The sequence below is a fragment of the Nonomuraea sp. NPDC049269 genome, assembly GCF_043197155.1.
Classification (GTDB): Bacteria; Actinomycetota; Actinomycetes; order Streptosporangiales; family Streptosporangiaceae; genus Nonomuraea.
Window position 1 is genome coordinate 224424 of the sequence record NZ_JBICSO010000002.1, and the last position, 55375, is coordinate 279798.

The 55375-nt window shown below is 69.3% G+C and carries 56 protein-coding genes and 1 pseudogene (2 of these 57 only partly in view); 24 read left to right on the top strand and 33 right to left on the bottom strand.

From position 1 onward, the window contains the following. Positions 1-8, top strand: partial view of a TetR/AcrR family transcriptional regulator gene (locus tag ACGFNP_RS10520; protein ID WP_393317029.1) — the final stretch only. It extends 562 nt beyond the left edge of the window; only the last 8 of its 570 coding nucleotides appear in the window; its start codon lies beyond the left edge, outside the window; the stop codon is at positions 6-8. Here the strand turns inward: ACGFNP_RS10520 and ACGFNP_RS10525 are convergent. Then, the gene (locus tag ACGFNP_RS10525; protein ID WP_393317032.1) at positions 2-1444 is read right to left on the bottom strand and encodes an ATP-binding protein; all 1443 of its coding nucleotides are present in this window, start codon (positions 1442-1444) and stop codon (positions 2-4) included. The genes ACGFNP_RS10520 and ACGFNP_RS10525 overlap by 7 nt on opposite strands. 72 nt (positions 1445-1516) lie before the next feature. On the opposite strand from ACGFNP_RS10525, the gene ACGFNP_RS10530 reads away from it, so the two are divergent. The 4 genes from ACGFNP_RS10530 to ACGFNP_RS10545 are packed head-to-tail and all read left to right on the top strand — an operon-like array spanning position 1517 to position 4372. Then, entirely contained in the window at positions 1517-1918 is a 402-nt protein-coding gene (locus tag ACGFNP_RS10530; RefSeq protein WP_358340933.1) for a VOC family protein, read from the top strand. A 55-nt stretch (positions 1919-1973) separates the two neighbouring features. Beyond that, the gene (locus ACGFNP_RS10535) at positions 1974-2930 is read left to right on the top strand and encodes a serine hydrolase domain-containing protein (protein WP_358340935.1); all 957 of its coding nucleotides are present in this window, start codon (positions 1974-1976) and stop codon (positions 2928-2930) included. Positions 2931-2988: 58 nt separating this feature from the next. Continuing rightward, on the top strand, positions 2989-3825 hold the full coding sequence (locus tag ACGFNP_RS10540) for an alpha/beta fold hydrolase (RefSeq protein WP_393317036.1): 837 nt from the start codon (positions 2989-2991) through the stop codon (positions 3823-3825). After that, positions 3818-4372: a TetR/AcrR family transcriptional regulator gene (locus ACGFNP_RS10545; protein ID WP_393317039.1), complete on the top strand. Its 555-nt coding sequence runs from the start codon at positions 3818-3820 to the stop codon at positions 4370-4372. Before ACGFNP_RS10540 ends, ACGFNP_RS10545 begins: the two co-directional genes overlap by 8 nt. Here the strand turns inward: ACGFNP_RS10545 and ACGFNP_RS10550 are convergent. Further along, positions 4369-5322 (bottom strand): zinc-binding alcohol dehydrogenase family protein, encoded by a 954-nt coding sequence (locus ACGFNP_RS10550; RefSeq protein WP_393317042.1) that lies wholly within the window; start codon positions 5320-5322, stop codon positions 4369-4371. The two genes, ACGFNP_RS10545 and ACGFNP_RS10550, sit on opposite strands and share 4 nt — an antisense overlap. Positions 5323-5403: 81 nt before the next feature. Between ACGFNP_RS10550 and ACGFNP_RS10555 the strand changes: the two genes are divergently transcribed. After that, positions 5404-6060 (top strand): TetR/AcrR family transcriptional regulator, encoded by a 657-nt coding sequence (locus ACGFNP_RS10555; protein ID WP_393317045.1) that lies wholly within the window; start codon positions 5404-5406, stop codon positions 6058-6060. On the opposite strand, the gene ACGFNP_RS10560 is transcribed toward ACGFNP_RS10555, so the two are convergent. Further along, positions 6041-6910, bottom strand: coding sequence for a LysR substrate-binding domain-containing protein (locus ACGFNP_RS10560; RefSeq protein WP_358340944.1), 870 nt, complete (start codon positions 6908-6910; stop codon positions 6041-6043). The two genes, ACGFNP_RS10555 and ACGFNP_RS10560, sit on opposite strands and share 20 nt — an antisense overlap. Before the next feature lie 70 nt (positions 6911-6980). Here ACGFNP_RS10560 and dapA point away from each other — a divergent pair, with 70 nt between their 5' ends. Then, a complete protein-coding gene (gene dapA / locus ACGFNP_RS10565; protein ID WP_393317048.1) occupies positions 6981-7859 on the top strand; it encodes a 4-hydroxy-tetrahydrodipicolinate synthase in 879 nt (292 codons plus the stop codon). Here dapA and ACGFNP_RS10570 read toward each other — a convergent pair. Next, positions 7821-8966: an FAD-dependent monooxygenase gene (locus ACGFNP_RS10570; protein WP_393317051.1), complete on the bottom strand. Its 1146-nt coding sequence runs from the start codon at positions 8964-8966 to the stop codon at positions 7821-7823. The two genes, dapA and ACGFNP_RS10570, sit on opposite strands and share 39 nt — an antisense overlap. 51 nt (positions 8967-9017) lie before the next feature. Here ACGFNP_RS10570 and ACGFNP_RS10575 point away from each other — a divergent pair, with 51 nt between their 5' ends. Next, positions 9018-9494, top strand: coding sequence for a MarR family winged helix-turn-helix transcriptional regulator (locus ACGFNP_RS10575; RefSeq protein ID WP_393317054.1), 477 nt, complete (start codon positions 9018-9020; stop codon positions 9492-9494). 4 nt (positions 9495-9498) lie between these two features. Here the strand turns inward: ACGFNP_RS10575 and ACGFNP_RS10580 are convergent, their stop codons facing one another. Genes ACGFNP_RS10580 through ACGFNP_RS10590 form a run of 3 tightly spaced genes read right to left on the bottom strand, consistent with a single transcriptional unit; the run spans position 9499 to position 16994 of the window. Further along, positions 9499-14337, bottom strand: coding sequence for a DNA repair ATPase (locus ACGFNP_RS10580; protein WP_393317057.1), 4839 nt, complete (start codon positions 14335-14337; stop codon positions 9499-9501). A 6-nt stretch (positions 14338-14343) separates the two neighbouring features. After that, positions 14344-16440 carry an SPFH domain-containing protein gene (locus ACGFNP_RS10585; protein ID WP_358340953.1) on the bottom strand — a complete coding sequence of 699 codons (2097 nt, stop codon included), beginning with the start codon at positions 16438-16440 and terminating at the stop codon, positions 14344-14346. After that, complete coding sequence (locus ACGFNP_RS10590) at positions 16440-16994, bottom strand: hypothetical protein (RefSeq protein ID WP_358340955.1); 555 nt, start codon at positions 16992-16994, stop codon at positions 16440-16442. Before ACGFNP_RS10590 ends, ACGFNP_RS10585 begins: the two co-directional genes overlap by 1 nt. A 202-nt stretch (positions 16995-17196) precedes the next feature. On the opposite strand from ACGFNP_RS10590, the gene ACGFNP_RS10595 reads away from it, so the two are divergent. Further along, positions 17197-18051: an NADP-dependent oxidoreductase gene (locus ACGFNP_RS10595; protein WP_393317062.1), complete on the top strand. Its 855-nt coding sequence runs from the start codon at positions 17197-17199 to the stop codon at positions 18049-18051. 33 nt (positions 18052-18084) lie between these two features. On the opposite strand, the gene ACGFNP_RS10600 is transcribed toward ACGFNP_RS10595, so the two are convergent. After that, positions 18085-18999 carry an aminoglycoside phosphotransferase family protein gene (locus tag ACGFNP_RS10600; protein WP_393317065.1) on the bottom strand — a complete coding sequence of 305 codons (915 nt, stop codon included), beginning with the start codon at positions 18997-18999 and terminating at the stop codon, positions 18085-18087. A gap of 49 nt (positions 19000-19048) precedes the next feature. On the opposite strand from ACGFNP_RS10600, the gene ACGFNP_RS10605 reads away from it, so the two are divergent. Both ACGFNP_RS10605 and ACGFNP_RS10610 read left to right on the top strand, forming a co-directional pair. Then, a complete protein-coding gene (locus tag ACGFNP_RS10605) occupies positions 19049-19300 on the top strand; it encodes a hypothetical protein (protein ID WP_358340961.1) in 252 nt (83 codons plus the stop codon). 2 nt (positions 19301-19302) lie between these two features. Beyond that, positions 19303-19725, top strand: a complete 423-nt coding sequence (locus ACGFNP_RS10610; RefSeq protein WP_358340963.1) for a hypothetical protein — start codon at positions 19303-19305, stop codon at positions 19723-19725. Between the two features lie 109 nt (positions 19726-19834). Here ACGFNP_RS10610 and ACGFNP_RS10615 read toward each other — a convergent pair whose 3' ends face one another. From ACGFNP_RS10615 to ACGFNP_RS10665, 11 genes and pseudogenes are all read right to left on the bottom strand, one after another. Next, positions 19835-20851, bottom strand: a complete 1017-nt coding sequence (locus ACGFNP_RS10615) for an MBL fold metallo-hydrolase (RefSeq protein ID WP_393317069.1) — start codon at positions 20849-20851, stop codon at positions 19835-19837. Between the two features lie 243 nt (positions 20852-21094). Then, on the bottom strand, positions 21095-21688 hold the full coding sequence (locus ACGFNP_RS10620) for a hypothetical protein (protein ID WP_393317072.1): 594 nt from the start codon (positions 21686-21688) through the stop codon (positions 21095-21097). A gap of 196 nt (positions 21689-21884) precedes the next feature. After that, complete coding sequence (locus ACGFNP_RS10625; RefSeq protein ID WP_358340969.1) at positions 21885-22646, bottom strand: hypothetical protein; 762 nt, start codon at positions 22644-22646, stop codon at positions 21885-21887. After that, positions 22643-22828 carry a hypothetical protein gene (locus ACGFNP_RS10630; RefSeq protein WP_358340971.1) on the bottom strand — a complete coding sequence of 62 codons (186 nt, stop codon included), beginning with the start codon at positions 22826-22828 and terminating at the stop codon, positions 22643-22645. Before ACGFNP_RS10630 ends, ACGFNP_RS10625 begins: the two co-directional genes overlap by 4 nt. 290 nt (positions 22829-23118) lie before the next feature. Beyond that, positions 23119-23958: pseudogene (locus ACGFNP_RS10635) on the bottom strand (DUF4132 domain-containing protein); the annotation flags it as partial. A 36-nt stretch (positions 23959-23994) separates the two neighbouring features. Next, positions 23995-24387, bottom strand: a complete 393-nt coding sequence (locus tag ACGFNP_RS10640) for a hypothetical protein (protein ID WP_358340973.1) — start codon at positions 24385-24387, stop codon at positions 23995-23997. An 85-nt stretch (positions 24388-24472) separates the two neighbouring features. After that, positions 24473-25720: a hypothetical protein gene (locus tag ACGFNP_RS10645; RefSeq protein WP_393317076.1), complete on the bottom strand. Its 1248-nt coding sequence runs from the start codon at positions 25718-25720 to the stop codon at positions 24473-24475. Between the two features lie 140 nt (positions 25721-25860). Further along, positions 25861-26343, bottom strand: a complete 483-nt coding sequence (locus tag ACGFNP_RS10650) for a hypothetical protein (RefSeq protein WP_358340976.1) — start codon at positions 26341-26343, stop codon at positions 25861-25863. A 79-nt stretch (positions 26344-26422) separates the two neighbouring features. Then, positions 26423-27007 carry a DUF1707 domain-containing protein gene (locus ACGFNP_RS10655; protein ID WP_358340978.1) on the bottom strand — a complete coding sequence of 195 codons (585 nt, stop codon included), beginning with the start codon at positions 27005-27007 and terminating at the stop codon, positions 26423-26425. 112 nt (positions 27008-27119) lie between these two features. Beyond that, complete coding sequence (locus ACGFNP_RS10660; protein ID WP_393317080.1) at positions 27120-27998, bottom strand: 1,4-dihydroxy-2-naphthoyl-CoA synthase; 879 nt, start codon at positions 27996-27998, stop codon at positions 27120-27122. A gap of 9 nt (positions 27999-28007) precedes the next feature. Then, positions 28008-28520, bottom strand: coding sequence for a PadR family transcriptional regulator (locus ACGFNP_RS10665; RefSeq protein ID WP_358340980.1), 513 nt, complete (start codon positions 28518-28520; stop codon positions 28008-28010). A gap of 76 nt (positions 28521-28596) precedes the next feature. Between ACGFNP_RS10665 and ACGFNP_RS10670 the strand changes: the two genes are divergently transcribed. After that, positions 28597-29175 carry a hypothetical protein gene (locus ACGFNP_RS10670; protein WP_393317083.1) on the top strand — a complete coding sequence of 193 codons (579 nt, stop codon included), beginning with the start codon at positions 28597-28599 and terminating at the stop codon, positions 29173-29175. Positions 29176-29206: 31 nt separating this feature from the next. On the opposite strand, the gene ACGFNP_RS10675 is transcribed toward ACGFNP_RS10670, so the two are convergent. Both ACGFNP_RS10675 and ACGFNP_RS10680 read right to left on the bottom strand, forming a co-directional pair. Then, the gene (locus tag ACGFNP_RS10675; protein ID WP_393317086.1) at positions 29207-30409 is read right to left on the bottom strand and encodes an alpha/beta hydrolase family protein; all 1203 of its coding nucleotides are present in this window, start codon (positions 30407-30409) and stop codon (positions 29207-29209) included. Between the two features lie 123 nt (positions 30410-30532). Continuing rightward, positions 30533-30865 (bottom strand): helix-turn-helix transcriptional regulator, encoded by a 333-nt coding sequence (locus ACGFNP_RS10680; RefSeq protein ID WP_214635030.1) that lies wholly within the window; start codon positions 30863-30865, stop codon positions 30533-30535. An 86-nt stretch (positions 30866-30951) separates the two neighbouring features. On the opposite strand from ACGFNP_RS10680, the gene ACGFNP_RS10685 reads away from it, so the two are divergent. Next, positions 30952-31122: a DUF3073 domain-containing protein gene (locus ACGFNP_RS10685; RefSeq protein ID WP_219534937.1), complete on the top strand. Its 171-nt coding sequence runs from the start codon at positions 30952-30954 to the stop codon at positions 31120-31122. Here the strand turns inward: ACGFNP_RS10685 and ACGFNP_RS10690 are convergent. Beyond that, positions 31085-32371, bottom strand: a complete 1287-nt coding sequence (locus tag ACGFNP_RS10690; protein ID WP_358340985.1) for a cytochrome P450 — start codon at positions 32369-32371, stop codon at positions 31085-31087. The genes ACGFNP_RS10685 and ACGFNP_RS10690 overlap by 38 nt on opposite strands. Positions 32372-32434: 63 nt before the next feature. On the opposite strand from ACGFNP_RS10690, the gene ACGFNP_RS10695 reads away from it, so the two are divergent. Continuing rightward, positions 32435-33031, top strand: coding sequence for a TetR family transcriptional regulator (locus ACGFNP_RS10695; RefSeq protein ID WP_358340987.1), 597 nt, complete (start codon positions 32435-32437; stop codon positions 33029-33031). Positions 33032-33047: 16 nt separating this feature from the next. On the opposite strand, the gene ACGFNP_RS10700 is transcribed toward ACGFNP_RS10695, so the two are convergent. From ACGFNP_RS10700 to ACGFNP_RS10725, 6 genes are all read right to left on the bottom strand, one after another. Continuing rightward, entirely contained in the window at positions 33048-34454 is a 1407-nt protein-coding gene (locus ACGFNP_RS10700; RefSeq protein ID WP_358340989.1) for an LCP family protein, read from the bottom strand. Between the two features lie 112 nt (positions 34455-34566). Continuing rightward, positions 34567-34833: a DUF6510 family protein gene (locus ACGFNP_RS10705; RefSeq protein WP_393317092.1), complete on the bottom strand. Its 267-nt coding sequence runs from the start codon at positions 34831-34833 to the stop codon at positions 34567-34569. A gap of 1 nt (position 34834) precedes the next feature. Beyond that, positions 34835-35563 carry a ferredoxin reductase gene (locus tag ACGFNP_RS10710; RefSeq protein ID WP_358340993.1) on the bottom strand — a complete coding sequence of 243 codons (729 nt, stop codon included), beginning with the start codon at positions 35561-35563 and terminating at the stop codon, positions 34835-34837. Further along, complete coding sequence (locus tag ACGFNP_RS10715; protein WP_393317096.1) at positions 35564-36163, bottom strand: sulfite oxidase-like oxidoreductase; 600 nt, start codon at positions 36161-36163, stop codon at positions 35564-35566. A 79-nt stretch (positions 36164-36242) separates the two neighbouring features. Then, positions 36243-36899: a response regulator transcription factor gene (locus tag ACGFNP_RS10720; protein WP_358340997.1), complete on the bottom strand. Its 657-nt coding sequence runs from the start codon at positions 36897-36899 to the stop codon at positions 36243-36245. After that, the gene (locus ACGFNP_RS10725) at positions 36896-38086 is read right to left on the bottom strand and encodes a sensor histidine kinase (RefSeq protein WP_393317099.1); all 1191 of its coding nucleotides are present in this window, start codon (positions 38084-38086) and stop codon (positions 36896-36898) included. Before ACGFNP_RS10725 ends, ACGFNP_RS10720 begins: the two co-directional genes overlap by 4 nt. Positions 38087-38249: 163 nt before the next feature. On the opposite strand from ACGFNP_RS10725, the gene ACGFNP_RS10730 reads away from it, so the two are divergent. The 4 genes from ACGFNP_RS10730 (at position 38250) to mptB (ending at position 42460) form a co-directional block, all read left to right on the top strand. Continuing rightward, positions 38250-38624 (top strand): hypothetical protein, encoded by a 375-nt coding sequence (locus ACGFNP_RS10730; protein WP_393317102.1) that lies wholly within the window; start codon positions 38250-38252, stop codon positions 38622-38624. Further along, positions 38621-40075 carry a multicopper oxidase family protein gene (locus tag ACGFNP_RS10735; protein WP_358341003.1) on the top strand — a complete coding sequence of 485 codons (1455 nt, stop codon included), beginning with the start codon at positions 38621-38623 and terminating at the stop codon, positions 40073-40075. The genes ACGFNP_RS10730 and ACGFNP_RS10735 overlap by 4 nt, the downstream gene beginning before the upstream one ends. Positions 40076-40173: 98 nt before the next feature. After that, positions 40174-40815, top strand: a complete 642-nt coding sequence (locus tag ACGFNP_RS10740) for an STAS domain-containing protein (RefSeq protein WP_393317105.1) — start codon at positions 40174-40176, stop codon at positions 40813-40815. 85 nt (positions 40816-40900) lie between these two features. Continuing rightward, positions 40901-42460, top strand: a complete 1560-nt coding sequence (gene mptB / locus ACGFNP_RS10745) for a polyprenol phosphomannose-dependent alpha 1,6 mannosyltransferase MptB (protein WP_393317108.1) — start codon at positions 40901-40903, stop codon at positions 42458-42460. On the opposite strand, the gene ACGFNP_RS10750 is transcribed toward mptB, so the two are convergent. Further along, positions 42342-45014 (bottom strand): hypothetical protein, encoded by a 2673-nt coding sequence (locus ACGFNP_RS10750; RefSeq protein WP_393317111.1) that lies wholly within the window; start codon positions 45012-45014, stop codon positions 42342-42344. The genes mptB and ACGFNP_RS10750 overlap by 119 nt on opposite strands. Positions 45015-45040: 26 nt before the next feature. Here ACGFNP_RS10750 and ACGFNP_RS10755 point away from each other — a divergent pair, with 26 nt between their 5' ends. The 4 genes from ACGFNP_RS10755 to serS all read left to right on the top strand — a co-directional run bounded on the left by ACGFNP_RS10755 (position 45041) and on the right by serS (position 48967). After that, complete coding sequence (locus ACGFNP_RS10755) at positions 45041-46228, top strand: glycosyltransferase 87 family protein (RefSeq protein WP_393317114.1); 1188 nt, start codon at positions 45041-45043, stop codon at positions 46226-46228. 42 nt (positions 46229-46270) lie between these two features. After that, positions 46271-46666 (top strand): DUF4446 family protein, encoded by a 396-nt coding sequence (locus tag ACGFNP_RS10760; RefSeq protein ID WP_393317117.1) that lies wholly within the window; start codon positions 46271-46273, stop codon positions 46664-46666. 76 nt (positions 46667-46742) lie between these two features. Beyond that, entirely contained in the window at positions 46743-47663 is a 921-nt protein-coding gene (pheA, locus tag ACGFNP_RS10765; RefSeq protein WP_358341014.1) for a prephenate dehydratase, read from the top strand. Between the two features lie 41 nt (positions 47664-47704). Beyond that, positions 47705-48967 (top strand): serine--tRNA ligase, encoded by a 1263-nt coding sequence (gene serS, locus ACGFNP_RS10770; RefSeq protein ID WP_358341016.1) that lies wholly within the window; start codon positions 47705-47707, stop codon positions 48965-48967. A gap of 22 nt (positions 48968-48989) precedes the next feature. Here the strand turns inward: serS and ACGFNP_RS10775 are convergent, their stop codons facing one another. After that, entirely contained in the window at positions 48990-50510 is a 1521-nt protein-coding gene (locus tag ACGFNP_RS10775) for a hypothetical protein (RefSeq protein WP_393317121.1), read from the bottom strand. Positions 50511-50746: 236 nt separating this feature from the next. Next, positions 50747-50950: a cold-shock protein gene (locus ACGFNP_RS10780; RefSeq protein ID WP_043619750.1), complete on the bottom strand. Its 204-nt coding sequence runs from the start codon at positions 50948-50950 to the stop codon at positions 50747-50749. A gap of 223 nt (positions 50951-51173) precedes the next feature. Here ACGFNP_RS10780 and ACGFNP_RS10785 point away from each other — a divergent pair, with 223 nt between their 5' ends. Next, positions 51174-51980, top strand: a complete 807-nt coding sequence (locus ACGFNP_RS10785; RefSeq protein ID WP_358341020.1) for an HAD family hydrolase — start codon at positions 51174-51176, stop codon at positions 51978-51980. On the opposite strand, the gene ACGFNP_RS10790 is transcribed toward ACGFNP_RS10785, so the two are convergent. Together ACGFNP_RS10790 and ACGFNP_RS10795 are read right to left on the bottom strand one after the other, a co-directional pair. Continuing rightward, positions 51971-52483: a bacterial proteasome activator family protein gene (locus ACGFNP_RS10790; protein ID WP_214635013.1), complete on the bottom strand. Its 513-nt coding sequence runs from the start codon at positions 52481-52483 to the stop codon at positions 51971-51973. The two genes, ACGFNP_RS10785 and ACGFNP_RS10790, sit on opposite strands and share 10 nt — an antisense overlap. Before the next feature lie 5 nt (positions 52484-52488). Continuing rightward, a complete protein-coding gene (locus ACGFNP_RS10795) occupies positions 52489-53445 on the bottom strand; it encodes an NAD(P)H-quinone oxidoreductase (RefSeq protein ID WP_358341022.1) in 957 nt (318 codons plus the stop codon). A 115-nt stretch (positions 53446-53560) separates the two neighbouring features. On the opposite strand from ACGFNP_RS10795, the gene ACGFNP_RS10800 reads away from it, so the two are divergent. Further along, a protein-coding gene (locus ACGFNP_RS10800) for an AAA family ATPase (protein ID WP_393317126.1) crosses the window boundary here: on the top strand, positions 53561-55375 show its 5' portion. 237 nt of this gene lie beyond the right edge of the window; 1815 of the gene's 2052 nt are visible here — the first part of the coding sequence; the start codon lies at positions 53561-53563; its stop codon lies beyond the right edge, outside the window.

Here is a 55375-nt window from a genome sequence, read left to right on the forward strand (position 1 = left end):
GTCAGTGAGAACGCCAGGCGGCCAGTAGTTCCTCAGGCCCCCACGACTGGTCTAGCGGAAGGCCGGGCTCGAACCCGGCTCTGGAGACGGCGATGGTCGGCGTGTCGATCGAGACGCCCGGTACGAAGGCGGCGCCGCGGACCAGTTCCTCATGATCGCGCTGATCGAACAGCCGGTTGTCGTACCACTTGATCGATCCGACAAAGTGCACGTCTCTCGCGACCGGACCTCTGTCGCTGCCCACCAGGTCGATCTCCGGATTGTTCTGGCGATTCCACCAGCCGCCGATCTCCTCGGTGTCCGGCCACCGGTCATCCGGCAGCGTTCTGGCCAGGGTCTCGCGGATGATCGGCTCCACGGCGCGTCCTCGCCAGGCCGTCCAGGATCGTTCGATGCGCCGCAAGGCCAGATCCGGGCGACCTCGCTCGCTGTCGGCGATGGCGCGCTGCAGGAACGCCAGCCAGAAGCGCAGATAGTGATCGGATATCCGATATCGCTTGTTCTTGGTGTCCGGCTTGGTGGACAGGGGCAGGTCGGTGGCGATCACTCGCTTGGCCGCCAGACTCGTCAGGATCGGCGCGAGTGTGCCGGGCAGGAGCGGGGTTCCGCCGCCCGTCTTGGTGGCGATGTTGGAAAACGTACGCTCGCCCGTACCTACCGCTTCCAGGACGGCGCGAACGTGCGAGCCCGCGGGAAACTCGCCCAGCATCGAAAGCTCTCCGGCGGCGAGCAGCGGAGACAACGGCGAGTCGAGGCTCGCGCGCAGGAAGTCGACACGTGACAGCCCCGGCTCCCAGGAGCGGACTATTTCCGGGAATCCGCCCGTGATCAGGAGCGCGTCGATGGCGTCGGCCGCCGGCAGTCGCGTCATCTCCGCGACGTCGGCGAGATTCAACGGCTGAACGGTCATCCGGGCGGCTCGTCCGAAGAAAGGCCGGCCGTATTGCTGGAGCGCCTCCATCATCGTCAGATCGCTGCCCACGAGGAGAAGCAGGATGGGTTGGGCGGAGAGGAACCTGTCCCAGACTGTTTGCAGCGCCCCCTCGAACTCGCCGTCCTGCTCGACCAGCCACGGCACTTCGTCGAGCACCACGATGCACGGGGCATCGGCTGCGGCTGTCACCAGCGACTTCAGCGCCTGGTTCCAGTCCTGCGGCTGAGTGTCCTGGACCAACTCCGACATCGGGAGCCCCGCGGACGCCACCTCTCCGATGAAGTCGCTTCGCTCCGCGCCGGGGGCTCGCCCACGAGATGCTTGGAAGACGACGTACGGCAGCCCGGAACGATCGCAGAACTCTTGCGCGAGGCGTGACTTGCCGACCCTGCGGCGCCCGGTCATGATCACCGCTCGACCGCGGGTGGTCAGTTTGCCGTCCAGGACCAGGCGCAACTGTTCGTCGAGCGTCCTGAGGTCGTGGGACCGTCCCGAGAATTCGGCGACCATCCTCGCTCCAAACTATGATCCAATCATACTATGAACGATACATAGCTTACCTTGGAAGCGCATGATGGCGTGGTGATCGGACACATCGGGATCAGCGTCCCCGACCTGACGCGAGCCAAGGCCTACTACGACCAGTTGATGCCGCTCCTGGCCTTCGACGAGTTTCTGAATGGCGCCGACCAGTTCGCCTACCGGCCCGCCGGGGGCAAGCCCGGCACCTTCCTGTTCTTCTATCCGGCGGCCGACGGAACGGCCGGCTACTCCCGCGACCACCCGGGCCTGCAGCACCTGGCGTTCATGGTCGGGAGCCGGTCCGCGGTCCGTGCGGTTCACGAGCGGGTGGTCTCGCTGGGGGATGTGGTCGTGGAGGAGCCGCGCAATTTTCCCGAATATCCGCCGCCCTACTACGCCACTTTCTGGCGGGATCCGTTTGGATTCCTCCTGGAGGCCGTCTGCCACCGTGAGCGCGATTGACTCTCACACGGTGTCAGGTCGTAGACCGGGAAGTCCCAGCGAAGAGGAGATCGTCATGACGTTGGCGGATCGGGTGGACAGTGTCCTGCGGGCGGGTAAGGCGCCGAACCTGCACGGGCTCGTGGTCGTCGAGAACGGGCAGGTCACCCTCGAACGGTACGGCGCGGGCGAGGACTTCAAGCTCAACGAGCCTCTCGGGTACGTCACGTTCGAGCCGGACACGCTGCACGACGTCCGGTCCGTCACCAAGAGCGTCGTCTCGCTCCTGTACGGCATCGCGCTGGCCGAGAAGCTGGTGGCGCCGCCGGAGGAGGGCTTGCTTGCTCAATTCCCGGAATATCCGGACCTGGCCGGAGACCCCCAGCGGGCCCGACTCACCGTCGAGCATGCCCTGACGATGACACTCGGGCTGGAGTGGGACGAGAGCGTGCCGTACACCAGCACCGCCAACAGCGAGATCGCGATGGAGTACGCGCCCGACCGCTGCCGCTTCGTGCTGGAGCGGCCCGTCGTCGAGGAGCCGGGGCTCCGGCGGACGTACTGCGGCGGCGCGACGGCCCTGATCGGGCGGCTCATCACCAAGGGGACCGGCCGGACACTGACCGAGTTCGCCAGGAGCGCGCTGTTCGAGCCGCTGGGCATCGGTGAGTTCGAGTGGGGGCGGGGCGGCGACGGAGCCGAGATGGCGGCGTCGGGGCTGCGGCTGACGCCGCGCGACCTGGCCGCCATCGGCACGCTCCTGCTCGACGGCGGGCGCGGGATCGTGCCGCGGAGCTGGATCGAGGAGCTGTCGCGGCCCCGCGTGCGGATCGACGACAGGTCCGCGTACAGCTACCACTGGTACGTCGGCACCGGTGAGCAGTCCGGGCTCTCCGCGCACGGCAACGGCGGCCAGGTGCTGCACTTGGCACCCGAGCGCGGGCTGGTCGTGGCCATGACCGCAGGAAACTACGACAACTTCGCACAATCCACCTCCGCGGCCGTGCTCGACGCGGTCCTTCAGGAGGCTTGACAGCCTCCAGCTAAAGGCATTAGCTTTCTGGCTATAGACATTAGCCAAGGAGGGCGACATGACCGAGTTCCTGAAGCACGAGGGCGGACAACTCGCGTACGACGTGACGGGCGAGGGCCCGCTGGTCGTGCTGGCGCACGGCATGGGCGACGGCAGGAAGGCGTACCGCTTCCTGATCCCGAAGCTCGTGGCGGCCGGATACCAGGTGGCGAGCCTGGACATCCGCGGCCACGGCGAGTCGAGCATCGGCTGGGACTCCTACACCCGCGTGGACGTCGCGGGTGACATCCTGGCGCTCATCCGCCACCTGGGTGCGGGTCCCGCCGTCGTCGTGGGCCACTCGTTCTCCGGCGGGGCCGCCACTGTCGCGGCGGCCCAGGATCGCAGCCTGGTCAGCGCGGTCGTCGAGGTCGGCCCGTTCACCCGGGCGCAGCAGATCGACCTGAAGGGCATGCGGATCGCCCGCCACCGCAAGGGCATGATGCGGCTCCTCGGCACCGCCGTCCTGCGCAGCGTGGGGCTGTGGAAGAGCTACCTCGACGTCGCCTTCCCCGGCACCAGGCCGGCCGACCACGCCGAGTACATCGCCGCGCTCGAAGCCGACCTGCGCCGGCCGGGCCGGATGGCGGTCGTCGGCAAGATGGGCGGATCCGCGCCCACCGACGCCGGCTCCATGCTCCCGGACCTCCAGGTTCCCGCCCTGGTCGTCATGGGCACCCTCGACCCCGACTGGGCGAGCCCCGAGGCTGAGGCTCAGGGCATCGTCGCGGCCATGCCGGAGGGGCGCGGCAGGATCGCGATGATCGAGGGCGCCGGGCACTACCCGCACGCGCAGTTCCCCGACGAGGTCGCCGGGGCCATGCTGTCCTTCCTCAAGGAGAAGGTCCGTGGCTAGGGCGGCGCTGTCCCCTGACGCGGTCGTCTCGCTCGCGGTGGCCATCGTCGATGAGGAGGGCCCCGCCGCGCTGACCCTGTCGGCGGTGGCGGCGCGGGCGGGTGTGGCCACCCCATCCCTGTACAAGCACGTGCGCAACCTCGCCGAGCTGCGCGAACTCCTGTCCGTGCGGATACTGAACGAGATGGCGGAGCACGTGGGCGCGGCCGTGCTCGGCCGGTCCGGCGACGACGCGCTGCGGGCGCTGATGGAGGCCTGGCGCTCATACGTCACGCGGCATCCCGGACGCTACGCCGCGGTGATCCAGGTCCCGGACCCGGCGACGGCCGAGGCGGGGGCGCGGCTGATCGACATCCTGTTCGCGGCCCTCAGGGCGTACGGACTGGAGGGCTCGGACGCGATCCACGCGGCGCGCTCCCTGCGCGCGGCCGCCCACGGCTTCTCGGTGCTGGAGGCGGCAGGCGCGTTCGGGCTTCCCGAGAAGCTCGACGAAAGCTACGACCTGCTGACCCACATGATCATCTCAGGCCTCCACACCCCCCGTTAGGGGATCAGCACGATCCTGCCCAGCGCGGTGCGGTCTTCGAGGCTGCGATGGGCCTCGGCGGCCGACTCCAGCGGCAGCGTGGCCGCGACGTGCGCCTGGCTGCGCCCGTCGGCCACCCTGGCCAGCATCTCCGGGTAGTGGACGCCGAACACCTCGGCTCCCCACGCGGGCCCGCCGCACCCGACGATGGTCACGCCGCGAGCCCACAGATCGGCGGCGCCCACCGCGGCGGGTTCGCCGCTCAGCGAGCCGTAGCAGAGCATGCGCCCGGAGCCGGGCGTGAGGTGATCGAGCACCGCCTTGGCCGACGCCCCGCCGATCGACTCGAAGACCACGTCCACGTCGGGCAACTCGCCGGGCCAGCCGGGTTCGCGGTGATCGATGACCTCGTCGGCCCCCATCTGCCGGGCTCGCTCCCGCTTCGCCGGGGCGCCCGCGGTGGCGATCACCCGTTCCGCGCCGAACTCCTTGGCATGCCGCAACAGGTACGTCCCGATGGAGCTCGCCCCGGCCTCCACCAGCACGGTCTCCCCGCCCTTGAGCCCGGCCCGGTGCAGCAGCGCCAGCGCGATGGCGCCCGGCGCGGCGGCGGCGACGGCGTCGACCGGCGACACGCCCTCGGGCACCGGGCAGATCATCGACGCGGGCACCGCCGCGTACTCGGCGTAGGAGCCGACCCCGCCCGTCACGCAGGCGATCGTGGTGCCCAGCAGGGCCTCGTCGACTCCGGCCCCGACCTCGGTCACCACGCCGGCCGCCTCGGCGCCGAACACCACGGGCAGCGGCACCGGCAGCGGGAAGGCGCCCGTCCGCATCTGGGTCTCCGCGTAGCTGACCCCGATGGCCTGCGTACGGATGACCAACTGCCCTTCTCCCGCCTTCGGCTCCGGCCAGTCCTCGACCTTGAGCACCTCGGGACCGCCCAGTTCGTGGACAACGATCGCGCGCATGCGACACTCCTTCTAAATGAACCGTTGGTCCAGTTAATATATGGACCGTCGGTCAACTTGTCTATGGGGAACAATGATCTGATGGAACGGCGGGAGCGGGCCGACGCGGCACGCAACAGGCGGGCGATCCTGGAGGCCGCCGAGGCGCTGCTACGCGAGCATCCGCCGGGAGAGGTCTCCGTCGAGCGGGTCGCCGCCGCGGCGGGCGTGGGCAAGGGGACGGTGTTCCACCGGTTCGGCAGCCGGGTCGGGCTCATGCAGGAGCTCATGGCGGAGCGGGCGCGCGCGCTGGAGCAGGACGTCGCGGACGGGCCGCCGCCGCTGGGGCCGGGCGCTCCGGCGGGGGAACGGCTGGTCGCCTTCCTCGACGCGGTGGTCGCGATGGCGGCCGGGAACGCGGGGTTGATGGCCGCGCACGAGCACGCGAGGCTGACCCAGAAGGCCGGGGGCGGGTCGCGGCTGGCCAACCCGATCTACGTGGCGTGGCATGAGCACGTCTCGGCGCTGATCGCCGAGGCGCGGCCGGATCTCGACGCCGAGCTGGCCGGGCACGTCCTGCTCGGCACGCTGCACACGGAGCCGATCAGCGGCCTGCTGCTCGGCGGCGAGTCGGCAAGGGTGGCGGCCACCCTCGGCGACCTGGCCAGGGGCCTGCTCAACGAGGGCGGGCGCCCGCCCAGCGAGGGGGTCGGCCTGCGCGGCGAGGAAGGAGACCCGCTCAGAGAGGGAGGTGGGTGATCGCGGTGTGGAAGGCCGCGACGGCCGCCTTGATCGCGGGATGCTCGCCGTACCCCCTGCGGAAGGCGGCCAGGGTGCGGCGGCTGAGTGGCAGCCCGGTCAGCGTCACCCCGTGCGGCGGCGTGAGCGCGGCCAGGCGTGGCACGAGCGCCACGCCCTGACCGGCGGCGGCGAAGGCGAGCACGGTGTCGAAGTCCTCGATCCGGTGACGGACCTGCGGCTCGAAACCGGCCGCCTGGCAGGCCCGGATCGCCATCGCGTGGCACAGGGTGCCCGGCTTGCCGACGATCCAGGCGTCGTCACGGGCGTCGGCGATCGTGGCGCGATTCGTCAGGTACATCTGCTCCCCGAACAGCGGCTCCGTCTCCAGCGACGCGTCGGTGACCGGTGGCACGAAGTCGTACTCGTGCACGAGCGCGACGTCCACCTCACCCGCCCGCAGCGCGGCCGAGACGTCGGCGGGGTCGATCTCGGAGACCATCGGCCGCAGGCCCGGATGCGCGCGGGACAGCTCGGCGAGCGCGGGCGGCAGCAGCACGCGCGCCGCCGTGGGGAACGCGCCGACCCGCAGCGGCCCCGACGGGCCGCTCCGCACCGCGGCGAGCGCCGCGGACGCCCTTTCCAACTGTTCGAGTACGTCCTGCGCGTGCTCGACGAGCAGGTGGCCGGCGGGCGTCAGCGTCACCGTACGGCCCGTGCGCCGCAGCAGCGCCACGCCCGCCTCCCGCTCCAGGGCGCTGAGCTGCTGGGAGATCGCCGAGGGGGTGAAGCTGAGCGCCTCGGCGACCGCGGCGATGGTGCCGCGCTGGGCGAGTTCGCGCAGGAGGCGGAGCTTGCGAGGGTCGAGCATCAGACAAGCTTAAGCTCAACAGCAGAAATCCGCGCTGGACCTAACGTATCGTTCCGGGTCAGGCTGAAGCATGCTGACAGGACTTCATGTGCCACTGGTCACGCCGTTCACCGAGACGGGCGAGGTGGCCGTCGAGGCGATCGACAAGCTCGCCCGCCACGTTCTCGACCAGGGCGCCGCCGGACTGGTCGCGCTGGGCACGACCGGAGAGGTCGCGGCGCTGACGCCCGCCGAGCGGGCGCGGGTAATCGAGGTCTGCGTCCGGGTCTGCGCGGAACGCGAGGTGCCGCTGACCGTCGGCATCTCCGGCAACGACACGCGCTCGACGGCCGTGGCGCTGAAGGAGCTGCCCGAAGGGGTCTCCGCCGCCCTGGTGACCGTGCCGTACTTCCTGCGGCCCTCGGAGCGCGGTGTCGTCGCGCACTTCGAGGCGCTGGCGGAGGAGACGCCGGTACCGCTGGTGATCTATCACATTCCCTACCGGACCGGGCAGGCCGTGAGTGCGGCGACCCTGCGTCACCTGGGCGGGCACCCGATGATCGCCGGGGTGAAGTACGCGGCCGGCGGGATCGACCAGGACGCCGTGGACCTGCTCGGGGACCTGCCTGAGGGGTTCGAGGTGCTGGGCGGCGACGACCTGTTCATCTCGCCGCTGCTGGCGCTGGGCGCCGCGGGCGGCATCCTGGCCTCGGCGCATCTGGCCACCGACCGGTTCGCCGAGCTGGTCGCGGCGTGGCGCGCGGGTGACGTGGTCAGGGGCCGGGCGCTGGGTCACCGGCTCGCCCGGCTGTCGGCCGCGCTGTTCGCCGAGCCGAACCCGACCGTCATCAAGGGGGTCCTGCACGCCCGGGGCCTCATCCCGACCCCGGACGTGCGCCTGCCGCTGCTCCCCGCGAGCCCGGGGGCCGTCTCACAGGCTGACGTGGTGGCGGTACATCCAGGACAGTGACTCCTGGCTGGCCGTCTTCTTGAGGAAGAACGGCATCATCAGGTCGCGGAACACCCGGCCGACGGGTCCCGCGGCCTTGCTGTTGCTGATCGTCCGCGAGTAGGCCACGACCCGTTCGGCGCGCTCGCGCCGCTCGGCCTCGAACCGCTCGAACGCCTCCCGGTGGTCCGCCGCGTCCCGCAGGCATCTGGCCAGTACGATGGCGTCCTCGATGGCCTGCGAGGCGCCCTGCCCCGCGCTCGGAGAGGTGGCGTGCGCGGCGTCGCCGGTGAGCACCACCCGCCCCTTGTGCCAGGTCCGCAGCGGCGGCAGGTCGTAGACCGGCAGCGCCAGGTCCACCTTGGAGCGGCTGACCAGCTCGGCGGAGAAGTTCGCGTCGTCCTTGAACGCCTCGACCAGCAGCGGCTTCCAGTCCGGCGGTACGTCCCCGAGTTCGCGCGGCAGGTTGGCGAACCACCAGGTCTCCCCGGAGACGGTCACGGTGTAGCCGAAGAACGCGCGCTTGCCGAACACCATGTTGTAGACCCCCGGCTCGCCCGTGAAGTCGCCGTCGCGGACGATCCCGCCGAAGCTGTACAGGCCGCTGTAGCGGGGCGCGGGCGCGCCGGGGTCGAGCAGGGCGCGGGTACGCGAGTGCACGCCGTCGGCGGCGATCAGCACGTCGCCCGTCTCCTCCGTCCCATCCTCGAAGCGGGCGGTCACCTGGTCGCCCGTGTCGTCGAAGGAGACCAGGCGCTTGCCGTACGAGATCGGGATGCCGCGGGAGACGGCCTCGTCGCGGACGATGCGGTAGAGGTCGGAGCGCAGGATCGTGTGGCTCACCGTGCCGTCGTCGAGCGGCAGGCCGTTGGCCACCTCGCCGAGGCGCTTGCCGGAGCCGCTCCACATGACCATGTGCGGGGTGGGGATGCCGGCGGCCATCACCCCGCGGTGCGCGCCCAGCACCCGCAGGGCGTCCAAGCCGTTCGAGGCGACGTTGAGGAACGAGCCGACGCCTTCCGCCTTGTCCTGGTACGCCTCGAAGATCGCGGCGTCGATGCCGGCCGCGCGCAGGGCCATCGCGGTTGCCGGACCACCGATGCCGCAACCTATGATCAGAGCCTTCATGGTGATAACCTTTCGTTCGGTCGAACGAAATATATGCCGGGAAGGAGGACCGTGTCCAGAGATATTTCGGAACACCGAAAGAAATTGCTCGAAGCCCTGTTCGTGGCCGGTCGGGACAACAGCAACGCCGCGGTGATGTTCCACACCGCCATCGGCGAGCGGCTGGGCGTGGGGATGACCGAGGAGAAGGCCCTTGACCTGCTACAACGGCTGGGTCCGCTGACCGCGGGAGAGCTCTCGAAGCACACCGGTCTCGCGCCCGCCTCGGTGAGCGGGCTCATCGACCGGCTGGAGGGCAAGTGGCTGGTGCGCCGCACCCGCGACCCCAAGGACCGGCGGCGGGTGATCGTCGAGGTCAACCACGAGCAGCTGGCCGGGGGCGCCGAGCTCTTCGCTCCGTTCGTGGCCGGGCTGACCGAGCTGTACTCCAGCTACTCGGACGAGCAGCTGGAGTTGATCCTCGACTTCCTCGACCGGGCCACGGCCATCCAGCGCACCTGCACGGCGGAGCTGACCTCGTCGCAGTGACGCGTCAGTCCGCCGCGTTCTGCCTGATGGCCGTGCCGACCTCGCCGACCCGGTCCGCGAGCAGGCCGATGGCGCCCACGGCCCTGGTCATCGGGTCGTCCTCGGCGCCGCCGAGCGCTTCGGCGCGCAGGAAGGCCGCCTTGATGTCGCGCCAGCGGGCCGCCTGCTCGGGGGTGAGGCGGCCGCGGAGCTCGGCGAGCTTGAGCAGGTTGGCCTCCGCGTCGCTGGTCAGGGTCTGGGCCTCGCCGAGGTAGTGGTCGTCGATGACCGCCTCCAGCTCGGCGTCGTTCATGGCGGGCACGATCCGCTCGGCCAGCTTGTTCATGTTCCGGTACGAGCCCTGCAGGCGGAACGGCGGCTCGGTGCGGGCGGCGTCGGACTGCCCGGCCGAGGCGATGTAGGCCTGGTTGTTGGCCAGCACGACCTCCTGCACCCGCACCAGCTTCCGCAGCACGCTGAGGATCTGGTCCAGCTCGGTCTTGGCGTACGGGTGCCGGAGCTGGTCCGGCCGCGCGGTCTGGTCGCCGCGGGCCAGGCGTACCAGCAGCTCGACGTCGGCCCGGTCACGGGCGGAGAGCGGCGCCAGCACCGGGTTGGAGGTGAGCGCGTTGTCGATGTAGCTCAGCGCGAACAGCTCTTCCCTGCCCGACAGCACGTCGCCGAGGTTCCACACGTCGGCGCGGTTGGCCAGCATGTCGGGGATGCGGAAGCGCCGGCCCGACTCGGTGTACGGGTTGCCCGCCATGCACACCGCGAACCGCTTGCCACGTAGGTCGTACGTGCGGGTCCGGCCGTTCCAGACGCCCTCGATGCGGCGCTGGGCGTCACACAGCGAGATGAACTTCTGCAGCAGCTCGGGCGAGGTGTGCTGGATGTCGTCCAGGTACAGCAGCGTGTTGTTGCCGGTCTCCAGGGCGAAGGAGATCTTCTCGACCTCCTGCCTGGCCGTCGCGTCGGGCGCCTCCGCCGGGTCGAGCGAGGTGACGGCGTGGCCGAGCGCCGGGCCGTTCACCTTGACGAAGACCAGGCCGAGGCGGCTGGCGACGTACTCCATCAGCGTCGTCTTGCCGTAGCCGGGCGGCGAGATGAGCAGCAGCAGGCCCATCTGGTCGGTCCGCTTGTCCGCTCCGGCGGCGCCGAGCTGCTTGGCCAGGTTGTCGCCGATCAGCGGCAGGTACACCTCGTCGAGCAGCCTGTTGCGGACGAACGCGCTCATGACCTTGGGCCGGTACTCCTCCAGCCGCAGCCGGGTCCGCTCGGTGGCCACCAGCTCGGTGCGCCGCCTCTGGTAGGCGCGGTAGGCGGGGACGCGTTCGGTGCGGAAGCGGCGGGTCCTGGCCAGGGTCTCGTCCAGCCGCAGTTCCAGCTTGCGGTCGGCGATGCGCGGGTGGGTGCCGAGCAGACCCTCCACAGTGGCGGTCAGCGCGGCGCTGGAGTCGTGCCGGGGCAGGTCGCAGAGCTGTACGGCGATGGACTCGGGCACCTCGGGGCCCGTGCCGAAGGCGCCGATCCAGGCCCGGGCCAGCTCCAGCCGATCGGGCGGCGCCACGGCCTTGATCTCCTCCTCGAACTCGCGTGACCTGGCCGGGCCGAGCGCCTGGTGGAAGCCCTGGAGGAGGCTACGGGCCGCCGCGCTGGTCACGAAGCCGGCGGGCTGGGTGGCGAGCTCCTCGACGAGGTACTCCCCGGCCAGCGCGGCCGTCTCGCCGGGCCCCGGGTGGAACGCGGCGATGTGCGAGCCCAGTTCCGTTGCCAGAGCGGTCAGCTCCGGAGTCGGGCCGAAGACCGTGCGGGCGCGCACCAGCGACACGGCCCTTGTGGCGAATGTTTTACGTGAAACCTCGTCCGTCCCGAACGCCCAGTACAGCTGCGCCGCTGCCCGCGCATCCGGCGGATACCGCAGCAGCCCCGCTCCCTCCCGGAGCCGGAGCAGCGTGTCGAGGATGGCGGTCGCGTCGTGGTCGTGGACGCCGCGCTCGTACCCCTCGTCGTAGCGCTCTTCGGCCGTCTGCCGTACGAGGTCCTGGAGCGGCCCGCCCGGCACCGCCACGTCGAGCAGCGAGGCGGCCAGGTGCTCGGCGCGGTAGACCTCCGGCGTCTCGGAGGCGAGCAGTTGGTCCCAGAACGGCTGGGTATCGGCGAACGAGGCGGGGGCCGGGGACCGGTAGTCGGTGCCGGTGATGGCGAAGTGCATGGCGCCGTCGTGCGGCACCAGCGTGAGGTCGATGGGCTGGGTGTTGACCGCGAACCGGTGCCGGCCCAGGCGCAGCGTCTCGCCGCCGTCCGAGAACAGGTCGAGGCGGTCGCGCAGGGCCCGGCCCGCCTCCTGCTGCGCGGCCTTGACCCTGCCCTCCAGCTCCTCGGCCCGTACGGCGTCGCCGAGCCCGCGCAGCTCGACGGAGACCGAGCGGAGCTTGGCCACCATCGGGTCGGTGGCGAAGAAGGTGTTGACCTCGTCGAGCGAGCCCAGCGACGGCAGCCGTCGGGTGACGCTGCCCAGGATGCGCTCTGCCGAGGCGAAGATCCGGTCGGCCCGGCGGGCCAGCTCGTCCAGCTGCGTCTGCTTGCGGGCCGAGAACGCCTCGTAGACGTCGTCCCGCTTGCCCGCGAGCCGGGCGGCGAAGTCGTCGAACTCGCCGAAACGCGTCTCCAGCGCCTCCAGCCGCAGCATCAGCCTGCCGAGCTGCTCGTCGCACCGCTCCGGCGTGTCCGCCACGGCCAGCGCGCCGGTGATGGCCTGCCCGAGCAGCGCGAACTCGGCCGCGAACGCCGCCCGCCCCTCGGCCCCCAGCAGCTCGCGCCGGCGACCTTCCAGGACGGCCCGCGCCCGATTCACGCCGCCGAGCACTTCGGCGATGCGTTCCAGGATGGAGGTGCGTACGGTGGCGTCGGCGATCTCGAGCGAGCCCACGACCTCGGTGACGACCTCCAGCCCCTCCGACTGGGTGGCCAGGCGTTCCGTGACGGGCTCGGCCTCGGCCACCGTGGTGATCGCGGCGGCCTCGGCGGCCAGCCCCTCCACCGCCTGGTGGTAGCCGGTGAACGCGTCGGCTCCCTGGAGGAACGCCACCGCCCGCTGTCCTGCGGAGACCAGCTCCTCGGCCAGTGATCCGGCCAGCGTGTCGAGCCGGGCGAGGTCCAGGTAGCGGACCTCGCGCAGCGTCACCAGGCGGCCCTGGGCCCGGCGCAACGTGGCCAGCAGCGTCACCCAGGCGTCGGCGGTGGCGGGGGTGTCGCCGCGTGCCTGCCGTACGAGCCGGGTGGTCTCCTCCGCGGCCTCGGCGAGGGTGCGGGCGGCCTGGCGGGTGAGCGCCTCCACGTGCTCGTACTCGTCGAGCACCTGCTCGGCGGTGGCCCGTACGTCGGCGAGCGGGCCGCGCAGGCCCTGCTCGCCGAGCCAGTGGTAGTGGTCGAAGGCCCGCGTGCAGGCGGCGATCAGCGCCTCGAACGTGGCCGCCGACGGCGCCATCTCGCCGATCATGCGGGCCACCGACAGGCAGTCGGAGATGCCGCGCACCAGCTCGGCGTTGCCGATGCGCTCCAGCGGGCCGGTGCCGGTGGGCTGGGCGGCGGCGTAGGTGTCGGAGACGTACGGCGTCTGCCAGACCTGCATGGGGTGGACCCGCGTCGGCTCCTCGGAGGTGGCGCGGAAGACCACCATCGTGCCGTCGTCGAACAGGGAGTAGCCGTGGCAGACGATGGGGTTCGCCACCTCCTTCCTGATGACGTTGTACGGCAGGAGCAGTGAGCGGCCGTCGCCCCTGGCGTGGAAGACGTACAGGACGTCCTCGCCGTTGGGGGAGCGGACCACGCGGTCGAACTCCAGGTCCGTGACATCGGTGTCGAACGTCTTGCTGACCCCGGTGGCCAGGTAGTAGCCACCGGGGAAGATCAGCCCCTGGTCCTCCGGGAGGCGCTGGCACGCCTGGCCGATGCCGTCGAGCCTGGTCACGGCCTTGGTGCGGATGTTGAAGACCAGGTGGCGCCAGCCGGTCTCCTTGTACGGGCGGATCCTGATCAGGATGAGCGGGCCGATGACGGTGTGCTCGACGTCGGCGTCGGCGAGACTCTGGAGGGGTTCGGTGACGGGCTCGGCGTAGATGCCCTCGCCGGTCTCGGTGTTGTTCTCGATCTTGATGGTCAGGTCGCCGCCGACCGTTTCGACGAACACCTCGTCGCGGATGGAGATGTGCGGGTGACGGCCGAGCACGTGGTCGTCCCGGGTGGCCGGGGTCCACACGAAGTCGTGCGAGGGCGGGAAGGCATGGTCCCGCTCCCCCCTGTTGTCCTGATATTTCGTGATTCCTTGGGGGTCGACCGTCCATCTGAAGACCCGGGTGTCGGCCGGGCCGGTCTGGAAGACGGCCAGCAGCTTGCCCTCGACGCGCCTCAGATGGTGGAGCCTGGACTCCTTGTAGTAGCGGTACAGCTCGGCGAAGTCCTTCTGGAACGCCGGATCGTCGAGGGCCGCGAGCCGGTCGGGGTCGAACCTGAAGGCGTCGCCGTCCCTGGTGAAGCGGTGCACGGAGAAGACGTCGGCGACCGTGGTCTCGGGCTTCAGCCCGATGAACACGTTGTAGCCGAACAGCATGACCCCGCCCAGCGAGACGATGTCCCGGGGGACGCAGTTGTTGTCCGTACGGATGCGTTCGGTGCCGAGCAGGCGGAGCTCCGTGCCGCCGAAGACGGTCAGGCGCTCGGCGTTGACCGCCTCGGCCGCTCTGGCCAGGGCCTTGGCCTGCGCTTCCAGCCGGGACTTGAGCACCTCGTAGGTCCCGGCCGCCAGGCCGGTCGCGCCGGGCTCCGCCGTACGGGAGCCCTGGCGCTGTGCGTCGTCGGTCACGCGCGATCAGACCTTCGCGGCGGCGAGCGCGGCCACCGGGGAGTCGGCCACGCCCAGGCGGCGGGCCGTCTCCAGGAGCTCGCCCAGCGGGGCCGAGTCGGGCCCGCCGTTCTGGATGAGCCGCATCAGCAGCGCCGACACGGTCAGGTTCTTCAGGTCCTCGGTGCTCACCCCGCCGACCAGCGCGCTGAGGTCACCCGCGAGACTGGCCGACCCGTTGAGGTACGGCGCGGCCAGCGAGCCCGCGACCTGCGAGTGCTCCACGAACCCGTCCACCACCTTGCCCGCGGTGATCGAGCCCACCACCTTGTCGAAGAACATCGTGTCGCCGCCGACGATGTCGATGTTCGCCTTGGCCAGGCCGGCGGCCAGGACGCTGGCCTGCGACTCCGCCACCTGCCGGGTGACGTCGATCTGCTTGAGGCGTACCTCCGTGTCGGCCTCCAGCCGCAGGCGGTACTCCTCGTGCGCCCGGCTCGCGTCGTCGAGCGCGGCCATCGCGGCCGCCTTCTCGGTCAGACCCTCGGCCTCGGCCTTGAGCTTCTCGCCCACCGCGGTCGCGGCGGCCAGGGCCATCGCCTGCTCGCCTTCGGCCCGTGCCTTGAGCCGGTCGCCCTCGATCGTGGCCATGGACCTGGCGCCCTCCGCCTCGGCCCGCAGCTTCTCGGCCAGGGCCACCGCCTCCGCGCGGCCGACCTTCTCGATCGCCTCCGCGTCGCGCTCCCTGACCTGGACCTGAGCCAGCCCGGCAGCCGCCGACTCGGCCTGTACGCCCTCGGCCAGCCTGATCTTGGCCCGAGTGTCCAGCTCGGCGGCCTGCTGCCTGGACTCGGCGAGCGTCAGCTCCTCGCGGGCCTTGAACTTCGACGCGGTCTCGGCGGCCTCGGCCGCCTTGATGTCCTTGACCAGGTTCTCCTGCGCCTCGGCCTCGGCGGCGATGATCACGACCTGGCGGGTGCGCTCGGCCTCCTCGACCACGCGCAGCCGCTTGATGCTCTCCTCCTGCTCGGCCACCGTCTTGTCGACGGCGATCCGCTCGCGTACCACCTCGGCGATCGACCGCTTCTCGGTCTCGACCTCTTTGTCCTTGGCGATCCGCGACAGCTCGGTCTCCCGCTCGCGGGCGATGACCTCCAGCATGCGGTCCTTCTCGATCCGCTCGGTCTCGATCGCGATCACCCGCTCGCGGTTCTTCTCCGCGACGGCGACCTCGCGGGCCCGGTTCTCGTGCTGGACGCCGAGCTGCTCGTCGGTCTTGATGTTGGCGGACTGCGACTTCAGCCGCTCCTCGGCCGCCACCCGGGCGATCTCCGCCTCCTCACGGGCCTTCATGGTCTCGATCTCCCGATGCTGCTTGATCTCGGCGTCGGCCTGCCGGCGCTGCAGCTCCAGGATCGCCTCGCGGGCGTCCACGTTCTGGCGGGTGATCTCCTTCTCTTCGCTGCGCTGGAACTCGTTGGTCCGTACGTGCTCGATCGCGGTCAGTTCGGTGATCTTGCGGATGCCCTGGGCGTCGAGGATGTTGCTCTTGTCCAGCGCGTTCAGCGAGGTCTGCTCCAGGTAGTCGATGGCCGCGTCCTCCAGGCTGTAGCCGTTGAGGTCGGTGCCGATGAGCCGGACGATCTGGTCGCGGAACTCGTCACGCTTGGTGTACAGATCCACGAAGTCGAGCTGCTTGCCGGCGGTCTTGAGCGCCTCGGAGAACTTCGCGCTGAACAGCTCCTGCAACGTCGACTCGTCGCTGGCCCGTACGGTGCCGATGGCCTGGGCGACCTTGATGACGTCCTCGGCTGTCTTGTTGACGCGTACGAAGAATGTGATCTTGATATCGGCCCTGATGTTGTCCTGGCAGATCAGCCCCTCGCGGCCGGTCCGCTCGATCTCGATGGTCTTCACCGAGATGTCCATGACCTCGGCCTTGTGAAAGACGGGGAGCACGGTGGCTCCGGTGAACGTCACGTCGACCTTGTTGACCTTCGAGATGATCAGCGCCTTGCCCTGCTCGACCTTCCGGAAAAGGCGGCTGATGGCGGCAAGCAGGCCGATCACGATGACCAGCACGACGGCGAGGAATATGCCGAATCCGGTGGAGATGACGTCCATCAGTGCTCGCTTTCGTAAGGCATGACCCAGAAGAATTCGCCGTTGGCGTCGTATTCGAAGATGAGCGCGTTGTCGCCGCGCGCAAGGCGGTCCTGGCCGGTCGTCCTGACCTGGACGACCGCCGAGGAGCCGTCGGGCGCGGTGACTTCGGCCTGGCCGAAGTCGGCGCCCGCGTGGCCGGTCCGGATCACGCACATCCGGCCGACGAAGTCACCGCGTGACGGCCGCCGCGCGTCGGGGAACAGCCGGCGCAGCGGGATGAGCAGGCCCCGCATGCCCAACCAGGCCCCGAGCAGGGCAAGGATGGGTACGGCCAGCAGTGCGACCCCCTGCGCCACCTGGCTGCCGATCAAGGTGAGCAGCCAGGCCAGTGCGATCAGCAGCGACAGCGCGATCCCGGCAGGCACTCCGCCCAGCCCCAGCCAGGGCGCTTCGCCGTCTTCGAAGTCGAAAAGGCCGGATATGACAATGAACCAGTAGCCGGCCACCACGACGAGAAGGAAGGTGAATACGACCGTCGGGAAGCTCAGCGCGACATGTAAGAACTCGGTCATCAGACCCTGGTTACCCCGTCCCCTGCTGTGCCCCCGTCGGACTATATACAGATAAAGCCGGACTAAAGCTGAAAGTTCCCGAACTGCGATATGGCTTGACCTCAAGTGTGGTTGGGGATGCAGGGTCGGCTCTATGACCAACGGAAATTTCATGAAAGCTGCGGCGTTTGCCGAGTTCGGGGGACCTGAGGTGCTTCGCCTGATGTCCCGGCCCATGCCGGAGGCGGGGCCGGGACAGGTCCGGGTGCGGATCAAGGCCGCCGGGGTTCAGCCCTTCGACGCCGCGGTACGTGCCGGGTGGACGCCGCCCGGCTTGACGGACCCGTTGCCGCGGGTCCCCGGCAACGAGTTCGCGGGCGTGGTCGACCAGGTGGGTCCGGATGTGACGCTGGGTGTGGGGGAGGAGGTGCTCGGATTCTCGCTACTGAACAGCTACGCCGAGTACATCGTGGTCCCCGCCACCGACGTGACGCCCAAGCCGCCGGGTGTGCCCTGGGAGGTGGCGGGTGCGCTGACCGCCGCGGTGCAGACCGCCGAGATCGCCATCGACCAGCTGAACCCGGTCGCCGGTGACACGCTCCTCATCCACGGCGCCGCCGGAGCGGTCGGCACGGCCACAGTCCAGATCGCTGTCGGCAGGGGCGCCACCGTCATCGGGACCGCTCGCGAGGAGAACCACGCCTACCTGCGCGACCTCGGCGCGATCCCGGTCGTGTACGGGGAGGGCCTCGCCTCCCGCGTACGGGCGCTCGCGCCGGGCGGGGTGGACCTGGCCCTCGACGGAGCGGGTGGCGCGGCGCTGGACGTCTCGCTGGAGCTGGTTCAGGACCCTGGTCGCGTGCTCACGCTGGTCGAGCATGGCAAGGCGGCCGGGTTGGGGGTCATGACCACACGGGGTGTCCGTACGGCTGAGCGTCTCGGCCGGTATGCCGCGCTTTATGCGAAGGGGGAGCTGAAGTTCCTGATCCGGCGGACGTACCGGCTGGAGGATGCGGCGGACGCGCACCGCGAGATCGAGACGGGCCATGGTCGCGGCAAGCTTGCCCTCCTCATCTGACCGCACACCGGTGTTGATCGGCAGCCTGTTGTCCTAGAGGCGTTGACGGACCGCTTCGGCCACGGCGAGCTGGATCTCGTGGAGCTCCCGCTCGCCGCGCGCCACGTCCCAGAGCGAGTTCTGCAGCACCCGGCCGAGCGTCCACCCCGCAGCCCGCTGCCGGTCCAGCCCGAGCCCGTCCACCATGAAGTCGAACCGCCGCAGAACCGCCCGCCGTACATCCCCCGTCGCCACGGCCTCCGCCCACCGGTTGTGCAGCGCGGGCAACAGGTCGAACCCGGGGTCCCCGGCGAGCGGCTTGGGATCGATGGCCAGCCACGGCTCCCGTTCCCCGGCCAGTACGTTGTCGTAGTGCAGGTCCCAATGCAGCAACCGATCGCCCGGCTCACCCACGAGCTCGCGCACCGCCCCCGCGCAGACCCGTAACCAGTCCCGATCCCGCTCCCTGCGCAACCCCGCCACCGCCTCGGGGACACGGCCGAGCATGTCACCCGCGATATCCCCCAACCGCCGCATCCCCTCGGGGGCGGGCAGCGCCACCAGCCGCCGGAGCAACTCGGTGAGGATCCCGAGCGCCTTCATGACATCGGGTTCGGCCGACAGCGGATGCTCGGCGTCGAGCCGTTCGAGCAGCAGGGTGCCGGTGGCGGGGTCCTCGTCGAGCAGCAGCACCGACCCGTCACCCGCCCAGGCCCGCAGGCCCGGCCCCTCGCCGACGTTCTCGTGGCTCACGGGTTGCAGCTTGAGCGCCGCCCGCGTGCCATCGGCCCGCACCACGGGCAGCACCAGCGACACCATCCCGTGCGCGGGCTCGCCATCGAGACGCAGCTCCCATCGCTCGAGATACCGCTCCGCCAGCGCGGGCAACCCGGCCGACCAGGCCCGCCCGGCCTCTCCATCATGCTTCACGTGAAACTCGGTCAAAGCAGCAGGCACCACGATCTCCACCCACCCAGTCTGCCGCAGGCGAAACGTATGCAGTGTTATCCTCAATCGTATGCAGACGAAGGACAAGCGGACCAGCTTCTCCCACACCGAGGACGTCGGCAGGCAACTCAAGCAAGCCGCCGCCGCCCACGGCGTCACCGTCTCCACCTACATAGACGAAGCCGTCGCCGAGAAGCTCGACCGAGATCGCAGAATGGCAGCCTGGCGCGAGCTCGTCGGCTATGACCTCAACGACGCCCCCGCCGACACGCTCGCCCGCGTCCGCGCCATGTTCGACCGCATCGAGGAGAGCCACCGATAGCCGTGCGCTTCCTGGACACCGGCCTGGTCCTCGACCACGCCGCCCTCACCGACTGGCTCGCCAAGGACATCGAGATCGAAGTGATCATCGGCGAAGCCGTCCGCCGCGGCTACCCCATCGTCATCCCCACGATCGTCGCCGCCGAGGCCGCCCGCCAGGTCCGCACCGAACCCGCCCGCGAACGCCTGCAGGGCCTGCTGTACATGATCGCCCACCACGTCGACACCCTCGACAGGGATGACGCCGTCACCGTCGGCTCCCTGGCGGCGGAACACGACGTCGCCTCGCTACCGGCCGCTCACACCGCACTCGCCGCATCACACCGCCGCACCGACGTGGGCAACGCCACCGACTGGCGCATCATCACTCGCGACGCCAGCCCCTACCAGCGACTCTGCCCGGACGTCCCGGTCAACTGGCTCTGACCCCGAGTGCTTGGCCAGGAGCAGCAGCCTGCCGTCCAGTACGTGGCGGCCCACCATCCGATCCGCGTGCCCTGCCGGCCGCCGACGTTCCCAGGCTCCCGGGCGTCTATCAGCAGCAGACGGGGGTCGATCGTCCCGGTGAGGCGGCCGCGGCGCCTGAAGGCGTGCCGGCGTTCGCCTCTTGGTCTTGGACGATGCGGCCGCGCAGCATGATCTCCATGACCTTCATGAAGCGCTGCGTCCTGGAACGGCCGATGACGAACGGATTCCCCGCTCCCGACGACCCGGCGCGCAACTCCTCGATGCGCGCCAGGCCGTTGTCGACGCCCCCGTGATTGTTCAGCTCGATGTCCACCCCTGCCTGCCTCATCCTGGAGGCGAAGGCGAGCGCGGAGGAGAGAGTGGTGCGCTTGTCCGCGGTCGCGGCGGGCGGGGCGGTCCCGCCCCACAGCATCGCGGTGTGCCGTAGCCCCTTCCAGCGCACCGGGAAGATCGGCGAGACGGTGCCCGGCGTGTGCCCGGGCGTGTGGTGGAACGCGACTGTGGTTTCGCCAAGGGTGAGCCGCTGTCCGTCGGAGATCTCCAGATCTCGCTTGGGCGCATTGGCCGGGCGTTCGGCGGCGACGAGGTTCCAGTCGGCTCGGCTCATCATGACTCGGGCGCCGTACTGGTCGGCGAGGAACTGGGCGCCGCCGAAATGATCGCTGTGGCCGTGGGCGACCACCACGTACTTGATCTTCGCTGGATCCGCTCCCACAGAACGCAGCCCAGGAACGATGATCTTTTCGGCGTCATCCGGTGATCCCAGCGCGTCGATGAGGATGATGCCCTGGGAGGTGAGCAGGGCCGTGGCCTGGACGAAGCTGGTGCCCAGCACCGCGACGTCGTCGAAGGTCCTCAGTGGCAGGAGGGGCTTCACGGTCGGCATCGAGAGGCCCGGCGTGAGCGCTTTGACAAGGGCCCGCAGGACCGGGTCGTCGCCGGCCAGCCTGGCCGCGCGGTCGTAGTAGGACTGGGCGCTCTTGGGGGCGGCGGCCGATGCTTCGGCCTCGCCTCCCGCCAGCGGCAGGAGGGCCGCGGCGGCCAGCAACGCACGGCGGGACGGGCTGAACTGCCCTAAGGACATGGTCTAACACCTGCTTTCACGGGCCAGAGACCTGAACGCGATCACGACCTCGATGGACGTCAATGACCGCTTAGCAGACCAGAACCGATCTCCTTTCGTCCAATATTGATATACATAGTCCACTGATTAGGAAGTAGATATTGAAGCTGATCAGGCATCGCGGGGCGGTGGAGATCATGTACTACGGCGGGAGCCTCTCTGACCGGCTCCTGGCCCTGGCGCCCGAGATGGCCGGACCGCCTGTTAGTCACTGATCTCCCAGATGTACCAGGGTCCGTCGAAATGGCGGTAGTAGCCAGGCCCGTCGATATCCGGCTCACTGTTCGGACTCCAGGCGAAGCCGTAGCTGGTGAGGAAGCCCGTGTCGTCGATCATGAAACCAAAGGCGTTGCGGGATCCGTCAAGGTACTCGACGGGATACAGGCCGATCCAGTTTCGCTTCCCGGGCGGTGTCCCCTCTGACACCGTCTTCGCGAAGTTGTCGAGGGCGGGGCGCGACAACTCGAACCGCATCCTGACCGGCGCACCGACGTAGACGAGTGAGCCGACCAGTGCCACGATCAGGGGCGGTACAGCCCAGAACGGCCAGTGACGGCGTAATGTGACGAGTCTCCCCCGCCTGACAAGGACGCCACCAAGCACGACCAGCCAGCCGAGGCCGAAGAGCAGCCAGCAGACGCCGGCGAGCATGAGCCACGTGAAGTGCCCCCCGGGAGCGCTCGTCGCATAAAGCATCACGAGTCCCAGCAAAACGGCGACCGTCCCCCATGCCCTGTCGCTGACATCCATGGGAGCGCGCCGACGACGCGCGTCAGGAAGATCGCTCGTTGTGTCCACCGCGTGATCGTAACTATCGCTTGTGGTGATTCCGCTGGGCTTGTGCGTATCTTCCGTGCAGAAATCCACGAGAGGTATCGGGAGCTGCGATTTCAGAGGCTGTTCGCCGCCGGGATTCGGCTCGTGGCTGATCCTCTCACCCGTCGCGCCGATTCTCTGACCAGGAGAGCTGTTGCGGTGGGGTCGGTTGGGAACCCTAGCCCAGTCCGCCATCGGCCAGAAGCGAAGCGGCCGCGTGCGGATCCATGAGGTTGGACCAGATCACCTCACCTGCATCGATTTCGCGGTGCGGCATGACGTCGGGATACCAGCTGTCACGTTCGCACCCGGGTACGGCGTCCAGGACAGCTGCCTGCTCGGCGATGGTGACGCTACCGATGATGCGGATGCCTACATAAGTCTCGTGGTCTTCCCGAGCACGTACGAGAACGGCGAGTGTGTAGCCGCTGAGCTCCTCGCGCTCCTCGCGCCCGTTGAGCAGCGAGTTGACGACCAGCCTGCGAACGCAGCTCTCCATTCGAAGCATTTGGCGCTCGACGTCTTCGAGTCGTAGGCGCGCCTCGTCGAGGGGACTGGGCAGCAAGCCGTCGGTGTGAGTGTCGGTCGTCAGCGCAGGAGAGTTGCCGCTGTTATAGAGCTTGCGAGCGTGTCGTCCTCGCTCGGCGAGGGCCGCATAGAAGTCGTCCGGGCTGCCGTCTTCCCGCCTGCCTGCCCCTACCAGCCAAGGACAGCGGCTGTCGGCCCACACTGCTCCTCGCCATCGTTGAATCTTGACCTTGAACAGGACGTTGTCGTCGACCGAAGCGATCCGTTCCCTCGGCCCCTCTCCGGAGAACTGTGCGGAGGCCTTACGGAGCAAGGGATGCTCCAGTTCGTTCAGTGCCACCCGTGCGGGCGGGAGTTTGGTGAAGCCGAGGTCTTCGCGCAGGCAGCGGATGGTCGGACGAGTCGGCTTCATCCCTCGGACACCCCTCCTAGCTCCTCGATCTGCTCCTCGGTCAGCCCGGCGACGAGTGCGACCCGCGCCGCGTGTGTCCCGTCCAGTTGAGCCATCGCCTCCTGCATGGCCGCGTGCAACTCCGCCTGGCGGACCTGGAGGTAGACCCGTACAGCCTGCGCGACGAACTCCTTCTTGGTCACGTGAAGGAAATGCGCTCCATGCGAGATCAGTTGGTCGGTCTCAGAATCGACTTTGAGCGGTGCGACATTCGATGCAGCCATGATATTCCTCCGGTACCCAATGGTACTTGTACCCGCATGAGAAACGAGACACCGACCCCAAACGTCGTACGGCTTGAGATCCTCAGCCACTGCGCGGCGTCCGGACCGGCCTTGCCGCCTGCGCCCGTTCGGCTCCTGCCTTCGGAGATTTGGAGGTTTTGGAGGAGGTCTTGATCGAGGCGTGGGGCTCGGCGACGGCACGGACGACCTCAGGGTCGGATCTGGCGGGTGATGGATGGGTCGGTGACGGTGGTGTCGGCAGCCAGGAGGAAGGCCTTGGACAGGATGATCGACAGCATGCCGCCATCTTCCTCGAAGGGCAGGAAGACCTGGTCACCGGAGCCGCGGGGGACGATGCACAGATAGGCGCCGTTGGGTTCCATGAGGATGTTGCCCGAGCCGAGGTGGATCCGGTATGTGCGCAGGTCGCCGCGGACACGCAGGAACCGCTCGTCCAGCGTGCAGCGGTCGGCGATGGTCAGGCGGGGCAGCAGCCGGGTCAGGGCGTCCCGGCGGACTTGGGCGGACTCGGTCAGATCGCCGAAGCTGTAGGACTGCCAGTAGTCGCCGGTTCCGTTGGGGTCCAGCCCGGTGGAGGTGACGCCGACGGCCAGGTCGGCGTCGCGCAGCGCTTCCGACAGAATGAGCGGGGGCACCTCGGCCAGCAGGACCGTCTCGCCCTCGGACGTGAAGCGGAGATCGCCGCTGACGCAGATGGAGGCGGTGCCGTAGCCGTCTCGTTCGTAGGAGTGCTCGTCCAGGTGGAAGTCCCAGGCGGCGGTCAGGCCGCCGGGCAGCTCCTTGGTGGCGGTGCACCATCCGGATCCTCCCGCGCCGTCCCAGTGGCCCAGGGTCATGCCGGTCCAGCCGCGGCTGGTGAGCAGCGCCTTGGCCTGGCCGTACCGGAGCAGGTGGTTGGAGAAACGGCGCGAGTGGTCGCGCGTCTCCTCCTCGGCGGGCGTGAGCAGGTAGAGCTCGCGGAATGCCTGCTTGTACGGCTGGCGCAGACCGATCGCCATCAGGTGGTCACGCCAAGCCCGAACCTCGTCTGCCGTGTGGGCGGGAGGCCGTCGAGAACGCCCACGTCAGCCGCCGACCAGCGGGACGAGTTTGACGAAGGAGACGACGGGGTCGGCGATCAGGTCGATCTCGGTGTCCAGGTCCTCGATCTGGCGGTCGCCGACCAGCAACAGGAAGCCGTTGCGGGCGAAGGCGGCCTCGGCGGCGTCGGCCTGACGCTCCCAGTTCAGCTTGCGCGCGGTTGGCATCCGGTAGCCGTTCAGCTCGGCCTCGGCATCGCTGGGCTTGACCAGGCCGCGAAACTGGCGGGAGGGGGCAGCGTTGTAGCGGGCCACCTCCTCGCGTACACGCAGCCGTACCAGCTCCCGGGCCGAGATCCGCTCAGGCAGGTCCGGCAAGGAGAACTCCTCTAACGCCCGTCCTGTCGCCGTCTCATCGCGAAACGTCACCAACGCCATTGAAACCCTGCCTCCGGACGAAGATCAGATAATGGCGTCATTCATAACAGCGGTGGCCGACAGAATCGCGATCACGGTCCCTGGCTCAGGGCTTGACCACAGAGCGGCGGCGCATGAGCAGGCCGCCGATGCCGGCCGCTGCGATCAGGGCGGTGCCCGTCAGCACGAACATGCGGCCGTCCGGGCCGGCGTCGCCGCCCGCGCCCGTGTCGGCTCCTGCCTTCGGGGTTTTCGAGGTCTTGGAGGAGGGCTTGGCCGATGACTTGGGAGTTGTGGTCGGGGTCTCTTCGGGATCGGGCGTGGAGGAAGTTTTGCTGCCGGTGCCGATGGTGAGGGGGTACGTCTTCAGGGCGGAGGCGTTCTGGACCTCGCACTCGATGACGGAGACGCTCGGTGAGGTGCCGATCTTGATGGCCGCCGGCTTCACCGTCGCCGAGCCGGAATTCTTGGACTTCGTCTTCATATCGACGCTGGTGGGCAGCGTGATGGGGTCGCTCGCGGTGGCGGTTCCCAGCTCGCCGACTCCGTCTGCGGAGGTCAGTTGGGAAAGGCCGGAGATCGAGGCGTACGCGTACAGCTTGCTGCCGGGAGGAAGCCCGGTCGACGGGGCCTCGAGTTCGGAACCTGTCTCATAAGTGCCCGACCAGCCGATGGAGAACTGTTCGCCGGCCTTGGGGGTGCTCGTCGGCATCGTGAGCGTGACGCGGATCTTGACGGTCTGGGGGCTGGCTTCCGTGCCGGTCCTGCACGAGTAGGTGACCACGTCGCCGGTCCCGGACCCGGTGGCTTGCCCGACCGTGACCACCACGCTGGTCGTGCTGGTCGTGGTGCACGTGGTCACGTCCGACGGCGCGCTGGCCAGGCTCAGCTTCAGGCTGCCCTGATCGGTGGCTCCCTTGACCGTCACCTCGTCACCCGTGGTGGCGGTTACCGACACCGTGCTCGTCACCTGTCCGGCCAGTACGGACGTGGATCCGGAGGTGACGCTCGCCCCGGTCTTCTCGAGATCCGTGTGCGTCCCGCCAGTCACCGTGAGTTTCCCGGCGACGTGGACCTGAGTGGTGGTGGTCGGCGGCGTGCGCAGAGTAAGGGCGGGAATCCGCCACTTGACGTCGAACGTGCCAGTCGCCGTATCGGGCATGGTGAGCGGCACGCTGAGCGATGTGTCGGTGAACGGGCCGCCTGTACACGTGTAGGCCAGGGTGAGGGTCTTGTCGGCCAGGGCTTGGGCGGGAGCCGGCAGGGCTAACGCGATCACCGCGCCGACGAGCCAGAGAGCGGACGCGTGCCTGACGAAGCGGCGCCACACCCTCGATGCCGGCAACTGTCTCATCCCCATCCCAAGGCCGAGTCAAAGGACGTATCAGAATTGCAGTCCTTGGTCACGATTGGGTTGAGACGGGCGGTAAAGGAGGTGAACGACTCCGCCTGGGGGTCGCACGGTCTCGTAGCGGTGGCCGACCGCGGGCGAGCTCAAGGCCGCGTGCGGGCGGCGGCGGTGAGGCCACGGAGACGGGCGAGGAATGCCTGCCCGTCCGAGCCGGAGTCCAGAGGCAGCAGGTACGAGCTGGCCTCGCCGTGCCCCAGCCAACGCGCGTGCACGAACATGCCTGCCACCTGGGGTTTCGGACCGTCCAGGACAGCATCGGCCAAGCGCGCGCCGAGCCGTACCGACTCGCCGTCCATCCGGACCAGCGCGATCACCACGAACGTGTCCGTGACCACCGCGGCGGCTCGGTTCTCCACCGTCTTCGGCGCAGGTGCCAGCCTGCGGAAAAGCCCGCGCCGCGACTGCTGAAGCGGAACGCTGTGGGTCTCGCAGCAGATCCGCGCCGACTCACGCAGATCCCCGAGGTGGTGCTGCTCCGCGTAGCCGTCGAGGAGCACCCGCAGCCGTACGTCAAGGTCGTCGACCGCGCACAGCCGCGTCGACCTGCTGTAAGAAGGCGTGATCACGGAAGCACCATAGGGGGGAACCCTTGACGGCTACTTTAATCAGGGCGGTCCCTCAAACGACCAGCGCTCTGTACGAGGCTCACCACCGCCAGAACCAGAAGCGGTGCTGGTGCCGGACGAGCAGCCGACCGGCCCGCTGTTTGCCGTGGACCACGAAATGTCGCCCGTCCCCGGGGAACGGCGAGCTCGTCACACCCCGCACCTTGGAGGGGCTCGCGATCAGCTCGACGTTGTCGATGTCCACGGAGGCGCCGGGCGGGAGTATGAGCGTGGTGGAGCCCGCCCACACGTCCAGCTCGATCTCCACGACCTGATGGGCCATGACGGCATCGGTGAAATCCAGCTTCACCGCCCCGGCCTTGGCCGACACCCGCAGCAGCCGGGGCACGACCCACTGGCCGCGCCGTTTGAGAGCAGCCGCTGTGGAGCGCAGTTCGCCGCTCTCCGGTGCCGGTGCCGCCACCCGGCTCCCCGGCAGGTCGGCGACGAACGGCTCAGCCTCGCCGAACGTCCGGGCGCCGAGCACCCCGCTCAACCGCTGCTCGAACTCCTCCATCGTCAGCCGCCCCTCGCTGACCGCCGTACGCAGCCTGATCGCGACTCGTTCGCGATCCGCGTCGGACATCCGCGACTCTGGCGGCTGCGGGACTAAATCTCCGCTCACGCCGCAACTCTAAATAACGGAGGACGGAATTCGGCGCCATCGGCCGGTGAATAACGACAAGGTTTCACGTTGCGGGTGGTGTGCCGCCGTCCTCAGGGCGGCGGCAAGCGGATCAGTAGTGCCAGGGGAACGGCGACCAGTCGGGAGAGCGCTTTTCCAGGAACGAGTCGCGCCCCTCTGCGGCCTCGTCCGTCATGTACGCCAACCGCGTCGCCTCGCCCGCGAACACCTGCTGCCCAACCAGCCCGTCATCGATCATGTTGAAGGCATATTTCAACATCCGCTGAGCCGTAGGCGACTTGCCATTGATCTTGCGGCCCCACTCCAGCGCCGTCTCCTCCAGCGCGGCATGGGGGACGATGGCGTTCACCATTCCCATCCGATGCGCGTCGGCGGCGGAGTAGGTGTCGCCGAGGAAGAAGATCTCGCGGGCGAACTTCTGCCCGACCTGCCGGGCCAGGTACGCCGACCCGAAGCCGCCGTCGAAGCTGGCCACGTCGGCGTCCGTCTGCTTGAAGCGGGCGTGCTCCTCGCTGGCCAGCGTGAGGTCCGACACGACGTGCAGGCTGTGCCCACCGCCTGCGGCCCAGCCCGGCACCACGCAGATGACGATCTTGGGCATGAAGCGGATCAGCCGCTGCACCTCCAGGATGTGCAGCCGGCCGGTGGACGCCGAGCCGTCGGCGTACTGGTAGCCGTCCTTGCCCCTGATCCGCTGGTCGCCGCCCGAGCAGAAGGCCCAGCCGCCGTCCTTGGGCGAGGGGCCGTTGCCGGTGAGCAGCACGCACCCCACGTCCGTGGTCTGCCTGGCGTGGTCGAGCGCTCGATAGAGCTCGTCGACCGTCTGCGGCCGGAACGCGTTGCGCACCTCTGGGCGGTTGAAGGCGATCCGCACGGTGCCCTGGTCGACCGCCCGGTGATAAGTGATGTCGGTGAAGTCGAATCCCTCGACCACCTGCCACGCCTTCGGGTCGAACAGTTCGGAGACCATGGGGCGAGCTTAACGGATCTGCTCTTCCGCCCATTCGGCCCACTGGCGCTGCGTGGTGGCCAGGCGCAGCCCGTACTCCAGCGCGATCCTCCCGTACACCGACAAGTTGTCCTTCCCGCTCTCCACGAAGCCCCGGATGCTCTCGATATGTTCCAGTTGCTTGGTCATGATTTCGGCCTGCTGTCGCAGGTACTCCTTGGCCTGCTGCGGATCCACCTGGGCCAGGAAGAACACCCGCAGGAGCATGTCGCTGCGCGCGGCCCTGACCGGCTCCACCTCGGTGATCCAATGACGTAGCTCGGCCAGGCCCGCGTCGGTGATCGCATACTCCTTGCGGCCACGCGGTCCCTCGGCTGACACGCTCACCAAACCGGCGTCGGCCAGCTTGCCGAGCTCGGCGTAGAGCTGACTCTGCGTGGCCGGCCAGACGTTCGCGAGGGAGACGTCAAATATCTTCATCAGGTCATAGCCGCTCGCCGGTCCCTCGGAGAGCAGGCCGAGCACGGCGTGTCGAAGACTCATGTTCCTATATTGACATATCGACGTCGCAGGTTCTACTTTCGACATGTCTACATAGGAATGTCACGAGGAGCTCTAGATGCGCGGCTTGCTGGGATTCTCCCCCTGGATCCTCTATGCGATCATCGCCACCAGCGACGAGTGGCGCTGGGGCGCCATCACCGGTCTCGTCATCGCGCTGGTCCTCGTCCTCGTGGATCGCCGGTCGGGGCGGGCCTGGGACGAGATGGTGATCGAGTCGAGCGCCGCGGTGTTCTTCGCCTGCCTCACGGTCCTGTCGCTGGTCGATCCGCATTCGGTCCTTACTCCGTATGGCCCGGCGCTGGTCAATGTCTGGCTCGCGGGCACCGCCTGGGGCTCGCTGGCCATCCGCAAGCCGTTCACGCTCGGCATCGCGCGGACCATGGCGCCCAAGGAGGTCTGGGAGACCCCGGTCTTCTACCGGGTCAACGTGGTGATCACCACCGCCTGGGCGATCGCGTTCACCGTCGCCGCCGTCTCGCTGACCTTCGTGCTGGCCGCCGCGCCGCACGCGACCTCCGTGGTCATCGCCATCAAGGCGCTCTCGTTCGTCGTCCCGGCCGTCTTCACCGCCCGCTACCCCAAGGTCGTCAGGGCTCGCGCCCACCGCGAGGCCGGCGCCGCCTCCGACAAGTAGCCGCTGGCGGGCGATGGCCTCAACGCGGTTCCTAGGGGTTCTGGAAAAGGACTTCGGGGTTGGTGGTGGACGGGCCGTCCAGCAGCTGCTGGTGTTCGCCACGGAGGTGCTGGTCGAAGAAGGCGCCGACGTACGCCGTGGTGATCTCGCCCGACCGCTTTCCGGAGAGCGGTGCGGTGGGGTCGGTGATCCCTGCCTGCCCGCCCAGAATGGGCAGGTCGATGAAGGTGAAGTGGCCGGAGTCGGCCACTGTCAGCCACCGCTTCCAGCCGTCCAGACGTCGCCAGTCTCGCGGCCAGCTCGTGTCGGTGGAGTCGGGCGAGTGCTGGGCCTTGGTGCCGAGCATGAGGAATGGCCGTTTGCCGAGGCCGGCGTCCGGAACCGGCGCGAAGAACGTACCGTCCATGTTCACCCCGGCGCGCACCCGGCGGTCCGTTGCCATGACGCTCGCCGCGGCATTGCCGCCGAGCGAGTGACCGGCGGCGCCGATCCGCTGCGGATCGATCATCTTCCAGCGCTTCCAGACGGGCGCGTGTCCGCCGGTGCGGGTCAGTTGGTCGATGACGAAGGAGATATCGGCTGCCCGGCCGACGGCGGCCTTGCCCAGCAGCTCCTTCTCCTCCCCATCGGAGGGAGCCTTCTCCACCGTCTCGCATGCGACGCAGGTCAGGGTGCGGCCACCTGGGAAAGTGGTGCCGTACGACTCGTAGGCATGATCGACGAGTGCGACGACGTAGCCCTGGGAGGCGAGCTCCTCGGCGAGCGTGGTCAGGGTGGCGCGGTTGAGGGTGAAGCCCGGGGAGAGCACCACCAAGGGGTGCCTGCCGCCGACGGGGCGGGCGCCGACGCGTGCGTTCGTGCGCGTGCCGGCGAGCAGTTCGGCTTTGACGAGGGTGTCGAGCTTCTGCCCCTTGAGAAGGAGCCGGGCCTCGTCCATGGTCATGTACGGAGCAGCACCCCCGCTGGTGCCGGCCGGGTAGTACACGGACACCATCAGCTCACGCGCGCCCGCTGCCGGCACCCACGGGTCTCGGCGCTCGCCGTCGACGAGATGCAGGGTGTCGCGCCCGACGCCGTACTGACCGGTGGGGCGAGGGATCGCGAGGCGCACCTCGGAACGGCCCGCAGAGGAGGCCGCGACGGCCGGGAACGACATCGAGGCGGCCGTCGCGGCCGACAGGGGCAGGGTCAGAGTGAGGAGGACGGCCGCGGCGCTGCGGCGAGTGCGGATCATGAGCAGCAGCGTAGGAAGGGTCCTGAGGCGCCCGACACTGCCGAAAGACCAGCTCGTGCTCTTACTTTCGTCGGATTGACGGCATCGTCGGAGCTCCCAGACGCCTGGTCGGCCGCCCCTCGGTCAGGGGACCTCGGCGCGTAGTTCCGCGAGGAGTTCGCCCTGGTCGGCGAGCATGTCGGTGAGGATGCGGCGCGCGGCCCCGAGCAGGTCGGCAAGCTCGGGAGTGGCCAGCGTGTAGACGACGGTGCTTCCCTCGCGGATCGCGCTCACGATCCCGGCTCTTCGCAGCACCGCCAGCTGCTGTGAGAGGCTGGACGGCTCGATGTCGATCTGGGCCAGGAGTTCCCGGACGGGAAGCGGGCCCTCCTGAAGTAGCTCCAACACTCTGATGCGAGCGGGGTGGCCGAGTGTTCGGAAGAAATCGGCCTTGGCCTGGTTGACCTCCACGTGCATACTGCCAGACTAATCCAGCGCACTTGCATAATTCTTCAAGTCGTAACGTTGTTGGCTAGGATGACAGCGGGGACTAGGGAGTAGCCATGGGCCGAGGAAGAGCCAAGGCGAAGCAGACGAAGGTCGCTCGCCAGCTTAAGTACACCAATCACAACATCGACTACGACCGGCTCCGCGAGGAGCTGGGCGCCGACTCGCCGCATGACGAGATGCACCCGACTACGGCGTCCGAGCAGGAGTCCGAGCACGCGCGCTGACGCGTGTCAGCTTCGCAGGGGCAAGGGTGACGAGCTTGAGCCGCCTGGCCTCCGGCGCCGGATCTGGTGCGGAGAGCTCCAGGCGGTTCAGCACCTCTCGGAGGATGACACGCATCTCCAGGAGGGCTAGCTGGGCCCCGACGCAGAAGCGTCGGCCGCCGCCGAAGGGCATCCACGCCTTGCCGTGGGCGTCCGCGCCGTCCAGGAAGCGTTCAGGCCTGAACTCCTCTGGTGAGGGCCAGACCGACGGGTCCTGGTGGATGAGCGCGATGAGCGGTGCCGCGTACCATCCGGCGGGCACCTCATAGTCGCCCAGCCGGAGCGGGGCGTCGACCAGCCGGGGCGCCTCGAAGACGACCGGCCTGACGCGCAGTGCCTCCTTGACCACGGCGTCGAGATACTCCTCGTCGTGCGGCAGCCGGTCGAGGATGTCCGGGGTGCGGAGCAGTCGTTCGAACGCCCACGCCAGCCCGGTGGCCGTCGTCTCGTGGCCGGCGATGAGCAGGGTGATCAGCTCGTCGCGCACCTCCTGGTCGCCGAGCTCGGTCTCCAGCAGCCTGCCCAGCACGTCGGTGCCGCCCGGTTCGGCGCGTCGCCGGCCGATCTCGTCGAACAGGATCTCGTCGACCGCCGCGCGTAACCGCAGGAACCGCCCGTACGGCGCGAACGGCAGGCGCCGCGTGGCCTCGCGCAGCCGTGGCGGCAGCAGCATCAGGGACGCCGAGCCGCCGACCTCGATCAGCTTCGGGAGCAGCACGCGCAGCCGGTCGAGCCGCTGGGCGTCGCGGATGCCGAAGATCAGCCGGATGATGACCTCCAGCGTGATCTCCTGCATGCGGTCGCGCAGCCCGAACGGCGTGCCGAGCGGCCAGGTCGCGATCTTCTCGGCGGCGATGGCGGCGATCTCGCCCTCGTACCCGGCGATCTGCTTGGCGCGCAGCGGCGGGGTGAGCAGCCGCCGGTGCCGCCACCACGGATCGTCGTCCAGGGTGAGCAGCGAGTGCGCGCCGACCATCGGCTCGAGGAAGTCGCGCCGGACCCGGCCGGCCCGGCCGCCGCCCTGGTCGAGCTGGTAGACCTTTTCGGCCAGCTCGGGGGTGGTGACGTAGACCTCGGGCGGGAAGCCGAAGAAGCGCAGTGTGAAGATCGGCCCGTACCTGCGGCGGCACTTCTCGAACGCGCCTACCGGGTCGGTCAGAAGCCAGGCGGTCTGGAGCAGCGCGGGGAGTTTCGGTCCAGGGGGGAGCATCTCTCTACCTCCGTATATATACGTACGTCATATACGCTCGTATATATCAGTAGCATAAGACGCGTGTCGAGAACAGAGCTCAGTGGATACCGGGAGAGACTCCTGGCGGCGGCCGTCGCCTGCCTGCAGGAGAAGGGCTACGCCCGGACGACCGCCCGCGACCTGGTCGCCGCGTCGGGCACCAACCTGGCCTCCATCGGCTACCACTTCGGCGGCAAGGACGCGCTGCTCAACGAGGCGATCGTGAGCGCCTACGACGCCTGGATCGTGCACGTGGAGGAGGCGGTCTTCGGCGGCCCGCTGGCCGGCCCGAGGGAGATGCTCGAACGCGCCATGGTGGCCCTGGTCGACGTTTTCGCCGAAATGCGCCCGCAACTGGTCCTGGCCGTGGAGGCCTACCCGCCCGCCCTGCGCGAGGACCTGCTGAGAGAGAAACTGGCCGCCGTCTACGCCAGGGCCAGGCAGGCCGGCATCGACATGATCAACAGGGCGGCGGCGGAGCTGGGGGTGCAGCTGCCGTTCGCCCCGGAGGCCCTGATCTCGGTGCTGATCGCGATCTCGGACGGCCTGATGATCCAATGGCTGCTGGACCCGGAGAGCACCCCGGACGCCCACCAGGTGGTGGAGGCGCTGGCCGCGCTGTCGGCCTTCATCGCCTGATCAGGAGATCGCCTGATCAGGAGGCCGCGCACGTGTCGTGGGTCGCGTCGAAGCCCTTCAGCGACTCGGTGTCGTTGGTGGCGAGGGGCTTGGTGCCCTTCCAGTCGTTGCCGAGCACCAGCACCAACCGGCTGGTCTGCGCCGCCGCGACCAGCTTCGTCTTGGAGACGAGCAGGTCTTTCGTCAGGGTCGGGACGCCCGTCTCGCCGTTCGGTCCGTAGAAGACGGTCGTGTTCGCCTGCGGCTTGCGGGGCGTGTCGCCGATCTTGGTGATGTGATAGCCACGCTGCTCCAGCGCGGCGGCCACCTGCGTGCCGAGACCGGTGCGATAGGTGCCGTTGCGCAGCTCGATCTGCATCTTGGACCTGGACACCTTGGTCTGCCCGCCCTTGACGCCCTGCACGCTCTCGTCCTTGGACACGATCTGGAACAGCTTCCCGGCCTGCGGCTGGACCCACTCCACCCGCCCCGGCTGGGTGAGGGAGTAGTGCCACGGCGTGGTGATGAAGCGGATCTGTCCCGCGTTGAGGCCCTGCAGGCTGACCGCCAGGTCCTTCATGACGCCGGTCGTCAGGCCGGGGTCGGTGGTGACGGCCTTGGTGCCGGCGTCGAGGAATCCGTAGAGCTTGGCTGGGTTGGTGAGCGTCTCTCCGCTCATGACCTTCTTCACCATCGACGCGATGAACATCTGCTGACGCTGGATACGCCCGATGTCGGAGCCGTCGCCCAGGCTGTAACGGGCACGTACGTAGCCGAGCGCCTGCTCGCCGTTGACCGTCTGCCGCCCGGCGGCCAGCTTGAGCAGCGCCTTCTTGTCGTCGACCGCCTCGGGCAGGCAGATCTCCACGCCGCCCACCGCGTCGACCATGCTCTTGAAGCCGGTGAAGTCGACCTTGACGAAGTGGTCGATATGGATGCCGGTGAGCGTCTCGATCGTCTTCCAGGTGCAGGCGATGCCGCCGGAGTTGAACGACTCGTTGATCATGCCCAGATGCGGCTGCTGGCCGGTCAGGCCCGCCTTGGCGCGGCAGGCGGGGAGCTGCACCAGCGAGTCGCGCGGGAAGCTGACGACCATCGCGTTGTCCCGCTTCGACGAGACGTGCGCGAGCATGATCGTGTCGGTGCGCTCGCCCGCGACGTGGTGGCCGTACTTGGCGTTCTTGCCGTCGCGCTGGTCGGAGCCGACGATCAGCACGTTCATCGCGGTGCCCGCGACCTTGGGCGGGCGGGTCGCGCCGAGGTCCTCGGCCGTCACGTCGTCGTGCTTCAGGTTGCCGGTCAGCTTGACGATGACGCCTACCGTGACGCCCGCGATCAGCAGCACGACCGTCACCCCGATCGCGATCACCCACAGCAGCCAGCGCTTGCGGCCGCGGGGTGGCGCATGGGGGGATGGCGGCGCGTCCAGCAGCCCGTTGCTCACGTGACTCCCATGGGACAGGGCCGCGGGCCGCTGCCCACGGCCAAGACCTCCGCCGTACAGATCTCGGCCGGTTGGCGTGCCGAGTGTACTAAGCCGGATCGGGTGGGATTCGTTATTCGGGCAGTCCCAATCGCAGCGACACGGCGCCCCGCAGGTCGAGCCAGGCCGCGCCGGGCCCGCGGACCAGGCGCAGCACGACCTCGTCGCAGCCGGGACAGCGCGCGACCAGCCCGGGTTCGGGGCCATAGACGCGGAGCGTGGCGATGGGACCGGTCAGCCCGCAGCTCGCGCACCGGCCGACGGCCGCGGTGATGTCCACGGCGAAGATCTCGGCGAGCGGGCCGGCCAGGGCGTTGCCGTCCAGGTGTTCGGTGGTCATGTCAGCCTCCGGTCGGGCCGAAGCGTTCGGTCCTGATGTGTTCGGGCGCGTGCCCGAGTGCGAGCAGCAGGTCGGCCGCCGCCTCCACGAACCCCGTCGGCCCGCAGACGTAGCACTCCGGCTCGAAACTGGCGGGCCAGCCGCCTTCGGCCAGGTCGTCCAGCATGATGCGACCGGCCGGACGCGGCCAGCCGTCCGGGACGGCCCGCGTGTAGAGGTAGCCGACGTCGAGCCCGTTGTCGGGGCGGCGCAGCTCCTCGGCGTAGTAGCGGCGGCCGGGATCGCGCAGCGAGTACAGCAGCCGGAACGGCACCCGGCTACCCGCCTGGCGGCGCGCGCGGATCATGGCCATCAGCGGGACGATGCCGGAGCCGCCGCCGACCAGCAGCACCGGCGACTTGCTCTCGGGCCGCCAGACGAACCAGCCGCCGACCGGCCCGCGGACCTCCACCTGGTCACCGGGTTCGATGATCTCGGTGAGGTACGGCGAGACCTCCCCGTCGGGCACCCGTTCGACGGTGAGCTCGATCGTGTCGCCGTCGGCCGGCGCGGCCACCGAGTAGCTGCGCTGGGTGCTGTAGCCGTCCTCGGCGGTCAGTCGCACGTCCACGTGCTGGCCGGCCAGATGTCCCGGCCAGCCCGGCACCTGGAAGACCAGCGTGCGGGCACTGTCGGTCTCCTCGCGCAGCCCGGTCAGCCTGGCGGCTCGCCAGGCCAGGCGGCCGCGCACCTAGTCGCCCTCGTAGCGCTGCTCGCGCCACGGGTCGCCGTAGTTGTGGTAGCCGGCGGTCTCCCAGAATCCCGGCCAGTCCTCTTCGAGCAGCCGGATGCCGCGTACCCATTTGGCCGACTTCCAGAGGTACAGGTGCGGGACCAGCAGCCGGGCCGGACCGCCGTGGCGGGGTTCGAGCTCCTCGCCGTCGAATTGGTGGACGATCCAGGCCTTGCCGTCGAGCAGGTCTTCCAGGGGCAGGTTCGTGGTGTAGCCGCCGTAGGAGTAGACCAGCGCGTACTCGACGGAGGTCTCGACGTTCTCGAACAGCGTGTCGAGCGAGACGCCCTGCCAGCCGGTGCCCAGTTTGGACCACTTGGTGACGCAGTGGAGGTCGACCGTCGGTGTCTCCTGCGGCAGCGCCATCAGCTCCGCCCAGGACCATCGGTGGGTCTGTTCGGCCTCGGTGTCGATGGCGAACTCCCACCGGTCCAGCGGGACCCGCGGCGTCGGTCCCGCCGACAGCACCGGGAAGTCGTCGACCAGGTACTGGCCGGGCGGCAACCGGTCGTCGTCCTCCCTGCGCCGGCCTCGGAAGCCGCGCGAAATGATACTCACCGGCACTCCCTTCAGGGATGCGCCAGATCACGTTCACACTTGCCTGGCGCTGCTTATGCCCAGTATGTCGCGTAGGGCGTCATCCCCTTGGCAGGACCAGGCCCGATTCGTAGGCGAAGACGACGAGCTGGGCCCGATCCCGAGCGTGCAGCTTGGTCATGGCCCGGCTGACGTGGGTCTTGGCGGTGGTCGGGCTGATCACCATCTGGGTGGCGATCTCGTCGTTCGACAGCCCCTTGGCCACCAGCGCCGTCACCTCACGCTCCCGGTTGGTGAGGATCTCCAGCCTGGTGGGCGCGGGATTCGGGCGGCGGCCGACGTACTCGCCGATCAGGCGGCGGGTGATCGCGGGCGAGAGCAGCGCGTCGCCCCGTGCCGCCACCCGCACGCCCTGGAGCAGGTCGGTCGGCTCGGTGTCCTTCACCAGGAAGCCGCCCGCGCCCGCCCGCAGCGCGTTGTAGACGTACTCGTCCAGCCCGTAGTTGGTAAGGATCACCACGTGTACGCCGTGGAGCCGCTCGTCGGCGGCGATCCGCCGGGTGGCCTCGATGCCGTCCATCACCGGCATCTGCACGTCCATGAGCGCGACGTCCGGCCGGTGCTCCAGCGCCAGGGCGACGGCCTGCTCGCCGTTGGCGGCCTCGGCCACCACCTCGATGTCGTCCTCGGCGCTCAGCAGCGCACGGAAGCCCGCCCGGATGAGCGCCTGGTCGTCGGCGAGTAGTACGCGGATCACGACCGTCCTCCCGAAGGGAGTCCGACAGGGACGCTCGTGGGGTGTGTGGTGGAGAGGTTCACAGGGAGCTCGGCGCGGACGGTGAATCCGCCTTCCGGCCTGGCCTCGGCCCGTAACCGGCCGCCCAGGGCCGCGACTCGCTCGCGCATGCCCAGCAGCCCCACACCGGGCACGTGGGTCGTGTCCGCGCCGGCCCGGCCGTCGTCGTCGATCTGCACGACGAGCTCGTCCAGGCCGTAGTCGATGCGTACCGCCGCCGACGCCCCGCCCGCGTGCCGCGCGACGTTGGTCAGCGCCTCCTGCACGATCCGGTACGCGGCCCTGTCGACCTCGGCGGGCAGCGACCCGCGCGTACCGGTGATCAGCACCGTGGCGGGCAGGCCCGCGGACCGCGCCCGGTCCAGCAGGTCGTCGAGCCGGTCCAAGCCGCTACCCGACGCCTCACCGGCATCGGCATCGGAGTCACGCAGCACCTCCAGCGTCGCCCGCAGCTCGCGCATGGCGTCACCGCTCGCCTCCTGGATGGCCAGCAGCGCCGGGGGCACCTCCTCGCCGCGCTTGCGCGCGAGATGCACGGCCACGCCCGCCTGCACCTTGATGATCGAGATGCTGTGGGTGAGCGAATCGTGCAGCTCCCTGGCGATGCGCAGCCGCTCTTCTCCCGCCCGCCGCAGGGCGACCTCCTCGCGGGTGCGCTCGGCCTCGGCGGCTCGTTCCTCGACCTGGTGGAGGTACGCCTGCCGGTGCCTGCTCACCGTGGCGGCCACGCCCGCGGCGACGAACCAGCCGATCAGCAGGCTCGTGTTCTGGAGGCTGCTCAGGGCGGGCTGGTCGGTGGCGGTGGCCAGGCTCGCCACCAGGCTGCCGCCGAGGAACACGGCCCCCGCGCCCGCGGCCACCAGCCGATGTCCGGCATGGACGGCCGCGAACACACTCAGAATGACGGGAAACGCCGCCGGTGGGCCCGGATGCGCCTCGACCGAGAAGACGAGCATGCAGACGGTACAAATCACCAGCGCCACCACCGGCGCCCGGCGAAGGAGGAGGATCGACAGCGAACCGGCTACAACGACGACATATTCCAGCACGCCCGTGCCCGGCGTCGACAGCGCGACCACCAGCAGCATGACGCCCAGCGCCACTGAGACGGCCACATCGGCCGCGAGCGGCCGCCACCGAGTGCTCATTCCTGCACAGTACGGCGTTTCCCGATCGTCCTCCTCCGCACCAGGTCGGAACCGGCGCTACTCCCTGTGTGGTAGTCGCGTCCGGCCCGCGCCCCACGTGGTAGTCACAGGTGTCTTCCCAGGCACGACGCCCCGGGCGAGGACAATCGACACCATCTCGGTCATGACACCGAAGTTCTTTCCCCTGCTACGCGTCATGGCCATCGTGCAGGCCGCCGCGTTCCTGACACAGGCGATCACGGCCGGGCAGTTGCTGTCCTCGCCCGGCGGCCGCGCCGTGCACGCCGCCACGGCGATCGCCGCGCTGGCCGCCGGCGTGCTCAACCTGATCGCGGCGATCCTGGTGTGGCGTCCGGGTGGCGGTTCGGCGCGCTTCGTGGGGTCGGCCGCGTTCACTCTCGCGATCACGGTCGCCCAGGCGGCCCTGGGCATGGCGCACGTGAAGGCGCTGCACGTGCCGCTCGGCGTGCTGCTGTTCGGCGGCAGCGTCATGCACATCAGCCGGGTGATGCCGCGCCGTGCGCCGGCCACGGCATGACGGTCACCAGGCGCCAGGCGTTGCGGTTGCTCGGGCTGGGCGCGGCGGCGGTGGCGGCGGCGCCCGGGTGTTCGCTGCTGTCCCGCACGCCCCAGCCTCAGTTGCTGACCAGCGGCGCGCCGCTGCCCCAGCCGTTCGCGGTGCCGCTGCCGGTGCCCGCGCCGGCCAAGCCGTCGAGTCCCGGCCACTACGACCTGGTCGAACAGGCCGCCGAGGTGGAGATCCTGCCCGGCCTGCGTACTCCCATCTGGGGGTATGGCGGGCAGTTCCCCGGCCCGACCATCGAGGCCCGCAGCGGGGAGACGACCGTGGTGCGCCTGTCGAACGGCCTCACCCAGCCGACCGTGCTGCACCTGCACGGCGGGCACACTCCGCCGGAGTCCGACGGTTACCCCACCGACCTGGTACAGCCCGGCGCGCGGCGCGACTACACCTTCCCGTTGCGGCAGCGGGCGGCCACGCTCTGGTACCACGACCACCGGATGGACTACACCGGGCCGCAGGTGTGGCGGGGACTGGCCGGGTTCTTCCTGGTACGGGACCCGGCGGAGGAGGCTCTGGGGTTGCCCGCCGGTGACCGCGACCTCCCGCTGATGATCTGCGACAGGTCGTTCGCCGAGGATGGCTCGATGCCGTACCCGGGCCTGCCGGGCAAGCCGGGCGTGCGCGAGGCGTACATGGGCGGGGTGCTGGGCGATGTCATCCTGGTCAACGGCGCCCCCTGGCCGCAGCTCCGGGTGGCCAGGGCCCGCTACCGGCTGCGGCTGCTCAACGCCTCCAACGCGCGGACGTACGAGCTGGCGCTGTCGTCGGGCGGCCCGATGGTACGCATCGCGAGCGACGGCGGCCTGCTCGCCGCCCCCAGAGCCGCCAAGCAGGTACGGCTGGCACCGGCCGAACGCGCCGACGTGGTCGTCGACTTCGGCGCCTACCGGATCGGCGACCAGATCGAGCTGCGGAACCTGGATGGACAGGGCCCGCAGTCCAAGGTGATGCGGTTCGTCGTGGACCGCGACGAGGCCGACGAGTCGACGATCCCGCAAGTGCTGTCGAACGTGGACCGCCTCGACCCGTCGAAAGCCGCCGTGACCAGGGACTTCGACTTCAACAGCGGCACCATGCACGGCGGCGGTGCATGGCTGATCAACGGAAAGCCCTTCGACCCCGAGAGGATCGAGGCCAGGCCCAAGCTCGGTGACATCGAGATCTGGCGGCTGACCAGCGACGTCGCCCACCCCGTACACCTGCACCTGGCGCAGTTCCAGGTGCTGTCGGTCAACGGTGAGCGCCCCGCCGGGCCGCCGGAGTGGAAGGACACGATTGAGCTGCGCGACGCCCAGACCGTCGAGATCATCACCCGGTTCACCGGTTATCGCGGCCGCTATGTCTTTCACTGCCACAACCTCGAACACGAGGACATGGCCATGATGGCCACCTTCGAAGTCGTCTGAGCATGTGGTGTTGTGACGGCCTTCACCCGTCCGGAACCGTTGGACATGGCGTTTCCCGGGCAGAGGGGAGGGCGACGCTAGGGGAAGTGAGTGGAACGATGAGCGCGCGTGCAGTGCGAATCGACACCATCCGCCACGTTCATTGCACAGTCCTTCGGGCGAGCGGCGAGCTGGATCACTCCGGTCGGGCGCGTCTGAGCGCGCGTATTCAGGAGGTGTGGGACTGGTCCGAGGGGCCCATTCTCGTGTTCGACCTGGCTGATCTGGTGTTCTACGACTCCTCCCTGGTCGGGGCGCTGGCGGTGGCGTTGCAGCGCGTACAGGCCACGCGCAGTGGCCGCATCATCCTGGCGAACCCTCCAGACCGGCTGGTGACCGTTCTGGAACGTACCGGTCTGCTGCGGTACGTGGAGCTCAGCGGTGGCGTCCAGGAGACGGTGGCGGAGATCGTGCTCGCGGCGGAGCGAAGGCGCCGGGAAGGCGCCGGTGGCGCGCCCATGGGAGGCCGGGCGGGTGCCGGTGGCGTGCCCGAAGCCCGGCCGGCTGCCGACGACGCATCCGTGAAAGGCCGCTCGGGTGCCGACGGGGCGTCCGTGAAAGGCCGGGCGGGCTCCGGCAGCGCGTCCCAAGCAGGCTCCGGCAGCGTGTCCCAGGCGGACTCCGGCGGTGCGCCCGAGGACGAGGGTCACGGCGCGCGGAGCTCTCGGATCGTCCTGCCGTATCTGCCGTATCCGCGGTAGGTGTTCGGCAGACGCCCTTCCCGAGTTATCCACAGCTGGCTGAGCTCGGGCCTGACCGTCGTGGCGAGTGTGCTGGAATTTGCGGGTGACTTCGGAGACGCGGCGCGGAAAGGCGCCAGGCCGGCTCGCGCAGCCGGCCACGGCGGCGATCGGCGCCTCGATCCTGCTGACGATCGCCATCGGCCTGCTGGGCCCGTCCGTCATGGTCCCCGCGCTGAGCGGCCCCGCCTGGCAACCGCCCTTCTCCCTGCACCTGGATCCCGGCCCCCACCTCGTGGTGGCACTCGCCGCAGCGGCGATCGTGCTCGGTGCACTCGGCTCACTGGGTCTGCTGCTCGCGCTCACTCGCGCGTCCCCGAGCGGCTTGCTCGCCACCGGCCCACCGGGCGCCGGTCAGTGGTTGCCGGACCCCCGGCTGCTGGTGCGCCTCGGCTGCCTGGCCGCCGCCCTGCTGGCCTTCCTGCCGCCCTCGGGCTCCGGCGACCACCTCAACTACGCCGCGTACGGACGCATGGTGACGTTGGGCGTCAACCCCTACACCCACGGCGCCGTCGACCTGCCGGCCGACCCCATCGCCGGCGCCGTCGAAGCCCCCTGGCGTGAGGAGCCGAGCGTCTACGGCCCGGTGGCGACGGCCGTGCAGGCCCTGGCGAGCTGGATCGGCGGCGACTCGCTCCGGCTGACCATCTTCGTCCTGGCCCTGGTCAACGCGGCCGCGTTCATCGCGACGGGCCTGCTGATCGACCGTTTCACCCAACACGATCCCGAACGGCGGCTGCGCGCGGCCCTGCTGTGGACGGCCAACCCGCTGCTGCTCTACCAGTTGGTCGCCGGCATGCACGTCGACACCCTGGCCGTCGCCTGCATGGTCGCCGCCCTTTTGGCCCGGGGCCGCCCGGTCGGCTCCGGGCTCCTGCTCGGCCTCGGCGTCGCGGTGAAGATCAACGCGGGCCTGGTGGCGCTGGGCCCGGCCTGGGAGCTCCGACGGCGGCCCGGTCGCCTGGCCCTGATGGCGGGCACCGCCCTGGCCGTGGTGGTCGTCGGCTACGTGATCGTCGGTTCCGAGGCGATCAGCCCGATGACCCGCACCAGCAAGTCGATCTCACTGGCCTCGTTCTGGAAACTCGTCCAGGGGCGGCTGCAGTCGATCATCGGCGAGGGCAGCGCCTACCGGGGCGAGATCCAGATCGGCTCGCTGCTCGTGCTCGCCCTTGTGGCCTGGTCGCTGTTCCGCCTGATGTCCAGACTCCACGCCTCGGGCTCACCGCACCCGCTCGCCTCTCCCGGGTCGGCCGGGCTGAGCGCCCCTGTGGTCGCCGTCGTGATCGTCATCGCCTACCTGTTCGCGACGCCGTACATCCTGCCCTGGTACGACGGGCTGGCTTTCGGGGTGCTCGCCCTGGTCGGGGCGTCGGCGCTCGACGGGCTGCTGATCACGCACCTGCTCATACTCTCCCTCGCCTACCTGCCCGCCCGCGTCCTCGACCACGTCATGCCTCAGGACCTCGACTGGCTCCGTACGGTCGTCAGGTCGCGGATCGCCCCGTGGGCACTGATCGCGCTGACCGCTGCTCTGGTGTGGTGGGCGTGGCGAGCTGCAGGGCGCGTACCGAAGCCGCGAGCGTCAACGGCACCGCCACCGTGAGTGCCATGGCCGGGATGGCGATGCCCGAGTCGTTGATGAGAAACCCGATGAAAGCGCACGTGAGCGCCCCGAACAGCCCCGCCCGGAGCGTCGGCGCGAGCGCGTACGCCTGACCGAGCGCGGGAGCACCCCAGCGCGACGGCCGATTGAGCACCCAGAAGAGGAACGCGAGCGCGACCAGCGAGAGCAGCGTGAGAGACCAGTTCCCGACGGTGACGCCGATCATCGCGCTGAACTTGCGCCAGACCACGGTCCACGCCTGACCGTCGATGATCTGCTGCACGAAATTGCCCAGGTGAGTGCGCTGCGCCGCCGGCCGCAGCCAGTCGAAGAGGGAGATGCCCCCGATGAGGACGGCTCCCGCCACCCCGACCAGCAGTAGCTTCGTGATCGAGACCCGCCGCCCGGCCAGCAGGATGAGGAAGACCGCCAAACCGATCACAAAGGCCGGCACCCCACCGAAGTCCGCCCCCCACGACGGCCACCCATCCGCGAACACCGCCAACGCCCCATACGCGCCACACACCAGCACCGTGACAAACCTCGACACCCCCCGCTTGAGCAGCCACTGGGCGACCCCCGCCAGCCCGAGCACGGTCCCCGTCGAGTAGACGGCGAAGGCGATGTTGGAAAACCCGTAGAACCGCCCCCCGGTGACGGGCTCATACCCGGTCACCGCATTGACCTGCAACGTCGACCCGGTCATGACGTCGACAAGCAGAGCGACGGAGGTGATGCCGGCGACCACGGCAAGAGGCCCGAGCACGTGCGCCCGCCACGGCCCGGCGAACGCCAGCCCGGTGATCAACCCGGCGATGGCGAGGATGGTCACGATGACGCCGAACATCGGCGAAGGCAGGGCCCACCACGGCACCAACTGCGCGAGGAACGTGGAGACGGCAATGGCCCCACTGACCACGGCCACCACCTGCACAACCGCCAGCAGCCGAGAAGCACTCGCCGGCACCGGCCCCGACGCTGACGGCCCACCGGCACCATGGGCACCAACGGCACCGGCATCATCGACATCACCGGCACCGGCGCCGGCACCGGCACCATCGATGTCACCGCGACTCTCCGCAGAGATGTGCATCGCAGACGCGGCTCCTACAGCAGCCGTCTCGCCGGACGAGCTACCTGCGGAACCGGTTCCTGCGGGTGCGGCTTCTCCGGTCGAGGCGCCCGTTGGTGTGGATCCGGCAGGCGCAGGCCGGGCGGGAGCGGCACTTTCGATCCCGTCAGCGCCCTCCCCGCCCTCAGGGCCGTTAGAGCCTTCAGGACGGTCGGTGGTCGGGGTGGGGGTCTGTCCAGCCCCGGCGGAGCGGCGACGGCGGCGGAGGGCCAGGGCGGAGAAGGCGTAGAAGACCAGCTGGACCGTCACGAACACGGCGAAGAACGGGCCGCGAACCTCCCGAAGCACCTGGCTGGCCAGATCACTGTCCGACAGCTCGTTGACCGTGTCGGCGGGTGTGGCCGGGGCCTCCGTGACGTCGCTCTGCCAGGCGCGCCCGACCACCTCGCGGGGCGCCTCCAGGTCCAGCAGTTGGATCACGGTGGCGGTGAGGTCGGTGATCGTGACCAGGGCGTCCTGGCGGGTGGAGGTCGCCGTCAGGTAGCCGTGCAGGTACGGCCGGCCGCTCGGGGAGGGGCCGGTGGCGATGGCGACGTGGAGGTGGGGGTTCGTGGTGATGTCGGAGACGCCCGCCACCAGGACGGTCGTATCGTTCGGCAGGTTGCCGAGCAGGGCGCCGATGCGGCGATCCGCCTGCGCGACGGCGGCCTGTCTCGTCGCGGTGGGGAGAGGGGTCGGCACGCCGTACTCGTCGAGCGGCTGACGGGCCCAGGCGGCGGCGAGGTCGGGGGCGTCCATGACGATCAGGTTGTACGGAGTGGGGTCGCCGAGAGCCTCCGGAGTATCGGCATATTTGGCGATTTTTCCGGTCGTATCGGCAGCGCCCAACGCGGCGCCGGGGCCGATGGCGGCGACCTTGCCGCCCGAGGACGTCACCAGCCCGCCCAGCGTGCCGAGCCGCGCGTCGTACCCGGTGTCGGCCTGATACGCGACCAGCGCCGACCAGCCCGGAACCGTGGCGCCCTCACCGGCACCCCGGGGCACCGGAATCGCCGCACAGCCACGCCCTGCCGTGCCGGACCGCTGGCCCGCCGACACGGTCAGCCACCCGGCCATCGGGCAGGTGACGCCACGGTCGGGCGGTGGCACAGCCCGCGTGGAAAGCGACGCGGAGCCGCCCTGGGAGACCAGCTTCCACAGGTTGGGGGTACGGGTTTCGTCCAGGTCACTCCACTGGAGCCCCGGCACCCCGATGAGGGCCACCCGACCACGCACGGAGGTCGCCGCCTCCACACGACCGGTGGGCGTTGCCGCAGCGGCCGGGCTCGCACCGAAGAGGGCTGCCAGAACGGTGGTGAGGAGCAGCGCGGCAAGGATGTGTGTGGCCGAACGGCGACGGAGCAGCGCGGCAAGGACGTGTGAGGGCGCGCTGAAGGTGGCGTGCTGCATGTGCGGGACCCCCAGTACGACGCGCTCGATCAACAACAGCCACGGTAACGTGCCTCACCGTGACAGGTGGCAGGGCGACGACGATCCGGCGGCAGTGGTGGGCGTGGGCGGTTGCCGTCCTGGTCATCGCGGTGGCCGTCGCACCGCTGGTGCAGCAGTGGCTGACGAATCCCGACGATCAGCGGCTGGTCGATCTGGATGTGTACCGGACCGGCGGGCAGATGCTCCTCGAAGGCCGGCCCGTCTACGAGTTCGCCACGCCCGCGCCTCAACTGCTGCCGTTCACCTACCCGCCGATCGCGGCGATGCTGGCCGTCCTGCTGGCCAAGATGTCCTGGGACACCGCCCAGTGGGTGTGGACCGCCGGGGTCTTCGTGTCGCTCGCCATCGTGGTGGCGTACTCCTTCAGAGGGGTGCTCGGAGGGGTGAAGCGGTACGCGCCGTGGGTCTTTGCCTTCCTCATGGTGGCCTGCGCCTATCTGATGCCCATTCGGGACCAGGTCCGGTTCGGGCAGGTGGACATTCTGCTGGTCGCGTTGTGCCTGGTCGACTGTGTGGCCAGGCGGCCGTGGTGGCCGCGGGGGTTCCTGATCGGGCTGGCCACGGCGGTGAAGCTCACGCCGGGCGTCTTCCTGATCTACCTGCTGGTGACGCGGCAGTGGCGGACGTTCTTCATGGCGGCGTTCGCCGCGGCGCTGCTCACGCTGCTGCCGTTCCTGGTGATCCCGCACGACGCGGCCGGCTTCTGGTTCTCCGCGCTGTTCGATCCCGAACGGCTCGGCGCGAACGCCGCCACCACCAACCAGTCGATCCGCGGCATGCTGATCCGCCTTTACATGAACGACACGGTGACGTCCGTGCTCTGGATCGGCCTGGTGGCGGTCGTGGGCTGGTACGGCTTCCGCGGCGCGCGTGACGCGTACCAGGCCAAGGATCCGATGACCGCCGTCGCGCTGGTCGGGCTCATGGCCGTGCTGCTGTCGCCGGTCGCCTGGATCCACCATCTCGCCTGGGTGGTCGTGGTGCTGGGGGCCATCGTGGGTGACGGGCGGGATCCGGTCAGGGTGCGGGTGGCCGTGGGGGTGTGGTTGTACTACGTGCTGCCCATCCCCTGGTGGGGCGTGGCGTTGAAGGTGGCGGGCGTGCCGGTGCTCGACAAGATCGTGCAGGACGGGTTCGGGCTGGGGGCGCTGGGGCTGGTCTGGTTGTTGGTCGCCTGGTTGCCGAGGCGGCGCGACCTGGCTTGACGATCCATTACTCTCTGTTACGTGCTGATTACCGTATGGGTTATGGTGGGTCTCGTTGCCGGGGTGAGCGGCGTCTGCATCGGCTTTCGGGCGCTCAAGGAGGCCAGGACCGCGCTCGACGAATGCCGGCAGCAACTGGTCAGGCGGACGAGCGAGGGCAAGGGCGATCTCAAGGCCATCCGCGACGTGGCCGTGTGCCGTTACGACGCGCTTGAGGAGATGACCGGGAGGTTGTCGTTCTCGATCGCGATGATCAACGGACTGGGCGACGGCATCGTGCTGACCTCGATCAACGGCCGGTCCGAGACCCGCACCTATGTGCGGCCGGTGGTGAGCGGCAAGGGGGAGGAGCCGCTGTCGCCGGAGGAGGAGCAGGCGGTGCGAGCCGCCCGGCTGGGCCACGGCCCGCTGATAGACGCTCAGGCCGGCAGATGGTGAAGAGGGCTCGACTGCGAGATTTCCGTGTGAGTAAAGGTTCATACGCCACGCGGTAACCTGCGGATACTTTGTACGCATGCCCAGACTCGCCTATCTCGGACCGGAGGGCACCTTCACCGAAGAGGCCCTGCGACTCCTGGAGCCCGAAGCCGACCGCCTGCCCTGTGCCAACGTCGGCGCCGCCCTGTCCGCCGCCCGCAATGGCGAGGCCGACGGCGCGGTCGTCCCGCTGGAGAACTCGATCGAAGGCGCGATCACGACGACCCTCGACGAGTTCGCCTGGGGCGAGCCGCTGCTGATCACGGCGGAGCTGCTGCTTCCGGTACGCTTCTCGCTGCTGGCCAGGCCCGACACCGAGATCGTGCACATCAAGCGGATCTACACGCATCCGGCGGCCATCACGCAGTGCCGCGCGTTCTGCGCTCGGGAGCTGCCCGACGCGGTCGTGGTGGCGGCGCCTTCGACGGCCGCCGCGGCCCAGGAGGTCTCGCTGCCCGGCTCGCCGTACGACGCGGCCATCGCCGCGCGCATCGCGGGCGAGCACTACGGGCTGGTGGAGCTCGCCGACGACATCGGCGACCGCAACGACACCGTGACGAGGTTCGTACGGGTGAGCCGCGCGGGCGCGCTGCCCGAGCCGACCGGCACCGACCGCACCTCGCTCGTGGTGTTCCTGGCAGACGACCACCCGGGCGCGCTGCTGGAGATGCTGACGGAGTTCTCGGTACGCGGGGTCAACCTGACCCGCATCGAGTCGCGGCCGACCGGCAACGGCATCGGCCGCTACTTCTTCCACTTCGACTTCGAGGGTCATGTCGCCGACGCCCGCGTCGGTGAGGCCATTTCCGGGCTGCATCGCATCTGCGACGAGGTGCGCTTCCTGGGCAGCTACCCGCGTGCCGACGGCGTCGCTCCGCAGATCAAGAAGGGCACGGCCGACCCGGAGTTCGCCGAGGCGGGAGACTGGCTGGCCCGAATCCGGGCCGGACGCGTCTAATCCGGAGGCGGGCGGTCACCGGGCGCCGGTAGCCTTTATCCGTGATTGACCTGCGTACCCTTCGTGAGAATCCCGACCGGCTACGGGCCTCGCAGCGTGCCCGCGGCGAGGACGACTCCATCGTCGACACGCTGCTCGACCTCGATGAGCGCCGCCGCGCCGCGCTGACCTCGTTCGAGTCCCTGCGCGCCGAGCAGAAGAGTCTGGGCAAGTCGGTCTCCAGGGCGCAGGGCGAGGAGAAGGCCGAGCTGCTCCAGCGGGCCAAGGACCTGGCCGGCCAGGTCAAGGCCGCCGAGGCGGAGGCCGAGACGCTGGGCGCCGAGCTCGACGAGCTCGTGCAGTCGGTGCCCAACATCGTCGACGAGGACGCGCCACACGGCGGCGAGGACGACTACGTCGTGCTCGAAACCCATGGCACGCCCCGCGTGTTCGACTTTGAGCCGAAGGACCACCTGGAGCTGGGCGAACAGCTCGGCGCCATCGACATGGAGCGCGGCGCCAAGGTGTCCGGCTCGCGGTTCTTCTTCCTCAAGGGCGTCGGCGCGCGCCTGCAGCTCGGCCTGCTCAACATGGCCATGCAGCAGGCGATCGCCAACGGGTTCACCCCGATGATCACTCCGGTGCTGGTCAAGCCGGAGACCATGCAGGGCACCGGCTTCCACGTGGCCCACGACAAGGAGATCTACCGCCTCCCCGAGGACGACCTCTACCTGGTCGGCACCTCGGAGGTGGCGCTGGCGGGCTACCACGCCCAGGAGATCCTCGGCGGCGACGAGCTGCCGCTCCGCTACGCGGGCTGGTCGTCGTGCTTCCGCCGCGAGGCCGGCTCCTACGGCAAGGACACCCGGGGCATCATCCGGGTCCACCAGTTCGACAAGGTGGAGATGTTCTCCTACGTACGGCCCGAGGAGGCGCGCGAGGAGCACCAGCGGCTGCTCGCCTGGGAGCGGGACATGCTCGCCAAGATCGAGGTGCCCTACCGCGTCATCGACACGGCGGCGGGCGACCTCGGGATGTCGGCGGCGCGCAAGTTCGACTGCGAGGCGTGGATCCCCACCCAGGGGCGCTACCGCGAGCTGACCTCCACCTCCAACTGCACCGAGTTCCAGGCCCGCAGGCTTGGCGTCCGTTACCGCGACAAGGACGGCAAGCCCCAGCACCTGGCCACGCTCAACGGCACGCTGGCGACCACCCGCTGGATCGTCGCGATCCTGGAGAACCACCAGCAGGCCGACGGCTCGGTAGTGGTCCCCGAGGCGCTGCGCCCCTTCGTCGGCCTCGACATCCTGGAGCCGTCCAAGTAGTAGACCGCGCCGGCTCAAACCACTAGTGGTTTGAGCCGGTCATGGTCGTGTCGGCCGTCCGGGAGTGGGTGGCGTGTCTGATGAGCGCGCCGCTCGCCGTCACCACACACGCGGTCAGCACGACGGCGAGCCCTACCGCGACGCCGTACGAGTCCGGCGCCCCCTGCGCCCAGCCGTAGAAGGGCACGTACACGGTCGCGTACACCAGCGGCGCCGCCCCGAAGCCGACGGCCACCGCCGCGCCCCTGGCCTGCCCGGCGATGGCGAGGCCGAGGCACACCAGCGCCCCGATCAGCGTCATGGCCAAGCCCATGACCAGGCTGATCGGATCGATGCCCCACAACAACGACGTATCGCTGCCCGAGTCGAACATGGCGTACAGACCCGTACACACCACCAACGCGGAGACGGTGTAGACGCCGCTGAGCCGCCGCAACCCCGCCCCGGCGGCGGAGAGCAGCATCAGGGCGGCGAGAATCAGCGCCACATGCTGCTCAGGATCGGTGTTCACCGCGTCGTTCATAGGGGCCGAGAGCGGCTCCGGCCATCTCTGCCATCGCCACGTCCCGGAGACGTCCCGTACGAGCACGCCGTCGAGCCCGTTGGCGACGACCACGACATGCCCCTCGGGCCGAGCCTGTACGGCCAGCGCACTCAGCGCGGCCATGGAGCCCGCGTCGCGCCGCCTGACCGACCTGGCGTCCTCCGGCCGGGTCCAGGAGTCCCGCCATGTCTTGCCTCCGTCATCGGACTGGGCGACCGCCGGCCGCTCGGGAAGTGGAAGCACCCGGTAGCACCGCTGCGGCTGCCGGGGCACGCAGGCGGCGGTCTGGGGCAGCCGCGCCGGCCTCCCGTAGTAGGCGGACCAGGTGGCGCCCCCGTCCACGGAGGACATCCCGGTCAGGCCTCCCGGGCCGCCGCCGCGCACCAGCACGACGATCCGCTCCCCGTCCACCTGCACGGAATCCCGATCCCCGTCGACCTGTACGGAGGTAGACCGTGTATCGGCAGCCGTCGCCGCCACCGCGAACACCGCCAGCGGCACGACGACCAACACCCGCCACCGCTCCCCGAACCCCGTCAGACGCCGGGGGAATCCAGTGAGACGCTCCGAGAACGCGGTCAGACGCCCTGAAAGCCCGGGAAGCCGCCAGAGTCCCGCCGGGGGCCGCAGAGACGCTCTTGGACCCTCTGAGAGCCCTGCCGGACACATGGAGAGACTTCTCCGGCGAGCCCACCAGGCCAATCCGAGCGCGGGCAACGCGAGCAGATCCGTAGGATCGGCCAGGACTCGCGACGGCCCGGCCACCAGACTCCACACCTGGGAAGCCCCCTCAGCCCCCGCGTCCGTCGTCTTCACGAACGCGAACAGCACCCCGGTGACCAGCACGGCCCCGAGATCGGCCCGCCGGGCGAGGACCAGCGCCACCAGTGGCGGCGCCACGACGAGCCCGGCCACGTCACTGAGCTTGCCGGTGACGAATCCGGGCCAGACCTGCTTGAGCAGGTGGTCGTTGAGCAGCAGCACGAACACCGCGACCAACGTCGCAGGGTGACACAACCACGCGTACCTCATATATCGGTCGATGGTCGTGGAAGATCGATGGTTCAGGGGCTATGTGAGTTGAGTCACACCCGTGACCGATCTGTCACCACTGTTCGGAACGCGGCGGGCGGGCTTTTGACGGACGTTGTACGGAGAGTGACAGCCGAACGTCCGGAGACGCGAAAGACCGAGGCCCGCTGGAAGCGAACCCCGGTCTGTCTCGCTGCTACAGGTCAGATGGCACGGACCTGGGAGGCCTGCGGCCCCTTCTGTCCCTGCGTGATCTCGAACTCGACCCGCTGGCCGTCTTCAAGGCTGCGGTAGCCGTTGCCGACGATCTCGGAGAAGTGCACGAACACGTCCGGCGCACCGCCGTCCGGGGCGATGAAGCCGAAGCCCTTCTCGGCGTTGAACCACTTGACGGTTCCCTGAGCCATAAAAGCTCTCCCTCAGGATGTGAATCTATGGGACCCGCACCTCGCGAGTCCCGGTGTGTCGTACAGCAAGCACCCGGGGTGGCTCAGACAAAGTCATGCTGGTTTTCACTACGGGATCAGCTAATACAACGCCATCACATCTAACACCATTCTGGCGCGTTGGTGTTCCCGTCCCTAGGAAGATTTCTGGCCGGCGGCATCACCGGGCAAACTGGAACGTGTTATGCGAACCCTTGCCGCGCCGCGCCTAGTGGCCACCGACCTCGACGGAACCGCTCTGCGCACCGACGGAACCGTCTCTCCCCGCACCGCCGCGGCGTTCGCGAGAGTCGAAGAAACTGGTGCCGTCCTCGTGTTCGTCACGGGCCGTCCACCTAGATGGATGAGCAGCGTGGCGGGTGCGGTGCGTCACCGAGGGTTGGCAATCTGTGCAAACGGTGCGTTGATCTACGATCTGCATACCGAACGGATAGTGGAATCTCACCTCATCGAGGTGGAGGTACTGGAGCAAGTCGTCGCTCAGCTAAGAGCGAACGTGCCCGAACTCGCTTTTTCGGTCGAGTATGAAGGTGGTTTTGCGCATGAGTCCGATTTCCCACTCGGCGGATGGGACAGCAAGGCCATCGGCGGCCTTCGCGTGGGCGCGGCGACACTGACCTCGCGGCCCTGCGCCAAGCTGCTGGCCATGCACCCGCGCATGGCTCCGGACCCCCTGCACGAGGCCGTGCACGGGCTCGTGGGACACCTGGTGACCGCCACGCACTCCAGCGGCAGGGGGCTGATCGAGATGAGTGCGCACGGCGTCACGAAGGCCACCGCCCTGGCCGCGCTCGCCGAACAGCACGAGATCAAACCATCACAGGTGGTGGCGTTCGGTGACATGCCAAACGACTTGCCCATGCTCGGCTGGGCAGGCACGTCCTACGCGGTCGCCAACGCGCACCCCGCCGTGCTGGCCGCCGTGGACCATGTGACGGCGGCCAACAACGAGGACGGGGTCGCGCGCGTACTCGAGCGGCTCTACAGGTAAGGGCCCGAGCCGCCGGGCGGCCGCTGCATGTCGTCGTGGGGCACACCGGGCAGCGCCCTGCGCATCTGCTCCAACTGGGCACGGGCCGCCATCTGCTGCGCGAACAGCGTCGTCTGGATGCCGTGGAACAAGCCTTCGAGCCATCCCACGAGCTGGGCGTGCGCGATGCGCAGCTCGGCCTCGCTGGGCGGGGTGCCGTTCTCGTCGGTGAAGGGCAGCGACAGTCGCTCCAGCTCATCGACGAGCTCGGGCGCCAGGCCGTCCTCGAGCTCCTTGATGGACGACTCGTGGATCTCCTTCAACCGCTTACGGCTGGCCTCGTCCAGAGGGGCCGCCCGGACCTCTTCGAGAAGCTGCCGGATCATGCTGCCGATGCGCATCACCTTGGCGGGCTGTTCGACGAGGTTCGTGACCGATCGCTCGTCTTCGCCGCTATCGCCCTGACCTTGGAAGTCCGGGCCCACCACCACGATGTGGGGGGTGTTGTTGTCCTCAGCATTCATAGCACTCACCGTACTAGCAGGATTTTGCCTATGTGCTCTCCCGATTCCAACATTCGGTGGGCCTCCGCGGCCTGCGCCATCGGCACCTCCGCGTACACCACGGGTCGCACCGCCCCGGCGCTGACCAACGGCCAGACGTTGTCGACGACGCCGCGCACGATGACGCCCTTCTCGTCGACCGGGCGGGCGCGCAGCGTGGTGCCGTGGACGGCCGCTCGCTTGGTGAGCAGGGCGCCCAGATCGAGCTCGGCTTTGGCGCCGCCTTGCAGCCCGATGATCACCAACCGGCCGCCCGTACGGAGTGCCCGGATATTTCTGGACAGGTATTTGGCGCCCATGATGTCGAGGATCACATCGGCCGTCACCCGCTCGGCGAAGTCCTCTTCGCGATAGTTGATCGCCTCGTCGGCGCCCAGCTCCTTGAGGCGGGCCAGCTTCGCCTCCGACCCGGCCGTCGTGACGACCCGCGACCCGAACGCCTTGGCCAGCTGGATCGCGAACGTCCCGATCCCGCTCGCCCCGCCGTGCACCAGCAGCGTCTCGCTGCGCCGCAGCCGCCCGGTCATGAACACGTTGGACCAGACCGTGCACGCCACCTCGGGCAGCCCGGCCGCCTCGACCAGCGTCACGCCTTCGGGAACGGGCATGACCTGCTGCCACGGCACGGCCACCCGCTCGGCATAGCCGCCCCCGGCCAGCAGCGCGCACACCTCGTCACCCGGGGTGAAACGCTCCACGTCCTCGCCGATCTCGACCACCACGCCCGAAGCCTCCATCCCCGGGTACGAAGGCGCGCCGGGCGGCGGATCGTAAAATCCCTGACGCTGGTGGACGTCGGCCCGGTTCAGCCCGGCGGCCGTCACCTCGATGAGGACTTCGCCCCGCTCGGGACGCGGATCCGGCACCTCATGCCACTCCAGAACCTCGGGTGGTCCCGGCCTGGTGATCTCGATGGCTCGCATGCCAACCACCGTAGCCGGGCAAGGAAGTTGTAGGTTGACGACCTCTGCCGATACAGATGACGTTAACCTGCAATGTATTTGCTGCCCCTTTACACCCACCAGGGGGAGAAACACGGTGGCAAGACACGATCGAGAGGAATCTCTCGAGGAACAGCTGGCCTGGCTGGACGCGATCAAGGAGACGGAAGAAGCTCCGATCTCGGTCAGCGCCTCTGCCTCGGAGGACTCCGTCGCTTCGCCGTACCCCCAGGACCCTTGGCTCTCGGTGCCGACTCAGCATGAGTCGCCGACGCCACTGTTCAGGGCCGCGGTCGACTCGGTGTACGGCACTCCGCCCGCGGAGGAGCTTACCGAGGAGGCGGCCGGTACGAAGGACGAACCGGCGCCCGTCACTCCGCCGGCGAGCCTGGGCAAGGCCGACGACGGGTTCCTGGCGCCGCTCAAGCCGCTGCCCCGGCCCGACGACACCGACTCCTACTCGCTGCTGTCCTTCCCGAAGCCGGAGAAGAAGCCGGCGGCGGAGGAGCCGGAGCAGGAGGAGGAGACGAAGTCCTCCTGGCCCGCGCCGTTGGAGTGGCCGCGTCCCACGGAGACGTTCGACGAGCCGCGCCCGGTGGAGACTGCCGAGGAGCCCGCTCTGGGCACCTTCGAGCCGCCCGCCGAGGACGCCACGGAGCCACGGCTGGAGGTCCCGCTGACCTTCGACAAGCCGCTGAGCTTCGACAAACTGCCGAGCTTCGACAAGCCGTCGAGCTTCGAGAAGCCGTCGGCTTTGGACAAGCCGTCGGCCTTCGACCAACCGTCGGCCCTGGACAAGCCGCCGAGCTTCGACCTGCCGCTGAGTTTCGACAAGCCACCGGCCGCGGAGAAGCCGCCCGCCTTCGAGGAGTCGCGGACTCTCGACGAGCCGCCGCCCCGCGCCTTCGACTTCGACGAACCGAAGCCGTCGTCCCGTTCGTTCGATGAGCCGAAGCCGCCGTCCCGTTCGTTCGACGAGCCGCCGTCCCGTTCGTTCGATGAGCCGAAGCCGCGGCCCAGGGCCTTCGACGAGCCGCGCTCGTACGACCAGGACCGTGCCTTCGACCAGCCGCGCTCCTACGACCAGGACCGCGCCTACGAGCAGCCGCTCACCTTCGACGAGCCGCCCACCTTCGACGAACCCCCCGCCCCGCGCCGTCGCCCGGCCCCCGTGCCGGTCTTCAACGCCCCGCCCCGCCCCCCGATCACCGGCAAGCCCACGGCGGACAGCCTCGACCCCGAGTCGCTCCTCCGAGGCCGCCGCAACGCCCCCTCCAAGGGCTGGCGCCGCCTGATCTACAAGGCGTCGGGTGGCTGGATCAAGCCGGGTGAGCCGCCAGAGGTCCGTCGCCGCCGCGAACTCCTGACCAGGGCCCGCACCCCGGTCGCCACCGGCCACCACCGCGTGGCCGTACTGAGTCTCAAGGGCGGCGTGGGCAAGACCACGACCACGGTCGGCCTGGGCGCCACCCTCGCCGCGATGCGCGGCGACCGGGTGATCGCGGTCGACGCCAACCCCGACCGCGGGACGCTGTCCGACAAGCTCACCCTGGAGACCTCGGCGACCGTACGCGACCTGCTCAACGAGAGCGACCAGGTCAAGAGGTACGTGGACATCAGGGCGTTCACCTCGCAGGCGCCTTCGCGGCTGGAGGTGCTCGCGTCGGACCGCGACCCATCGGTGTCCGAGGCGTTCAGCGGTTCTGACTACCAGGCCGTCTCGCAGGTGCTGGAGAACTTCTACTCGATCTGCATCACCGACTGCGGCACCGGCCTGCTCCACTCGGCGATGGGCGGCGTGCTCGGCCTCGCCGACCAGATCGTGCTGGTCAGCTCGCCGTCGGTGGACGGCGCCAGGGCAGCGTCGGCGACGCTCGACTGGCTGGAGGCGCACCACTACGGCAACCTGGTC

Bases quoted from the DNA above. Each gene is read 5' to 3' on its own strand.
- ACGFNP_RS10640 (WP_358340973.1), bottom strand. From the start codon at position 24,387: ATGGCGTTGGTGACGTTTCGCGATGAGACGGCGACAGGACGGGCGTTA.
- pheA (WP_358341014.1), top strand. From the start codon at position 46,743: ATGCCCAGACTCGCCTATCTCGGACCGGAGGGCACCTTCACCGAAGAG.
- ACGFNP_RS10585 (WP_358340953.1), bottom strand. From the start codon at position 16,440: ATGGACGTCATCTCCACCGGATTCGGCATATTCCTCGCCGTCGTGCTG.
- ACGFNP_RS10690 (WP_358340985.1), bottom strand. From the start codon at position 32,371: ATGCTCCCCCCTGGACCGAAACTCCCCGCGCTGCTCCAGACCGCCTGG.
- ACGFNP_RS10725 (WP_393317099.1), bottom strand. From the start codon at position 38,086: ATGAGCACTCGGTGGCGGCCGCTCGCGGCCGATGTGGCCGTCTCAGTG.
- ACGFNP_RS10660 (WP_393317080.1), bottom strand. From the start codon at position 27,998: ATGGTCTCCGAACTGTTCGACCCGAAGGCGTGGCAGGTGGTCGAGGGA.
- dapA (WP_393317048.1), top strand. From the start codon at position 6,981: ATGCTGACAGGACTTCATGTGCCACTGGTCACGCCGTTCACCGAGACG.
- ACGFNP_RS10705 (WP_393317092.1), bottom strand. From the start codon at position 34,833: ATGACCACCGAACACCTGGACGGCAACGCCCTGGCCGGCCCGCTCGCC.
- ACGFNP_RS10670 (WP_393317083.1), top strand. From the start codon at position 28,597: ATGCGCGGCTTGCTGGGATTCTCCCCCTGGATCCTCTATGCGATCATC.
- ACGFNP_RS10535 (WP_358340935.1), top strand. From the start codon at position 1,974: ATGACGTTGGCGGATCGGGTGGACAGTGTCCTGCGGGCGGGTAAGGCG.
- ACGFNP_RS10780 (WP_043619750.1), bottom strand. From the start codon at position 50,950: ATGGCTCAGGGAACCGTCAAGTGGTTCAACGCCGAGAAGGGCTTCGGC.
- ACGFNP_RS10645 (WP_393317076.1), bottom strand. From the start codon at position 25,720: ATGAGACAGTTGCCGGCATCGAGGGTGTGGCGCCGCTTCGTCAGGCAC.
- ACGFNP_RS10795 (WP_358341022.1), bottom strand. From the start codon at position 53,445: ATGCGAGCCATCGAGATCACCAGGCCGGGACCACCCGAGGTTCTGGAG.
- ACGFNP_RS10730 (WP_393317102.1), top strand. From the start codon at position 38,250: ATGACACCGAAGTTCTTTCCCCTGCTACGCGTCATGGCCATCGTGCAG.
- ACGFNP_RS10590 (WP_358340955.1), bottom strand. From the start codon at position 16,994: ATGACCGAGTTCTTACATGTCGCGCTGAGCTTCCCGACGGTCGTATTC.
- ACGFNP_RS10790 (WP_214635013.1), bottom strand. From the start codon at position 52,483: ATGAATGCTGAGGACAACAACACCCCCCACATCGTGGTGGTGGGCCCG.
- ACGFNP_RS10740 (WP_393317105.1), top strand. From the start codon at position 40,174: ATGAGCGCGCGTGCAGTGCGAATCGACACCATCCGCCACGTTCATTGC.
- ACGFNP_RS10525 (WP_393317032.1), bottom strand. From the start codon at position 1,444: ATGGTCGCCGAATTCTCGGGACGGTCCCACGACCTCAGGACGCTCGAC.
- ACGFNP_RS10615 (WP_393317069.1), bottom strand. From the start codon at position 20,851: ATGTCCTTAGGGCAGTTCAGCCCGTCCCGCCGTGCGTTGCTGGCCGCC.
- ACGFNP_RS10785 (WP_358341020.1), top strand. From the start codon at position 51,174: ATGCGAACCCTTGCCGCGCCGCGCCTAGTGGCCACCGACCTCGACGGA.
- ACGFNP_RS10760 (WP_393317117.1), top strand. From the start codon at position 46,271: ATGGTGGGTCTCGTTGCCGGGGTGAGCGGCGTCTGCATCGGCTTTCGG.
- ACGFNP_RS10540 (WP_393317036.1), top strand. From the start codon at position 2,989: ATGACCGAGTTCCTGAAGCACGAGGGCGGACAACTCGCGTACGACGTG.
- ACGFNP_RS10735 (WP_358341003.1), top strand. From the start codon at position 38,621: ATGACGGTCACCAGGCGCCAGGCGTTGCGGTTGCTCGGGCTGGGCGCG.
- ACGFNP_RS10595 (WP_393317062.1), top strand. From the start codon at position 17,197: ATGTCCCGGCCCATGCCGGAGGCGGGGCCGGGACAGGTCCGGGTGCGG.
- ACGFNP_RS10665 (WP_358340980.1), bottom strand. From the start codon at position 28,520: ATGAGTCTTCGACACGCCGTGCTCGGCCTGCTCTCCGAGGGACCGGCG.
- ACGFNP_RS10625 (WP_358340969.1), bottom strand. From the start codon at position 22,646: ATGAAGCCGACTCGTCCGACCATCCGCTGCCTGCGCGAAGACCTCGGC.
- ACGFNP_RS10570 (WP_393317051.1), bottom strand. From the start codon at position 8,966: ATGAAGGCTCTGATCATAGGTTGCGGCATCGGTGGTCCGGCAACCGCG.
- ACGFNP_RS10675 (WP_393317086.1), bottom strand. From the start codon at position 30,409: ATGATCCGCACTCGCCGCAGCGCCGCGGCCGTCCTCCTCACTCTGACC.
- ACGFNP_RS10550 (WP_393317042.1), bottom strand. From the start codon at position 5,322: ATGCGCGCGATCGTTGTCCACGAACTGGGCGGTCCCGAGGTGCTCAAG.
- ACGFNP_RS10605 (WP_358340961.1), top strand. From the start codon at position 19,049: ATGCAGACGAAGGACAAGCGGACCAGCTTCTCCCACACCGAGGACGTC.
- ACGFNP_RS10560 (WP_358340944.1), bottom strand. From the start codon at position 6,910: ATGCTCGACCCTCGCAAGCTCCGCCTCCTGCGCGAACTCGCCCAGCGC.
- ACGFNP_RS10555 (WP_393317045.1), top strand. From the start codon at position 5,404: ATGGAACGGCGGGAGCGGGCCGACGCGGCACGCAACAGGCGGGCGATC.
- ACGFNP_RS10680 (WP_214635030.1), bottom strand. From the start codon at position 30,865: ATGCACGTGGAGGTCAACCAGGCCAAGGCCGATTTCTTCCGAACACTC.
- ACGFNP_RS10685 (WP_219534937.1), top strand. From the start codon at position 30,952: ATGGGCCGAGGAAGAGCCAAGGCGAAGCAGACGAAGGTCGCTCGCCAG.